54 protein-coding genes, 1 tRNA gene and 1 pseudogene (1 of these 56 running past the window's edge) are annotated in these 56,351 nt (G+C 64.1%); 25 read left to right on the forward strand and 31 right to left on the reverse strand.

Annotated features, from left to right (window positions below; translation table 11 throughout):
• Window positions 1–96: 96 nt before the first annotated feature.
• Window positions 97–237 carry a hypothetical protein gene (locus tag GXB81_RS09190; protein ID WP_205988981.1) on the reverse strand — a complete coding sequence of 47 codons (141 nt, stop codon included), beginning with the start codon at window positions 235–237 and terminating at the stop codon, window positions 97–99.
• A 211-nt stretch (window positions 238–448) separates the two neighbouring features.
• On the opposite strand from GXB81_RS09190, the gene GXB81_RS09195 reads away from it, so the two are divergent.
• Window positions 449–2,773, forward strand: a complete 2,325-nt coding sequence (locus GXB81_RS09195) for an FdhF/YdeP family oxidoreductase (protein ID WP_205988952.1) — start codon at window positions 449–451, stop codon at window positions 2,771–2,773.
• A gap of 86 nt (window positions 2,774–2,859) precedes the next feature.
• Here GXB81_RS09195 and GXB81_RS09200 read toward each other — a convergent pair whose 3' ends face one another.
• The 4 genes and pseudogenes from GXB81_RS09200 to GXB81_RS09215 form a co-directional block, all read right to left on the reverse strand.
• Entirely contained in the window at window positions 2,860–3,363 is a 504-nt protein-coding gene (locus tag GXB81_RS09200) for a M48 family metallopeptidase (RefSeq protein WP_167283216.1), read from the reverse strand.
• Between the two features lie 262 nt (window positions 3,364–3,625).
• Window positions 3,626–4,213 (reverse strand): hypothetical protein, encoded by a 588-nt coding sequence (locus tag GXB81_RS09205; RefSeq protein WP_167043328.1) that lies wholly within the window; start codon window positions 4,211–4,213, stop codon window positions 3,626–3,628.
• 2 nt (window positions 4,214–4,215) lie between these two features.
• Window positions 4,216–4,599, reverse strand: coding sequence for a DUF3592 domain-containing protein (locus GXB81_RS09210; protein WP_167043330.1), 384 nt, complete (start codon window positions 4,597–4,599; stop codon window positions 4,216–4,218).
• 1 nt (window position 4,600) lies between these two features.
• A pseudogene (locus tag GXB81_RS09215) lies at window positions 4,601–5,093 on the reverse strand (type VI secretion system tube protein Hcp).
• 395 nt (window positions 5,094–5,488) lie between these two features.
• Between GXB81_RS09215 and GXB81_RS09220 the strand changes: the two are divergent.
• The 3 genes from GXB81_RS09220 to GXB81_RS09230 all read left to right on the forward strand — a co-directional run bounded on the left by GXB81_RS09220 (window position 5,489) and on the right by GXB81_RS09230 (window position 6,577).
• Window positions 5,489–6,007: a DUF2778 domain-containing protein gene (locus GXB81_RS09220; RefSeq protein ID WP_205988953.1), complete on the forward strand. Its 519-nt coding sequence runs from the start codon at window positions 5,489–5,491 to the stop codon at window positions 6,005–6,007.
• Entirely contained in the window at window positions 5,988–6,248 is a 261-nt protein-coding gene (locus GXB81_RS09225; RefSeq protein WP_167043336.1) for a hypothetical protein, read from the forward strand. The genes GXB81_RS09220 and GXB81_RS09225 overlap by 20 nt, the downstream gene beginning before the upstream one ends.
• Window positions 6,249–6,316: 68 nt before the next feature.
• A complete protein-coding gene (locus GXB81_RS09230) occupies window positions 6,317–6,577 on the forward strand; it encodes a hypothetical protein (RefSeq protein WP_205988954.1) in 261 nt (86 codons plus the stop codon).
• Window positions 6,578–6,654: 77 nt separating this feature from the next.
• Here the strand turns inward: GXB81_RS09230 and GXB81_RS09235 are convergent, their stop codons facing one another.
• The 6 genes from GXB81_RS09235 to GXB81_RS09260 form a co-directional block, all read right to left on the reverse strand.
• On the reverse strand, window positions 6,655–7,392 hold the full coding sequence (locus GXB81_RS09235; protein ID WP_205988955.1) for an ABC transporter substrate-binding protein: 738 nt from the start codon (window positions 7,390–7,392) through the stop codon (window positions 6,655–6,657).
• A gap of 46 nt (window positions 7,393–7,438) precedes the next feature.
• Complete coding sequence (locus GXB81_RS09240) at window positions 7,439–8,470, reverse strand: porin (protein WP_240159012.1); 1,032 nt, start codon at window positions 8,468–8,470, stop codon at window positions 7,439–7,441.
• A gap of 223 nt (window positions 8,471–8,693) precedes the next feature.
• The gene (locus GXB81_RS09245; protein ID WP_241016297.1) at window positions 8,694–10,136 is read right to left on the reverse strand and encodes an MFS transporter; all 1,443 of its coding nucleotides are present in this window, start codon (window positions 10,134–10,136) and stop codon (window positions 8,694–8,696) included.
• A 108-nt stretch (window positions 10,137–10,244) separates the two neighbouring features.
• Window positions 10,245–10,886, reverse strand: coding sequence for a UbiX family flavin prenyltransferase (locus GXB81_RS09250; protein WP_167043344.1), 642 nt, complete (start codon window positions 10,884–10,886; stop codon window positions 10,245–10,247).
• A gap of 25 nt (window positions 10,887–10,911) precedes the next feature.
• On the reverse strand, window positions 10,912–11,559 hold the full coding sequence (locus GXB81_RS09255) for a carbon monoxide dehydrogenase subunit G (protein ID WP_167043346.1): 648 nt from the start codon (window positions 11,557–11,559) through the stop codon (window positions 10,912–10,914).
• Between the two features lie 129 nt (window positions 11,560–11,688).
• Window positions 11,689–13,146: a UbiD family decarboxylase gene (locus tag GXB81_RS09260; protein ID WP_167043348.1), complete on the reverse strand. Its 1,458-nt coding sequence runs from the start codon at window positions 13,144–13,146 to the stop codon at window positions 11,689–11,691.
• Window positions 13,147–13,450: 304 nt separating this feature from the next.
• Between GXB81_RS09260 and GXB81_RS09265 the strand changes: the two genes are divergently transcribed.
• Together GXB81_RS09265 and GXB81_RS09270 are read left to right on the forward strand one after the other, a co-directional pair.
• Window positions 13,451–14,386 (forward strand): LysR substrate-binding domain-containing protein, encoded by a 936-nt coding sequence (locus GXB81_RS09265; RefSeq protein ID WP_167043350.1) that lies wholly within the window; start codon window positions 13,451–13,453, stop codon window positions 14,384–14,386.
• Window positions 14,383–15,990 (forward strand): fatty acid--CoA ligase family protein, encoded by a 1,608-nt coding sequence (locus GXB81_RS09270; RefSeq protein WP_205988956.1) that lies wholly within the window; start codon window positions 14,383–14,385, stop codon window positions 15,988–15,990. Before GXB81_RS09265 ends, GXB81_RS09270 begins: the two co-directional genes overlap by 4 nt.
• 37 nt (window positions 15,991–16,027) lie before the next feature.
• Here the strand turns inward: GXB81_RS09270 and GXB81_RS09275 are convergent, their stop codons facing one another.
• The 7 genes from GXB81_RS09275 to GXB81_RS09305 all read right to left on the reverse strand — a co-directional run bounded on the left by GXB81_RS09275 (window position 16,028) and on the right by GXB81_RS09305 (window position 23,604).
• The gene (locus tag GXB81_RS09275; RefSeq protein WP_205988957.1) at window positions 16,028–17,089 is read right to left on the reverse strand and encodes an XdhC family protein; all 1,062 of its coding nucleotides are present in this window, start codon (window positions 17,087–17,089) and stop codon (window positions 16,028–16,030) included.
• 32 nt (window positions 17,090–17,121) lie between these two features.
• A complete protein-coding gene (locus tag GXB81_RS09280; RefSeq protein ID WP_167283225.1) occupies window positions 17,122–17,499 on the reverse strand; it encodes a RidA family protein in 378 nt (125 codons plus the stop codon).
• A 5-nt stretch (window positions 17,500–17,504) separates the two neighbouring features.
• Complete coding sequence (locus GXB81_RS09285; RefSeq protein WP_167043357.1) at window positions 17,505–18,890, reverse strand: MFS transporter; 1,386 nt, start codon at window positions 18,888–18,890, stop codon at window positions 17,505–17,507.
• A 100-nt stretch (window positions 18,891–18,990) separates the two neighbouring features.
• A complete protein-coding gene (locus GXB81_RS09290; protein ID WP_167043359.1) occupies window positions 18,991–19,482 on the reverse strand; it encodes a (2Fe-2S)-binding protein in 492 nt (163 codons plus the stop codon).
• 2 nt (window positions 19,483–19,484) lie between these two features.
• The gene (locus GXB81_RS09295) at window positions 19,485–21,806 is read right to left on the reverse strand and encodes a xanthine dehydrogenase family protein molybdopterin-binding subunit (protein WP_167043361.1); all 2,322 of its coding nucleotides are present in this window, start codon (window positions 21,804–21,806) and stop codon (window positions 19,485–19,487) included.
• Window positions 21,803–22,681: a xanthine dehydrogenase family protein subunit M gene (locus GXB81_RS09300; RefSeq protein WP_167043362.1), complete on the reverse strand. Its 879-nt coding sequence runs from the start codon at window positions 22,679–22,681 to the stop codon at window positions 21,803–21,805. Before GXB81_RS09300 ends, GXB81_RS09295 begins: the two co-directional genes overlap by 4 nt.
• A gap of 92 nt (window positions 22,682–22,773) precedes the next feature.
• On the reverse strand, window positions 22,774–23,604 hold the full coding sequence (locus GXB81_RS09305; RefSeq protein ID WP_167043364.1) for an alpha/beta hydrolase: 831 nt from the start codon (window positions 23,602–23,604) through the stop codon (window positions 22,774–22,776).
• A 658-nt stretch (window positions 23,605–24,262) separates the two neighbouring features.
• Between GXB81_RS09305 and GXB81_RS09310 the strand changes: the two genes are divergently transcribed.
• Window positions 24,263–25,324: a porin gene (locus GXB81_RS09310; RefSeq protein WP_205988958.1), complete on the forward strand. Its 1,062-nt coding sequence runs from the start codon at window positions 24,263–24,265 to the stop codon at window positions 25,322–25,324.
• Between the two features lie 84 nt (window positions 25,325–25,408).
• Here GXB81_RS09310 and GXB81_RS09315 read toward each other — a convergent pair whose 3' ends face one another.
• Window positions 25,409–26,371: a LysR family transcriptional regulator gene (locus GXB81_RS09315; RefSeq protein WP_167043573.1), complete on the reverse strand. Its 963-nt coding sequence runs from the start codon at window positions 26,369–26,371 to the stop codon at window positions 25,409–25,411.
• A gap of 115 nt (window positions 26,372–26,486) precedes the next feature.
• On the opposite strand from GXB81_RS09315, the gene GXB81_RS09320 reads away from it, so the two are divergent.
• From GXB81_RS09320 to GXB81_RS09345, 6 genes are read left to right on the forward strand one after another with little or no spacing between them, the layout of a single operon-like run.
• On the forward strand, window positions 26,487–27,338 hold the full coding sequence (locus tag GXB81_RS09320) for a fumarylacetoacetate hydrolase family protein (protein WP_167283228.1): 852 nt from the start codon (window positions 26,487–26,489) through the stop codon (window positions 27,336–27,338).
• Window positions 27,339–27,367: 29 nt separating this feature from the next.
• Window positions 27,368–29,470: a hydantoinase/oxoprolinase family protein gene (locus GXB81_RS09325; RefSeq protein ID WP_167283229.1), complete on the forward strand. Its 2,103-nt coding sequence runs from the start codon at window positions 27,368–27,370 to the stop codon at window positions 29,468–29,470.
• Entirely contained in the window at window positions 29,467–31,254 is a 1,788-nt protein-coding gene (locus GXB81_RS09330; protein WP_167283230.1) for a hydantoinase B/oxoprolinase family protein, read from the forward strand. Before GXB81_RS09325 ends, GXB81_RS09330 begins: the two co-directional genes overlap by 4 nt.
• Window positions 31,255–31,262: 8 nt before the next feature.
• Window positions 31,263–31,652, forward strand: a complete 390-nt coding sequence (locus tag GXB81_RS09335) for a hypothetical protein (RefSeq protein ID WP_205988959.1) — start codon at window positions 31,263–31,265, stop codon at window positions 31,650–31,652.
• 57 nt (window positions 31,653–31,709) lie between these two features.
• On the forward strand, window positions 31,710–33,128 hold the full coding sequence (locus GXB81_RS09340) for an MFS transporter (RefSeq protein WP_205988960.1): 1,419 nt from the start codon (window positions 31,710–31,712) through the stop codon (window positions 33,126–33,128).
• The gene (locus GXB81_RS09345; RefSeq protein WP_205988961.1) at window positions 33,125–34,210 is read left to right on the forward strand and encodes a GTP-binding protein; all 1,086 of its coding nucleotides are present in this window, start codon (window positions 33,125–33,127) and stop codon (window positions 34,208–34,210) included. Before GXB81_RS09340 ends, GXB81_RS09345 begins: the two co-directional genes overlap by 4 nt.
• On the opposite strand, the gene GXB81_RS09350 is transcribed toward GXB81_RS09345, so the two are convergent.
• From GXB81_RS09350 to GXB81_RS09380, 7 genes are all read right to left on the reverse strand, one after another.
• Window positions 34,207–35,556 carry a cytochrome c peroxidase gene (locus tag GXB81_RS09350; protein WP_240159016.1) on the reverse strand — a complete coding sequence of 450 codons (1,350 nt, stop codon included), beginning with the start codon at window positions 35,554–35,556 and terminating at the stop codon, window positions 34,207–34,209. The two genes, GXB81_RS09345 and GXB81_RS09350, sit on opposite strands and share 4 nt — an antisense overlap.
• A 285-nt stretch (window positions 35,557–35,841) precedes the next feature.
• On the reverse strand, window positions 35,842–37,536 hold the full coding sequence (locus GXB81_RS09355) for an alkaline phosphatase family protein (protein WP_205988979.1): 1,695 nt from the start codon (window positions 37,534–37,536) through the stop codon (window positions 35,842–35,844).
• 291 nt (window positions 37,537–37,827) lie between these two features.
• On the reverse strand, window positions 37,828–38,907 hold the full coding sequence (locus GXB81_RS09360) for a porin (RefSeq protein ID WP_205988962.1): 1,080 nt from the start codon (window positions 38,905–38,907) through the stop codon (window positions 37,828–37,830).
• A gap of 73 nt (window positions 38,908–38,980) precedes the next feature.
• Window positions 38,981–40,360, reverse strand: coding sequence for an MFS transporter (locus tag GXB81_RS09365; RefSeq protein WP_205988963.1), 1,380 nt, complete (start codon window positions 40,358–40,360; stop codon window positions 38,981–38,983).
• Between the two features lie 139 nt (window positions 40,361–40,499).
• Window positions 40,500–41,552, reverse strand: a complete 1,053-nt coding sequence (locus GXB81_RS09370; RefSeq protein WP_205988964.1) for an aldo/keto reductase — start codon at window positions 41,550–41,552, stop codon at window positions 40,500–40,502.
• A 28-nt stretch (window positions 41,553–41,580) separates the two neighbouring features.
• A complete protein-coding gene (locus GXB81_RS09375) occupies window positions 41,581–42,063 on the reverse strand; it encodes an aromatic-ring-hydroxylating dioxygenase subunit beta (RefSeq protein ID WP_240159017.1) in 483 nt (160 codons plus the stop codon).
• Window positions 42,064–42,066: 3 nt separating this feature from the next.
• Window positions 42,067–43,323, reverse strand: a complete 1,257-nt coding sequence (locus GXB81_RS09380) for an SRPBCC family protein (protein WP_167043579.1) — start codon at window positions 43,321–43,323, stop codon at window positions 42,067–42,069.
• A 118-nt stretch (window positions 43,324–43,441) separates the two neighbouring features.
• Here GXB81_RS09380 and GXB81_RS09385 point away from each other — a divergent pair, with 118 nt between their 5' ends.
• From GXB81_RS09385 to GXB81_RS09425, 9 genes are all read left to right on the forward strand, one after another.
• Window positions 43,442–44,386, forward strand: a complete 945-nt coding sequence (locus GXB81_RS09385) for a LysR family transcriptional regulator (protein ID WP_205988965.1) — start codon at window positions 43,442–43,444, stop codon at window positions 44,384–44,386.
• A gap of 127 nt (window positions 44,387–44,513) precedes the next feature.
• Window positions 44,514–45,515 carry a 2Fe-2S iron-sulfur cluster-binding protein gene (locus GXB81_RS09390; protein ID WP_205988966.1) on the forward strand — a complete coding sequence of 334 codons (1,002 nt, stop codon included), beginning with the start codon at window positions 44,514–44,516 and terminating at the stop codon, window positions 45,513–45,515.
• Between the two features lie 68 nt (window positions 45,516–45,583).
• A complete protein-coding gene (locus GXB81_RS09395; RefSeq protein ID WP_205988967.1) occupies window positions 45,584–45,898 on the forward strand; it encodes a non-heme iron oxygenase ferredoxin subunit in 315 nt (104 codons plus the stop codon).
• Window positions 45,899–45,946: 48 nt separating this feature from the next.
• On the forward strand, window positions 45,947–46,732 hold the full coding sequence (locus GXB81_RS09400; protein ID WP_167283237.1) for an SDR family oxidoreductase: 786 nt from the start codon (window positions 45,947–45,949) through the stop codon (window positions 46,730–46,732).
• A gap of 59 nt (window positions 46,733–46,791) precedes the next feature.
• A complete protein-coding gene (locus GXB81_RS09405) occupies window positions 46,792–47,037 on the forward strand; it encodes a hypothetical protein (protein ID WP_167043396.1) in 246 nt (81 codons plus the stop codon).
• Between the two features lie 54 nt (window positions 47,038–47,091).
• Window positions 47,092–47,829 (forward strand): enoyl-CoA hydratase/isomerase family protein, encoded by a 738-nt coding sequence (locus GXB81_RS09410; RefSeq protein ID WP_205988968.1) that lies wholly within the window; start codon window positions 47,092–47,094, stop codon window positions 47,827–47,829.
• A gap of 179 nt (window positions 47,830–48,008) precedes the next feature.
• Complete coding sequence (locus GXB81_RS09415; protein ID WP_205988969.1) at window positions 48,009–48,503, forward strand: molybdopterin-dependent oxidoreductase; 495 nt, start codon at window positions 48,009–48,011, stop codon at window positions 48,501–48,503.
• A 153-nt stretch (window positions 48,504–48,656) separates the two neighbouring features.
• Entirely contained in the window at window positions 48,657–50,177 is a 1,521-nt protein-coding gene (adh, locus tag GXB81_RS09420) for an aldehyde dehydrogenase (protein ID WP_167283240.1), read from the forward strand.
• 65 nt (window positions 50,178–50,242) lie between these two features.
• On the forward strand, window positions 50,243–50,632 hold the full coding sequence (locus GXB81_RS09425; RefSeq protein ID WP_167043404.1) for a DUF779 domain-containing protein: 390 nt from the start codon (window positions 50,243–50,245) through the stop codon (window positions 50,630–50,632).
• A gap of 273 nt (window positions 50,633–50,905) precedes the next feature.
• On the opposite strand, the gene GXB81_RS09430 is transcribed toward GXB81_RS09425, so the two are convergent.
• Window positions 50,906–50,990: transfer RNA gene (locus GXB81_RS09430), tRNA-Leu, on the reverse strand.
• A gap of 345 nt (window positions 50,991–51,335) precedes the next feature.
• On the opposite strand from GXB81_RS09430, the gene GXB81_RS09435 reads away from it, so the two are divergent.
• From GXB81_RS09435 to GXB81_RS09445, 3 genes are all read left to right on the forward strand, one after another.
• The gene (locus tag GXB81_RS09435) at window positions 51,336–52,145 is read left to right on the forward strand and encodes a phosphodiesterase (protein ID WP_205988970.1); all 810 of its coding nucleotides are present in this window, start codon (window positions 51,336–51,338) and stop codon (window positions 52,143–52,145) included.
• A gap of 445 nt (window positions 52,146–52,590) precedes the next feature.
• On the forward strand, window positions 52,591–53,793 hold the full coding sequence (locus GXB81_RS09440) for an MFS transporter (protein WP_205988971.1): 1,203 nt from the start codon (window positions 52,591–52,593) through the stop codon (window positions 53,791–53,793).
• 51 nt (window positions 53,794–53,844) lie between these two features.
• On the forward strand, window positions 53,845–54,216 hold the full coding sequence (locus tag GXB81_RS09445; RefSeq protein ID WP_205988972.1) for a DUF1493 family protein: 372 nt from the start codon (window positions 53,845–53,847) through the stop codon (window positions 54,214–54,216).
• Here GXB81_RS09445 and GXB81_RS09450 read toward each other — a convergent pair.
• The 4 genes in view from GXB81_RS09450 to GXB81_RS09465 are tightly spaced (at most 43 nt apart) and all read right to left on the reverse strand, a layout consistent with a single transcriptional unit that may run on beyond the window.
• Window positions 54,196–54,609: a VOC family protein gene (locus GXB81_RS09450; RefSeq protein ID WP_167043412.1), complete on the reverse strand. Its 414-nt coding sequence runs from the start codon at window positions 54,607–54,609 to the stop codon at window positions 54,196–54,198. The genes GXB81_RS09445 and GXB81_RS09450 overlap by 21 nt on opposite strands.
• A 43-nt stretch (window positions 54,610–54,652) precedes the next feature.
• The gene (locus tag GXB81_RS09455; RefSeq protein ID WP_167043414.1) at window positions 54,653–55,474 is read right to left on the reverse strand and encodes an aminoglycoside phosphotransferase family protein; all 822 of its coding nucleotides are present in this window, start codon (window positions 55,472–55,474) and stop codon (window positions 54,653–54,655) included.
• A 43-nt stretch (window positions 55,475–55,517) separates the two neighbouring features.
• Window positions 55,518–55,967, reverse strand: coding sequence for a response regulator (locus GXB81_RS09460; protein WP_205299260.1), 450 nt, complete (start codon window positions 55,965–55,967; stop codon window positions 55,518–55,520).
• Window positions 55,968–55,981: 14 nt separating this feature from the next.
• Window positions 55,982–56,351: the 3' portion of a response regulator transcription factor gene (locus GXB81_RS09465; protein ID WP_205988973.1), read on the reverse strand. It continues 263 nt past the right edge of the window; 370 of the gene's 633 nt are visible here — the last part of the coding sequence; its start codon lies off the right edge, out of view; its stop codon occupies window positions 55,982–55,984.

Consider the following 56,351-nt stretch of genomic DNA (forward strand, 5'->3'; position numbering starts at 1 on the left):
AGCGCAAAGAAGAATGTGAATTGGCGAGAATTAACGCCATCGCAAAAAAGCCCGCGCAAGGCGGGCTTCGTCGGGGCAGTGGGCGGCACGCTGAAGTCACCTGTCCCCGGTAGCTTGTGTGGGTACGCCGTGCTGCTGGCTCGCCTGGCGCACCGAGGCAATCCGCTCGCCGGCCGCGAACACGCCACGGCGCACGGCTTCGGTGATTTCGTCGGCGAGTTTTTCGTAGAGCTTCAAGGGGGTTACGGTGGAGTCGAAGGGGTCGAAGGAGTCGCGGGGCTTGCGAGGCTCACAGGGCCTGGAAAACGCCGACACGCGCGCCGCGATCAGGCTTGCGCAACTGTACTCCTATTCTTTCCGATTTTCTGTATCCGACGCCTTCAGGGGAACACAGTACGCTTGCGACTATCGGCCCGAAAAGCCCCCAAGCCTGCTCCATCGCCCCGTCATGAAGAAGAACGAAGCCAGCATCGAACCACGCATCGAGCCCTACAAGCACCCCGCCGCCGGCTGGGGCGCGCTCAAATACGTCGCGCTCAATCTGCTCAAGGAAAAAGTGGCGGGCGGCAACTACCGCACGCTGCTCAAGCAGAACCAGCCCGACGGCTTCGACTGCCCGGGCTGCGCCTGGCCCGATCGCGAGCATGCCTCGACCTTCGAGTTCTGCGAGAACGGCGTAAAGGCCGTGGCCGCCGAAGCGACCGGCAAGCGCGTGACGCCCGCGTTCTTCGCGCAGCACAGCGTCGCCGAACTGATGGCGCAATCGGACTTCGAACTCGAACAGCACGGCCGTCTGACCGATCCGCTCGTCTACGACGCGCGCTCCGATCGCTACGTGCCGATCGGCTGGGACGAAGCGTTCGAGCTGATCGCGCGGCATCTGCAGCAGCTCGGCGATCCCGATCGCGCCGCGTTCTATACCTCGGGCCGCGCGAGCAACGAAGCCGCGTTCCTCTATCAGCTGTTCGTGCGCATGTACGGCACCAACAATTTCCCCGACTGCTCGAACATGTGCCACGAAGCGACGAGCCGCGGCCTGCCGCATACGGTCGGCATCGGCAAAGGCACGGTCACGCTCGACGACTTCGAGCACGCCGATACGCTGCTGATCTTCGGCCAGAATCCGGCCACCAACCATCCGCGCATGCTCGGCGAACTGCGCGAATGCGCGAAGCGCGGCGCGACGATCGTGTCGATCAATCCGCTCAAGGAACGCGGACTCGAACGCTTCGCGAGCCCGCAGCATCCGGTCGAAATGCTCACGCTCGGCAGCACGAAGATCAGTTCGGTGTTCATCCGCCCGAAGGTCGGCGGCGACTTCGCGCTGATCAAGGGCGTCGCCAAACGCATCATCGAACTCGACGACGAAGCGCTGGCCTCGGGCCTCGAACGCGTGCTCGACGTCGGCTTTATCGCCGAACACACGGTCGGCTTCGAGGCGTTCGCCGACGATCTGCGCGCCGAGCGCTGGGACACGATCGTCGCCGAAGCGGGCGTGCCGTTCGAAGATGTATTGAAGCTCGCCGACATCTACGCGCGTGGCCGTGCGGTGATCTCGACGTGGGGCATGGGCCTCACGCAGCACAAGAACTCGGTCGCGACGGTGCAGATGCTGTCGAACCTGATGATGATGCGCGGAAATATCGGCCGGCGCGGCGCGGGGCTGTGCCCGGTGCGCGGCCACTCGAACGTGCAGGGCGACCGCACGGTCGGCATCGAGGAAAAGCCAACCGACGCGTTTCTCGACAAGCTCGGCGCGGTCTACGATTTCGAACCGCCGCGCGAGCATGGGCTCGACGTCGTCAACACGATTCAGGCGATGCTCGACGGCCGGGTGAAAGTGTTCATCGGCCTGGGCGGTAATTTCTCGATCGCGACACCCGACACACCGCGCACGTGGGAGGCGATGCGCGCCTGCGATCTGACCGTGCACGTCACGACCAAGCTGAACCGCAGCCACCTCGTGCATGGCCGCGATGCGCTGATTCTGCCGACGCTCGGGCGCACCGAGATCGATCTGCAGAACGGCGTGCCGCAGGGCGTGAGCGTCGAGGATTCGATGAGCATGGTGCACATCTCGTATGGCATGAATCAACCGGCCTCGGATAATCTGCTCTCCGAAGTGGCGATCGTCGCGCGCATGGCGCATGCGACCCTGGGCAGCGCCAAGGTGGACTGGCTCGCGCACGCGGCCGACTACGCGCTGATTCGCGACGGCATCGCGCAGGTGATCGACGGTTTCGCCGATTACAACGAGCGCCTGAAGAAGCCCGGCGGCTTCCATCTCGGCGTGGCGTCGCGCGAGCGCATCTGGAAAACACCGAGCGGCAAGGCACAATTCCTCGTTCACGCGATCGCGCTCGATACGCCGATTCATCTGGCGCGCAAGCAACATGGCGAACGGCTCATGACGCTGATGACCACACGCTCGCACGATCAGTACAACACGACGATTTACGGTCTCGACGATCGCTATCGCGGCGTGTACGGACAACGGCGCGTGCTGTTTGCCAATCCGGACGATATCGCGATGCTCGGGTTCGCGGCCGGCCAGCGCGTCGATATCACGAGCGTATGGGCCGACGGCATCGAGCGTCGCGTGGATGGCTTCCTGCTCGTCGAATACGACATTCCGCGCGGTTGCCTCGGTGCGTACTATCCGGAGACGAATCCGCTCGTGCCGCTTTCTTCCGTGGCGGATGGCGCGGGCACGCCGACTTCGAAGTCGATTCCAGTATTGCTGACGGCTTCGGTGGTTGAGGTGGCGGCTTGAGGTGTGCCGCTCGATGTTTGGGGCGTGTGGCCTGCGGGCTCGTTATGCGTGCCACGCGTGCACGACATGTGCACAAAGCGCGCGCGTCAGGCTGTCTTCTTCGTCAGATCGCGATGGGTCAGATAAAGCCGCAGGTCGAATTCGATCTGCTGGTAGCCCGGCTGCATGAACTCGCACAGACGATAAAACGCCTTGTTGTGATCGCTCTCCTTCAAATGAGCGAGTTCATGCACGACGATCATCTTCAGAAATTCCGGCGCCGTCGATTTGAATAGCGACGCGATGCGGATTTCCTTCTTCGCCTTCAGCTTGCCGCCCTGCACGCGCGAAATGCTCGTGTGCAGACCCAATGCGTGCCGTACGATGTCGAGCTTGCTGTCGTAGGTGACCTTGTCGATCTGCTCGGCGCTGCGCAGATGTTCGCGTTTCAGTTCGGCGCAATACGCGTAGAGCGCGCGATCGGTCTGCACGTCGTGCGTGTTCGGATATTTCCGCGCGAGGTAGGCGCCGAGCTGATCGGCGGCGATCAGGGTTCTGACCTTCTCCTGTAGAGGCGCGGGGTAGCCGGTCAGGTATTTGAGCGGGAGCATGAAAGAGGACGGGGTTTTGTCGGATGGATATTATGCGGGGTTCAGTTTGTTGGCGAGGTTGAGATTTGTCAGGCGCCGACTAGACTCCGCACGACGTGGTGAGCCAAGCTGTCAACGACGCACCAACCGTGTGCGCCTAGAAGGATAGCGGTATCGGTAACGCGTGATGGATAGATATTGCTATCGGCAGAATTGATCACGGGAGTAATAGCCGATCAAAATTGAAGCCGTCTATTACCGCTCCGCCCCACTTGAACAAAGGTTAGTCCGCTTCCGCGCCCTGATAGTGGATTTGCCCGAACATCAGGCCAGCGCCAATGGAATCTGTCAGCCCTTCCATACGGCCCTGTGTTTTGATAAAAACTGGGGCGGACATAATCGCTTGCCGCAGAAACGTACCGCCCGCCCACGGGACCATTGCAGCTTTCATTAGCTCCAGATTGATTCCTGCAAGTAGATATGATCCGCTCCAGCCCGCAAGATAACCAGCGGACCAATCCAGATAAATGATACCTCCCTCAAAATTTTGGGCTTCCAACTCGTCACCATGAAACGTCTCTGTCATGTACACAGTCCCATTACTATCAAAACCCTTTGCAGAACCACTTCCCCCTATACCATGTCCCCGGATTGAGATTTTCGGCAATTCGAGCTTCTGCAATTTCAGCCATTTAAGAATAGGAATCGAGAGACCTATTCCCACTCCCGAATATTCAAATTTCCGAGGTGGTCCACTCGGCGGATCGACAACAATAACGCCTCCTGATGCAAGAAGAAGATCGACATTCAAGCTGCCACCTGCCCCAGTTTTATAACGCCATTGACTCTCACGCAACGACTTGATCCACATAATTACCCATACCTCCCCCTGAATGGCTCTCCTGTCCAGCCTGCATAAAGAAATGCAATTGCAAGGACAGCCAACATAAATTCTTCAAACCAAATTCCGTAGAAGTCGTCAATTCGTGCGGTTTCTCTTGGCATAAGCGGGTCGTAGCGAACCAGAACGGAATCACCAACATCTGCAGAAATAAAGCTTGCCGGAAACGTTATCTGCTTGCCGCGTTGCGTCACAAAAGCAATCTCGGGATGACGTTCACCATGGTTTAGCCGGATAACCTTGCCCAAGGTTGTAGTAGATGTCCGAATAAAATCCAGATTCGACTTGACTTCCGATATCGCCCCAATCAATAGAGCAAGACCAATGATCAGGGCAATGTAATTGCGTTTTCGCATACTATTTCGCAATATTCTCTCGGATATCAAATTCAGCTGTAACCATCCCACCGCTCCCACCGACAACGTTTTGCACCTTGTATTCCTGCTTCACTTTCGCAAACGACAGGCGAACGCGCTCCATATAATTCGTGCCCGCGACCGACGGTTCAACCTCAATGATAACAACATCGCTCATCGTGATTTTCAGAAATTCAAACGGAATACCCCCCGCCTTACGCATCGTTAAAACTACCTGTGGAATGTGGCGGCCCGTCAGACAGTAACGCATCAGGTTAGGGCTGGCACGATCGATATGGTGTAGAAACTCAAGATCGTTAATAGTCGCCTTACCTACTCCACCTCCAGCACCGGACATCATTGCAGATTGTTGCTCCATCTTCCAATGCCAGCCGGTCACTTCTAATTCGCCTCGGTGAAATTCATCCTGCGACTCACCTGAAAATACCGTCAATCTTGACAAACATATCCGCCATAACATCCCCAGTCTGCATTGAGATCAACCGTCGTCAGTAGTTAAAATATCGTACGGACAACATCGCTTTGCACGCATCATGCATGTGCCTACATCACATGCAGATACACATCGGAAGCCATGATTCGAAAAAAATAGGCTCGTTGGAATCAGACAACTCTGAAAGCTAGGACAGTCGCCCCCTTCTGTCTTCTACCTGATCCAGGAAAACAGTGAAACAACGCTCCAGTCAATTTCAAGATACGTATTGGAAAGTTGTGATATTTGCTACGCAGTCTTTAATTATTGTTAATTCGTATCTTTCCTTGACTTGCGTCCCTTCACGACCCTGCATCACTGTGGCAGCGTAGCGAACGCTTCCTTCAGACAAGGCTCGCCTTCACTGATAGAGCGACCGTCACTTTCGAGGAATCTATGCCGTTACAGGGAAAATTCGTTGTTGATAACAAGCCGGTTTTGCATCTGGACATGAAGGGTATCGGGTCGTTTCCAGCGTTCTCGGGCGATGAAATCTATCGCAATCGAAGTGGATGCACGGCTGTAGTCGATAAAGGGCCTTTGCCCGCGGGGAAGTATTGGATCGTCGATCGGCCTGGCGGCGGTATCGGTTCGAGAGCAGAAGCCTATCTCAAAGACTCATGGAATTCTGCTATTGGCACTCCAACACATCATACCGATTGGTTCGCGCTGTACCGCAACGATGGCTTGATCGATGACTGGACGTGGGTGAATGGTATAAAGCGCGGCAATTTCCGGTTACATCCTTCCGGGGGAGGTGGACATTCGTTCGGCTGCATTACGCTACAAAGCCGCGTGGATTTTCACAATCTTCGTCAAGCGCTGCTGCGAACTGGAACTATCTGGGCTGGCAATTCTGTCATGCGTGCATATGGCTGGATCGAGGTAATTGCAAATGGCAAAACTTGTCCGTAAAACCGCTAAGGTACTGCTGTTCTGCGGCTTGTACTTTTTAGCGATCCGGTACGTTCACACCTATCCGATGCCGATGACATTGCAACAGCAACATTATTTAATCGTGATCTCGGACGCATTCAGAGTTGCCGACTATGAACTGTTCTACATCCTGGCCATGATGCTTATCGACCTGATCGTTACTATCATCGTGTACTCGATCCTGATGAGACTTTGGCGCCGCTATCGCATGAAGGAATAAAAATCTCCGTCACATAGCGCGTTGGTTCGCAGCCAGCGCGCTATGTGACTGGATCAAGGTAATTGCAAATGGCAACACTTATCTGTAAAGCCGCCAAAGTACTGCTGTTCTGCGGATTGTATTTTTTAGCAATCCGGTACGTCCACACCTATCCGATTCCAATGACGTTGCAGCAGCAACAAGAACTGATCGTGATCTCAAACGCATTTGGAGTTGGCGATACCGAACTGTTCTATATCCTGGCCATGATGCTCATCGATCTGATCGTTACCATCATCGCTTACTCGATCCTGATGAGACTTTGGCGGCACTATCGCATGAGACGATAAAAAATCCCCACCAACACACCGCAATTGATACGCCTGCTGCCACCAATCACAGCAGCAGCAACAGCAGGCGCCCCCCATCACCCCACCAACGGCGCCACCGACGCCCCACCGATCCGATGCCGCGCCAGCGCTTCAGCCACAAAACCCGACGCCTTCATCTCCTCGACGAACGCCCGCAACGCTTGGGCCGCGCCCTCGCCGCGACTCTTCGGCACACCCATCGCCTGCTGAATCACCATGAAGCGCTCGCCAAGCAAACGCAATCCGCCAACTTGCCGCGCGTCCGCTTCGAGTTGCTGCTTCACGCCCGCCGCCACTTCCGCCTGCTCTTCGAGAAACGTCTGCACCACAGTCGGCGAAGTCGGCGCGCGCACGATCCGCGCATCCTTCAACGCGCGCGTCAGAAACAGATCGTACGCACTCCCCTTGCCGACCACCACCCGGTTATGCGCACGATCGACCTCTTCGTTCGAGCGAATCGGCGAATCGTCGCGCACGAGGTAATAGCCTTCGATCAGCACATACGGCGCGGTAAACGCGATTTTCTCGCCGCGCAGGGGATCGATCGCGAAGAAACCGAAGTCGGCCTGCTCGTCGCTGACCGCCTGCACCGACTTGCCCGCCGCATCGAATACCACCAGTTCCAGTTCGACGTTCAGGCGCGTCGCAAACGCACGCGCCAGATCGACCGAGACACCCACCGGTTCGCCGGACACCGGGTCCTGGTTCGCGAGTATCGGATTGCCGAGATTGATCGACGCGCGCACCTTGCCCGTAGGCGTGAAAGATGACACGACGGTCTGATCGATTGCCATATTTGCTCCGTGAGTTCGAAGTCCCTGAATCGGCACGACGGCACGCTCAGAATGCGTGCCGCAGACCCAATGCCGTCGTCGTCGCCGAACCGTAGCCGCTCGTCTTGTCGTACATGCCCACGAGATACACGTCGGTGCGTTTCGACAGCGGGTAATCGTAGGCGATCGAGCCCGTGTTACGCATCGTGCGCACGTTGAGCGGCGCGCTGCGCGTCGTGCGCGCCCACTCGGCAAGCACCGAGCCCACGCCGATCGGCGCCGACAGACCCAGCATGTACGTGTGCGCGCTCGCCGGCTTGCCGTAGGTCTGCGCCCCCTCGGCCAGCGCATAGACTTTCGCGATGTTGAAGTTGTACGTCATGCCGCCCATCCACATGTCCTGCTCGGACACCGGCGCGGTAACCGGCGTGCGCACGCGCTGCAACGACACCGCCGCGAGGAACGGCCCGTTCACGTACTTCGCATGCAAGCCGAGATTGGCGATGCCGTTCGCGCCCGCGACGCCGCCGAACCCATAAATTGCCGAGGCGGTGAGCCCGGCCAGATTCGGCGTCTGGTATTGCGCGGCATTGTCCCAGACGGTGTCGCCGATCACCGTGTTGTTGAACGTCGCCACGAAGGTTTGCAGAACGATCGGCGAGAACACCACCGACGCGCCGAACGGGTTCAGCAACTGCATGTTGATGTAGGTCGGGTTCGTCTGGCGGCCCAGCCACAATTTGCCGTAGTGCGTCGACACGCCGACGTACGCGTTGCGGGACAGGAAAGGATCGGCCGGCGTGCGGCCCATCGCGCCCGTGTTCGGCTGGAAGAAGCTTTCGAGTGCGAACTCCACCGAGTTGCCGCCGCCGATATCCTCGGAGCCGCGCAGGCCCCAGAACGACGTCGTCAGGCCGCCGCCGCCCAGCGTGACCGCGGCCGCCGGCCCGCTGCTGTGCTTGACGCTGCCGACATACGTGCCGACGATCCCGTACAGCTGTACCGACGATTGCGCGTACGCCGCGCCCCCCGTCAATAAACCCATGCCGAGCGCCATGCGCGCGTACTTCGCCAACCGGCTGCCGTTCTTCCTTGTCATCGCGAGAGTCTCCAGATCGTTGTTGTGCATCGTCGGACGATGTCGTGGCATCGCCGCCGGGGTTGCGCGCGAGCGCGCGCTGCCGCGCCCCGTTGCGGCAACGGGGCGGGCAGATTCTTTTTTTCGGGGTAGGGGTATGGCTGGCGCCGCGCGACAGGGCGGCGCCGGTACGGCTCAGGTACAGCTCAGATACAAGCTCACTCAGTGCGGATACGCACTCGGATCAGGGCGCGATCTCTTCGAGGCTGCGCTCGCGCGTTTCGATCATGCCCGTCGCAGCCAGGGCGCCGACCGCGCTGACTGCCGCGAACATCAGGAACACCGAACCGGTGCCCTCGGTGTGCACGAGCAGACCGACGAGCGTCGGGCCCACCGCCGACGCGAGCCGCAGCCACGACGTCGCGAGGCCGGTGCCGGTCGCGCGCATCCGCGTCGGATAGACCTCGGGCGTGTACAGATAGAGCACCGCGTTGATCGAACCGATCAGCCCGTAAGTGAGCGTGCCCATCACCATCACGCCCCACACGCTGTGCGCGGCGAACAGTCCGAGCGCGACCGACAGCGCGCCGCCCGCGCAGAACGCCGCGAGCGTCCAGTTGCGGCGGCCGATGCGGTCGATCGAATAGGCGCACACGAGAAGCAGCACGACCTGGGCGATGTTGGTCATCGACGCCGCGCGCAAGGCCGATTGCAACGGCAGCTGATAGACGGTGCGATACAGCGTCGGCAGCCAGTTGTTCAGGCTGTTCGCAATGAAGAACGCCGTCGCCCACAGCACCCACACGATCAGCGTGCGGCCGCGATAGAACGGCGAAAGCAGTTCGCGCCAGCCGGCCTTCTTGCCCGTCGGCGCGAGCTTCGCTGCGCTCACCTTCGGGCCGCCCGCCGCCAGGATGCGGCGCGGCGTGCTCGCTTCCATGCTGCGCACGACCACTTCGGCTTCCGCGTAGCGTCCCTTGCCGATCAGCCAGCGCGGCGACTCCGGCAGCCGCGACACGAAGAACGCGATCATCAGGCCCGGCACCGCGCCGATCCAGAACATCACCTTCCAGCCGACCGCCGGCACGAGCCAGGCGCCGAGCTGCCCCGCCGCCATCAGGCCGACCGGGAAAAGCATTTCGTAGAGCAGAAAATATTTGCCGCGACCGTGCGCATTCGACAGTTCGCTGATGTACGTCGCCGCGACCGGCATCTGTCCGCCGACGCCGATGCCCTGGATGAAGCGGCACGCGAGCAGCATCGGAATGTTGCCGGACAGCGCGCAGCCGAGGCTCATCACCGACATGATCGCGATCGAAACCGTCGCGCTGCGAATCCGGCCCGAGCGCTCGGCGTACCAGCCGAACACGAGCGCGCCGATGAACTGGCCGATATAGCTCGCGCCGATCAGAAAGCCGATCTGCAGCGGCTTGATCTGCCACAGGCCGACCAGCACCGGCAGCACGAACGCGAGCGAGAGCGCGTCGAACGCATCGAAGAACGTCGAACTGCCGATCACGACGCGCGCCTTCGTATGCCAGCGCGAAAACGGCACGCTTTCGATGCGCGCGAGCAGTTCGGCCGCCTGCTGGCCGGAGGCGGCGGCCGCCTCCGCGCTGCCGGCCATGTTGTCGCGCAGCGTAGGCTGCGAGCCTGCCTGCGCGTTTAAGACTCTGCTGTCCCGCATCTGTGTCTCCAGTAATCGTTGTTCTGCTGTCCCGGTTGAGTGGCGGACCGAATCCGTCGCTTGTGCCGTCGCTTATGTCGTCGTTTGTGCCATCCGTGCTACCGCCGCTCAGTCGGCCTCGGCGCCACGCGCGCCCGCGAACGAATCGGCGAGACCCTGCCAGCGGCGCACCGCTTCGGTATCGATGTCGAACAGGTCGAGCACGCGGCCGAGCGTCTGATCGACCATCTGCTCGAGCGACGCCGGCTTCGCATAGAACGCGGGCACCGGCGGATAGACGATCGCACCCGCCTCGGTGACCGCGCCCATGCTGCGGATATGCCCCGCGTGCAGCGGCGTTTCGCGTACCATCAGCACGAGACGGCGGCGCTCCTTCAGCATCACGTCGGCCGAGCGCGACAGCAGCGAACTCGTGCAGCCGGTCGCGATCTCCGAGAGCGTCTTGATCGAGCACGGCGCGACGACCATCCCGTCGACGCGAAACGAACCGCTCGCGATCGCCGCGCCGATGTCGGCATTCGGGTAATGCACGTCGGCGAGCTGCTTCACGTCGGCGAGCGTCATGCCCAGCTCGTCGGCGAGCGTGATCTGGGCCGAGCGGCTCGCCACCAGGTGCGACTCGACGTTGGCCGCGCGCAGCATCTCGAGCAACCGCACACCGTAGATCGCCCCCGACGCGCCGCTGATGCCGACGACGATGCGGCGTGCCCGGTTGCCGCGCGAGTGCTCAGATGAAGTCAGATCGTGCATCGTGGACTCGCCGGTGAAAAGTGCATCAATGGAAGGCGTACACGAGGGCCACGGCCACCACCACGCCGAGCGTTGCCCACAGCCACAGCTTGCTGCTGCCGCCGCCCGCCGCGCGCGCGCTCGATGCCACCGCGGCCGTGGCGGCCGCATGCGGCGTGGTACTTTGCGCTGCCCCGGCGGCTGCAGCGTCTGCCGTGTCGGCACTGCCGTCAACCACGGCCTCGGCCGGCATCTCCGGTGCGAGCGCTTCGGTGAAGCGCCCGAAAAACTCTTCGGCCATCTTCTTCGCGACGCCGTCGATCAGCCGCGCGCCGACCTGCGCGAGCCGGCCGCCCACCTGCGCATTCGCGCGATACACGAGCTTCGTGCCGCTGCCTTCCGGCGCCAGTTCGACCTGCGCGGTGCCCTTGCCGAAGCCGGCCGCGCCGCCCGAGCCCTCGAAGCTCAGCGAATAGGCTTCCGGCGCGCGCAGATCGGTGAGCGTCAGCTTGCCGTTGAAGCGCGCCTTCACGGGCCCGACGGCAGCGGCCATCACGACCTTGTAGTGCGTGTCGTCGACGCGTTCGAGCGACTCGCAGCCGGGCACCGATACCTTCAGTATCTCGGGGTCGTTCAATGCGTCCCAGACGCGCTCGCGCGGCAGCGGCAAAATGCGTTCGCCGGTCAGTTCCATTGCAAATCTCCTTGTACTGCGGACGACAGGCTCTCTCGCCGGCCTCATGGGCGCGATATGGGAGAACCGGTATGACGGGTGGTGGCGGCGCCGGCTCCCGGCGCCGCGTTCATTGCGGCTCGCGCATGCTCAGTCGAGCACGTGCCGCCATTTTTCGCGGACCTTTTCCTGCAATTCCTTGCTCGCCTCGGCCACTTCGGGAAACTCCTTGATGAAGTCGTACGGACGGCAGGCGTCGATGATCGCCTTCGAATTGAACGGCGCCTTGTACGGATACGCGATCGACATCGGATCGTTCTTCGAGCCCATGCCGCGCTTGATGATGTCGATGTCGAGGTCCGGATCGGAGCGCGTCGCGACGGCCCACATCACTTCCTGCAGATTCGACGGATCGATGTCCTCGTCGACCACGATCGTGTAGCGCGACATATACGCGCCGACGCCGCACTGGTTCAGGATATGCCCGGCCTGGCGCGCATGGCCCGCATAGCGCTGGCGGATCGACACGACGTTGAACATGCGCGCGCCGCCGATCTCGTGCGCCCACACGCCTTCGACGTCGGGCACGCCGGCGGCCTGCAACGCGTCGACGAGCAGCGCCGAGCGCATCACCGCCTTCGAGTACGAGTAGTCGTTGGGCGGTTTGGCCGGCGGGCTGCCCATGATGATCGGCTGGTTGCGGTAGTAAATCCGCTCGATCGTGACGACCGGCGCGGTCTCCGCCTTGCCCGGGTAATAGCCGTGGAATTCGCCGAACGGCCCTTCGATACGCTCGTCGCCCGGATGCGCATAGCCTTCGATCACGATCTCCGAGGCGCTCGGGAACGGCAGGCCGGTCAACTGGCCGTTCACGACTTCGACCGGCTTGCCGAGAATCGCGCCGATGTAGTTCAGCTCGCACATGCCGAACGGCACTTCGATGCCCGACACGAGGTAGCCGAGCGGATCGCAGCCGATCACGATCGCGACCGGAAACGGCTTGCCGGCCTTCATATGTTTGTCGTATTGAATCGCGCCGTGCTTGCCCGGAATCATGTCGAGGCCGACGTGATTGCGGTCGTGAATCATCACACGATAGGTGCCGACGTTGATCCAGTCGGAGTCGAGGTCTTTCGTGACGACCATGCAGCCGGTGCCGATATAGCGGCCACCGTCCTTTTCATGCCACAGCGGCGACGGAAACGAAAACAGGTCGACGTCGTCACCGCTTTGCACGTTCTCGAACACCGCGCCGTCGTTCACGACGACCGGGTCGTACCCCTCGGCCTGGCTTTGCCATTGCTTGGGCTTGCCGCGCAGCGTCTGCACGAGCGCCTTGTGCGATTCGCCGCCGGCGAGGCGCAGGATCGACGCGAGGCGCGCCGGGCTCGCGGTCGTGCAGGTCGCTACGCGAAAACCCTTGGGATAGCCTGGGATATCGTCGAAAAGCAGCGCGCTCGGGCGCTCTTTCTTCACGTTCAGCTCGCTGATCGCGCCCAGTTCGAGGTTCCAGTCCGCGCCCGATACTTCCGTCAATTCGCCGAGCGCGCGCGCCTCGTCGAGCCATGCGCGCAGGTCCAGTGAATGGGCTTTCGCCGTTTGACTCACGGTGTTGTCTCCTTGGTCTCGCTGATACCGGTTCTGTGGGGTCGTCCGCGTGAAAGTGGCTCAAGCGCGGCATCGTAGGCGCAACATTGCAGCATCGATGCACATCGTGCAAACGATCCTCTTTCATAGAGGGGATGAGTTTCTTTCATGCTCTGCCGTGCGCGATTATCCCCCCTCGCGAGGCAGCCTCGCCGCGGCGCGCGCGCTTCGTCTTCGCGCTCCGTCTTGTGTGCGCACCGCTACGTACGTTAATCTCAAACCGACTATAATCCGACCTTCCGAATGTGATCCGGCCTGACATCGCATGAGACCGTACATCCCATCCCTGCAGAGCCTACTCGCGTTCGAAGCGGCATCGCGGCACCTCAGTTTCACGCGCGCGGCGCAGGAACTCGAACTCACGCAAACCGCGATCAGCCATCAGATCAAGACGCTCGAAGAGCGGCTCGACATCAAACTGTTCGTACGCCGTCGCAACGTGCTCTCGCTAACACCAGCGGCGCGCGAATACCTGCAGTCGGTACACGAGGCGATCAATCTGCTGTCGATGGCGACCGACCGCGCACGCAAGAAAAAACCGAGCGCAGTGCTAACGGTCGCGAGCCTGCCGACCTACGCGATCAAGTGCCTGATTCCGAAGCTGCCCGACTTCCAGCGCCGGCATCCGGACATCACGGTACACCTCGCGACCAGCTCGAACTTCGACGAATTCAAACGCAACAGCTACGACGTCGCGATCCGCTACGGCTCGGGACGCTGGGCCTCGGTGCGCGCCGACCGCCTGCACGGCGAGACGTTTTTCCCCGTGTGCGCGCCGGGCGCGCTCGCGGAAGCCGGAGCGTTCGATTCGATTGCCGAAGGGCTGGCGCGCTTCCGGCAGATCCGCACCTACTTCTATTCGATGTACCAGGACGACTGGCCCAGCTGGCTCGAAGCGGCCGTGCGCGAGCCCGTCGAATTCGCGGGCGAAGCGGTATTTCATCTGCAACTGACGTCGCTCGCGGCGGCGGTCAATGGCGTCGGACTCGCGATCGGCCGCTCGCCGCTCGTCGATGCCGATCTCGCGAGCGGCGCGCTGGTCGCGCCGTTCGACGTGCGCGTGCAATCGAATTCCGCCTATTTCATCGCCTCGCCAATCGACAAGGCCAAGCTCAAGAAAGTCGAGCTATTCCGCGAATGGGCGCTCGAGACGCTCGCCGAACCGGTGGCGGCCCGCCCCGCGCGCACCGAGACCGCATGACCGTCGCGTTGCCGTTCGCGCGCGTCGGCGCGCTGCTCGACGCGCACCGGCAACGCACGCCGCACAAGACGGCGCTCGTCGACGTCGAGCGCAATCTGTCGATCGACTTCACGGAACTCGCGCAGTACGTCGATGCGCTCGCGCGCCAGTTGCAACGCGCAAACGTCACACGCGGCGCGCACGTGGTGCTGGCCGGCAGCGAGGGCATCGAGAAGCTGCTGCTGTGGCTCGCGCTGTGGCGGCTGCGCGCGATCGTCTGTCCGCTCGATGTCGCGTTCCTCGGCGCGCACGGCGCACAGCGCGTGTTCGATCGCATCGATCCCGCGTTCGTGCTGATCGCTGAGCACGCGGACGAAACCGTCCTGCCCACGAGCGGCGCGCGCATCGTGCGCTTTGGCGCGTGGCCCGCGAATGCGGATGCAGATGTGGACACGAATGTGGACGACCCGCAAGCGCAACTGCGCTTCGTGACCACGCCCCTCGCCACGGCATCGAACCATGACGACGATACGCCGCTACCCGACACCGACGAACCCGGCGGCATCGACGAAATCGCCGCGATGTGCTGCACGTCCGGCACCACCGGCGTGCCGAAGGTCGTCGTCTACGATCATGCGAGCTACTGGTACAACGGCCTCGATACCATCGACCTGCTTGCGCTCACGGCCGACGACCGCACGCTCGAATACCGCTCGTTCGACTGGTATTCCGCGCAGATCCTGAGCCTGATTCCGTTCCTGCAACTCGGCTCGACGCTGTGCGTCGCGCGCAGCTTCTCGCGCAGCCGCTTCGCACAGTGGATCGCCACGCATCGCGTGAGCGTCAGCGCCGGCGTGCCGACCGTGCTGAACCTGCTGCTCGAAGCGCCGGTCGACATCGAGGGCGGCAAGCTCGCGTCGCTGCGCGCGATCACCTGCAGCACCGCGCCGCTGTCGACCGTGCAATGGGCGCGCTTCGAGGCGCACTACGGGATTCGCGTGCTGAACCTGTACGGGTCGTCGGAAGCGGGATGGATGTGCGGCAACCGCTATACGCGCCGCAAGTTCGGCACGGTCGGCTATCCGGTCGGGCATATCGGCTTCTCGGTCGTCGACCCGAACGGTGCGCCGTGCGCGCCCGGCACGCCGGGCCAGGTGGTCGTCGCGGGCGAGAAACTCGCACTCGGCCTGTTGAACGACGCGCACCGGATCGAGCCGATCCGCGGCGCGCCGCTCGCCACGCGCGACGTCGCGAGCATCGACACGCAAGGCTTCGTGGTCGTCTCGGGCCGCATGGACGATCTGATCATTCGCGGCGGCGTGAAGGTGCTGCCGCAGGAAATCGAGGACCTGCTGCTCGAACATCCCGCCGTGCAGGACGCGGTGGCGGTCGGCGTGCCCGATCCGATCTACGGACAGGAGCCCGTGTGCTTCGTGGTGCCGCATCCGGGCATGAAGATCGAGATCGCGGAACTGGTCACGCTGTGCCGCGCCAAACTGCCGCGCGAAAAACAGCCGCGCCAGATTTATCTGGTGAACGAATTGCCGCGCAACGCACGCGGCAAGATTCTGCGCGACGCGCTGCGCCGCGAGTGGTGGACATTCACGCACTCGGGCAAACCCTGAAGTACGGCGACCTGAAGCACGACGAACGGCGCGTGAGTCAACCGGCCGCTTCGAGTTCGAGCAGCGCCGGACACACGGCTTCGTCCGGCTCGTACGCCCGCGTTTCCCTTTCGCGCTCGACAGGCGGCCGCGCGGCGACACCATTCCTCGCCGCGGTCAACTCGGCCGCGATCGACACCGCGATCTCCGGCGGCGTGCGGCTGCCGATCGACAGTCCCGCGGGACCGCGCAAGCGCGCGAGCTGCGCCTCGCTGACGTCGAACAGCTTGAGACGCTCGCGCCGCTTCGCGCTATTCGAACGCGAACCGATCGCGCCGACGTAGAACGCCTCGGTCTGCAACGCATCGATCAGCGCGAGATCGTCGAGCTTCGGATCGTGCGTCAGCGCGACCACCGCGCTGTGGCCGTCGAGTTTCATCGCGAGCACCGTATCGTCGGGCATCGTGCGCACGAGACACACGTTCGGCACGTCCCAGTCGTCCGCATACTCTTCACGCGGATCGCAGACCGTCACCTGATAGCCGAGGCCCACCGCGATCGTCGCGAGAAAACGCGCGAGATCGCCCGCGCCGATCAGCAGCAGCCGATAGCGCGGCCCATGCACGGTCGTCAGCGTATGCGCGTCGCAACGCAACTGCTCGTCGGCACGCGCGGGCCGCAGCCGCGCGCGGCCGCTCGCCAGATCGAGTTCGCGCGCCACCCGTTCGCCGCCGCCGATGCGCGCGGCCAGCGTGCCGATGCCGCCCGGCGCCTGCGCGTCGGCCTGCGCGTCGGCATCAAGCGGCTCCAGCACCAGTTCCATCGTGCCGCCGCACGGCAGGCCGAAGCGCCGCGCTTCGTCGGCGGATACGCCATAGGTCACGCGCTCCGGCAAATGCGTGACGAGCGGCGCGCGGCGCATGCGGTCGATCAGGTCGTCCTCGATGCAGCCGCCCGACACCGAACCGCATACGACGCCGTCGTCGCGCAGCGCGAGCATCGCGCCGACCGGCCGCGGGCTCGAACCCCACGTGCGCGTGACCGTCGCGAGCACCACGCGGTGGCCGCGCCCGAGCCAGTCGACGCAATGCCGCAGCACCTCGACGTCGATACTCTCCATCGCCTCTCTCCTCGCTCCTCGCGTACGCGCCGTCAGTTCCGCGCCACGGCCACCATCTGCACCTCGACGAGAAAGCCGTGATGCAGTTCCGGCACCGGCACGACCGCGCGCGCCGGCTTGTGATCGCCGAACACGTCGGCGTAGATCCGGTTGAACTCGGGCCAATAGTCGATGCCGACGATATAGGCGATGCACTGCACGACGTCGCGCATGTCGCTGCCGGCCGCCTTCAGCACGTTCTCGCAATGCGCGAGCACCGCGCGCACCTGGCGCTCGAAGTTGTCGGGTCCGTCGGTAGCGACGCCGGGGCCGGGCAGCATCCCCGAGACGAACGTGAAACCGTTGGCGGTGACGGCCTGCGAGTAGTGGCCGCCGGGCGGCGGCACGTCTTTCGACTGGATGAATTGCATGATAGTCACACCTGTTCAGGAAGAGGTTGGCCGCGCGTCTCGGGCAGAAACGGCGCGAGTACGATGCCGATCACGTAAATGAAGCCGACCGTCACCGCCGCGTGGCCGTAGCCGCCGAAGCGCGAGATCAGCGTGCCGGCGACGAGCGGCCCGGTCCACGCGAGAAAACGCGGTACGTTGAAGCAGAACGCGATCGCGGTACCGCGTACGCGCGTCGGGTACAGCTCGGGCAACCACGTCGGCTGCCACGTATATTGCCCGAGACTGAAGAAGCCCGTGACGCACGCGACCGCGAGCAGCACGGCGATCTCGTGCGTCCACAGGAACAGCACCGGCGTCAGCACGAACGCCATCACGAAGAACAGGAACGTGATGCGGCGGCGGCCGAAAGCGTCGGCGAGAAAGCCGAGGCCGATATAACCGGCGATCGCGCCGACGTTGTACGCCATGCCCGCATAGCTCGCCCACGTCGGCGCGGAAAGGCCCGCATGCGCGGCGACCGAGCCGATATACGGCGGCACCCACGTCGAGATGCCCCACCAGCCGAGCGTCGTCGACAGCGACATCAGCACCGCGATCACGGTGCGGCGGCGCAGCTCCTTCGAGGCGAACAGGTCGAGCAGCGTGAAGCGCGCGAGCGCCTGCTGGTCTTCGCCGAGCCGCTCGCCGGCGCGCTTGCGCCTGAGCGACTCGCGGCGTTCGCGATCGACGCGTTCCCATTGTTCGGATTCCGGAATGCCCGAGCGCATCCACAGCGTCGCGAGTCCCGGCAACACGCCGATCAGGTACATATAGCGCCACGCGTGTTCGCCGCTGTGGCTCATGAAGAGCCACACGAACGAGGCGACGAAGAAGCCCGTGCCGAGCCCGCATTGCATGAGACCTGCGCCCTTGCCGCGATGCTGGTCGGGCCAGATTTCGGCGGTCATCGCGGTGCCGGTCGCCCACTCGGAGCCCATCGCGAGCCCGACGACGAAGCGCAGCATCGCGAACGAGAGCCAGTCCCACGCGAACGCCGAGAGGCCGGTGGTCAGCGAATACGCGAGGATCGCGAACATCATCATGCGCTTGCGGCCGATGTAGTCCGCGAGCACGCCGCCGATCAGCCCGCCGAGCCCCCAGCCGAGCAGCGTCAGCGCGATCACGAGGCCGGCGTAGAACGGAATCTGCGGATGCAGCGACGGCGCGAGCAGTTGCGCGAGCGCGCCGCCGACCGTGAGGATCAGCGCATAGGTTTCGTAGCCGTCGAAAAACCAGCCGAGATTGGACGCGATCAGCGCGCTCCACTGCTGGCGGTTGATCGAGCGATACCAGACGGGCGCGGGTGCGCTGCCCGCGGATGGCGGAGTCGCGCGGGCGCGCTCGCCGCGTCCGTTGGCGGAAGAAGGCATGGGTGGTTGTCTCCGGGAACGGCGGGAAGCGGCGCGCCGGCGCCGGCTCCCGCCCGATGCAGCACGTGCGGATTTTTTTGTTGTCGCGCGTGCGGGCGGTTTACGCGGACGCCGTCTCCTTGCGGCGCTGCGCGGCGAGCTTCACCGCCTCGATGATTTCCGGGTAGGCGCCGCACCGGCACAGATTGCCCGACAGGTAGTGGCGAATCTCCGCCTCGGTCGGATCGGGATTCTCGGCGAGCAGTTGCCGGCTCATCATCAGGAAGCCCGAGGTGCAGAAGCCGCACTGGAACGCGCCGCAGTCGATGAACGCCTGCTGGATCGGATCGAGCGCGCCGTTCGCGTCGAGATGCTCGACGGTCGTGACTTCGGCGCCGTTCGCCATCGCCGCGAGGTACAGGCAGCCCGACACGCTCTCGCCGTTCACGAGCACCGTGCAGCAGCCGCACAGCCCCTGGCCGCAGCTTTCGCGCGCACCGTACAGGCCGAACTCGTTGCGCAGCACTTCGAGAATCGTCAGATGGGGCGCGACGTTGGCGCGCACGCGCTCGCCGTTCAGCGTGAATTCGAGGTTAATCAGGGTCTCGCTCATGGTCATTCCTCAGGCAGCGGTTCGTTGCGTGCCGCGCAGATGGCGCGGTACACGGCTTCGGGCGTGATCGGCAGCGTCTTGATGCGCACGCCGACGGCGTCTTCGATCGCCTCGGCAATCGCCGAGGCGACGCCGAACGTCGAGCTCTCGCCGACGCCCTTCGCGCCGAACGGCCCGTTCGACTGATACGCGTCGACGGTCTCGCGGCCGATCCGGTGCGGGATGTCGTGGATGCCCGGAATCTTGTACTCGGCAAACGACGCGTTGCGCAGCTGCCCGACTTCATCGAACTCCATGCGCTCGAACATCGTGATGCCGAGCTGCATGATCGCCGCGCCCGAAATCTGCGTATCGACGACCTTCGGATTGATCGGCGTGCCGCAATCGACCACGTTCTCGAAACGCACGATCTTGAAGTGGCCGGTCTCGACGTCGACTTCGACTTCGACGCCGGTGCCGCCCACCATCCAGTTCGGCGTGATGTTGTCGGACTGGCCGGTCTCGTGATCGGGCTTCGTGTACGGCGGAATGAAGCTGCCGATGCCGACGATGTTGCCCGCCTGCATGCCGTACTTGCGCTTGAGCAGATCGCCCGCGCGCGCCGGTTCGTCGGCCGGCACGCCCAGTTCGTCGGCGAGCTGGCGCAGCTTCGCGCGCGCGTCCTCGGCCGCGAGGCGCACCGCGTGGCCCATGTGGAACGTCGAGCGCGAGCCGAGCGTCGCCATGTCGTACGGCGTCGAATCGGTGTCGGGACGGATCACCTTGATCTTTTCCGCGTCGATGCCGAGCACGTCGCCGGCCATCAGCGCGATCGCGGTGTCCGAGGCCTGGCCCATGTCGACGGTGCTCGAATAGACCGTGCAGCTGCCGTCGGCCGACAGGCTCACCATCGCGACCGAGGTGGTCGGCGCAACCAGCGCCTTGAAGCCGATGCCGACGCCGCGGCCACGGCGCACCACGCCGCTGCCGCGTTCGAACGGCGCGCTCCAGTTCATGCGCGTAGCGACGCGGTCGAGCACCAGTTCGAGCGCGGCGTCGCGCATCACGGTGCCGGTCGCGTGCGGCTGGCCGTCGCGCAGCAGATTGCGGCGGCGGAACTCGACCGGATCGAGCTTGAGCTTGCGCGCAATCATGTCCGCGTGGCTCTCGTACGCCCACACCATCTGCGGAATGCCGAAGCCGCGGAACGCACCGGCCGGCGGCAGGTTCGTGTACACCTGATACGAGTCGATCGACACGTTGTCGATGTCGTACGGGCCGCTCGCGGTGAAGCCGGACTTCTGCGTGACGCGCGGGCCGATGTCGGCATACGCGCCGCCGTTCCACCACACTTCGCAGCGCCGGCCCGTGATGCGGCCGTCCGCCGAGACGGCGGTCTGCATGCGGAAGGTGGTGGCGTGTTTCGTGATCGTGAAGAACTGCTCTTCCATCGTCAGCGCGACGCGCACGGGACGGCGCGTCAGCAGCGCGAGCGCCGCCGCGAGCGCTTCGACCTTGATGTAGAGCTTCGCGCCGAAGCCGCCGCCGAGCAGGCCGACGCGCACGCGCACGCGGTTTTCCGCCCAGCCGAGCAGCCGCGCGATCTCGATGCGCACGAACGACGGGCTCTGCGACGCGGTATGCAGCGTCAGCGTGCCGGCGTTCTCGCCCGGTTCCGCGACCGTCACGATCGGCTCGAGCGGCACGTGCATGACCTGCTGCGTCGTGAAGGTATCGTCGAATACGTGGGCGGCCTGCGCGAACGCGGCATCGACGTCGCCGCGACGCACGCGGAAGTCGAGCGCGACGTTGGTCGCCTGGCGGCCCGCCAGATGCTTCAGGTCCGGAAACGTGCCGGCCGGCTTCAGCTCTTCATGCACGTGAATGTCGGAAGCCGCCGCCTCGACTTCGTTGAACACCGCCGGCAGTTCTTCGTATTCGGCGTAGATCAGGTGCGTCGCTTCCTCGGCCGCATGCGGATCGCTCGCGAGCACCACCGCGACCGGCTCGCCGATATAGCGCACCTTGTCGACCGCGAGGATCGGCTGGTCGTGAAACGCCGGGCCGAAGAACGGCTCCGGAATCACGCGGCGAATGTCGTCGGCGGTATAGACCGCGAATACGCCCGGCGCCTCGCGCGCGGCGCTCGTGTCGATCGACACGATGCGGCCGTGCGCGACCGTGCTGCGGAAAATCTTCGCGTGCAGCATGCGCGGCAGCGAGACGTTATGGATATAGCCGGCGCGCCCGGTCACTTTGGCGTTCGCTTCCAGCCGGTTGATGCCGCGTCCGACCTGACGCGGCGCGGCGCCGGTTTCGAGCGGCGCGGTTTCGATGATGGTCATGCCTGCTCCTTGTTGCGAGCCGCCTCCAGCGCGATGCGCACCGCGCGTCCGAGGTAGACAGTCAGCAGATGTTTCTTGTAGCTCGCCGAGCCGTGCGGATCACCGACAATGTCGAGCGACGCCGCCCCCGCCTCGCCGGCGCGCGCGAGCGTCGCCGCATCCGGCAGCGCGCCGCGCAGGATCGCTTCGGCGTCGACGAGACGCGTCGGCCGGTCGGTCGCCGCGCCGACGATCACGCTCGCGTTGCCGATCCGCTCGCCCTGCATGTCGAGCACGACCGCGACGCCGAGCGCCGGCCAGTCGTGCGAGGCACGCGTGGTCACTTTCATGTAGGCAGCGGGACGGCCGGCCTGCGCGGGCACCGTCACCTTCGAGATCAGTTCGTTGCGCGCGAGCACGGTCTCGTAGTAGCCGGTCGCGAGTTCCTCGACCGGCAGCGTGCGCTCGCCGGCGGGGCCCGTCACGGTGACGCTCGCGCCGAGCGCGCTCAGCACCGGCGGCATGTCCATGTGCGGATCGGCATGCGCGAGATTGCCGCCGAGCGTCGCGACGTTGCGCACCCGCACGTTCGACAGCGTGCGCAGCGTGCGCGCGAGCAGCGGCCAGCCTTCGCGGACTTCCTGCGAATGTTCGAGCGCGGCGAGCCGCGTCAGGCCGCCGATCTGCAGTTCGCCGTTGCCGCCGATCGAAATCCGCGAATGCTCGGGCTCCACGTCCTGCAGGCTGACGAGCCGCGTCGGGCGCAGCACGCCGGCCTTCATCATCAGCATGATCGCCGTGCCGCCGCCGACCGGGCGGATGTCCGGGTCCTCGGGATCCAGAAGCGCGATCGCCTGCTGCAGCGAGCGCGGTGTAGCGAATTCGAATGGCGCCATTCGGCCCCCCTTCCTTAATGCAAATCCGGTTGTGATGCGTTTATGTGAGGCTCTGATGCGACGCGCTTATTTGACACACTTATTTGACGCACCTACGCGATGCGCTTGATCAGCGCGAGCAGTTCGTTCGCGACGAGTTCGGGCACTTCGAGCGGCGTCAGGTGGCGCGCCTTCGGCACCTCGGTCAGCGTCGAGCCGGCGATGCCTTCGTGCAGCGCGCGCGCCATCGCGGGCGGCGCCGCATAGTCTTCCTCGCCGACGATCACGCAGGTCGGCACGCGCAGCTTCGCCATTTGCGCGCGGCCGTCGTAGGCGCCCAGCATCCGGCCGGTCGCGGCGAACGCGGCGACCTCGTTGCGCAGGAACGTATCGACGCAGCGCTGCACGACGTCCTTGTGGGTCGCGCGGAACTCGTCACCGAACCAACGGGTGGTCTGGAACTCGACCAGCCCGGCGAGCCCTTCCTTTTCGGCCTTCGAGGCGCGCACGTCCCAATCCTTCGGCGCGGTTTCGCCATACCAGGCCGTCGTGTCGATCAGGCCGGCCGCACGCGTGAGCTCCGGGTACGTGCCCGCGAATTCGAGCGACACGCAGCCGCCCATCGACGCGCCGGCGATCAGCACGCCGCCGAAGTCGAGCGCGGTCACGACGTCGCGCACGTCGGCGGCGAACTGTGCGACCGTGTACGGGCCGGCCGGCTTGTCCGACGCGCCGTGCCCGCGGCAGTCGAGCGCGAGCACCGCCGCATGCGGCACGAGGCGTTCGACCACCGGCTGCCAGAACGCGCGATCCATGGCGAGCGAATGAAGCAGCACGACGCGCGGCACGCCGTCGCGTTGTCCGTAGAGGCTATAGCCGATGCGCGTACCGTCGCGCACGCTCACGTGCGACGACACGGCATCGCGTTCGATTGAGGCAGTCATCGTGAGGGAATCCGTTCGGTGAGAGAGGGGAAGGTCTTCGTGGGCCTGATATTGCGGGCGCGAACCGCGCGCCGCAAACGACGATCTTTCATGGGGGGCATGAAAAAGTTTCATCGGGGGAGCCGGTGTGCCGGCGGCATCCGGCAGTTTGCTGCCCGCAACTTTCGTGGCGGGCGGCCGGTACACGAACCGTAAGCTTTGCGACGCAGGGTGAACGTCGGTCGCCAGCACGGGCCTGGCCGACGCAGCCGCCGGCAAGATGCCAGCAAGATTAAGGACGCCCGCAGCGCCCTCTCCGCCATCGAGCGCCGCCGCGCAAGCAGAACAGCCGGCTGATGCCAGCCATCTCCCCTCAGGCATATCTGACATCACCGACCTGCACCTACCCGCACGGCACGGTGATTCATAAACTGCTTTCGCTCGCCCATCGAGACGCGCATCCGGGACTCGCATGAGCGCCTGCATCAGCGCATGACCACTGCCATGCGCCGACCGGCCGTCCATCGCGAACCAGAAGACCGAACCGAAACAGACAGAGGACGCCGATGACCTAGTCGGCACCCCATCCCATCTGACGATGGCTGCCATTGCGCGAACGCTGATCCCCTTCGCGACGATGTCTTGCGTTCAAAAAATAATTAATCAGGAGACTGAATCGATGTACAGACTCGAACGAACCACGGCGCGCGGATTCAAGCGCGCAAGCTGCTTCATGGCCGCATCACTGGCCTTGCTCAGTCATACCGCGCACGCCCAATCCTTCTCGGGTGGATCGTCGTCAGTCGATCTGTATGGCCTGATCGGCATGTACATCGACCAGTCGAAAGTCAGCACGACACCGCATGGAACGGTTCAGGCCGGCGGCGGCGGACTGACCACGTCGTATTGGGGATTGCGCGGCCGCGAGGACCTGGGCGGCGGCAATGCCGCGATCTTCGTGCTGGAAAGCTTCTTCCGTCCCAACACCGGGCAAATGGGACGCAACGCCACCGATGGCCTGTTTTCGCGCAACGCCTACGTCGGGTTCTCGACCCCATACGGCACGCTCAAGCTCGGCGAACAGACCACCCAGACCTACACCAATCAGATTCTCCTCAATCCGTTCGGCGCGTCGGTCGTCTTTTCTCCGCTGGTGGTTCAGTCGTACACCGCCGCGTACAACAATACGGTGATCGGCGATACGGTCTGGGACAATGTGGTCGGCTATTACAGCCCCTCGTTCCATGGGCTGACCGGCGCCGTGCAATACGGAGTGAGCAGCGTCACCGGCTCGCAGGGGCGCGACAATCTCGGCCTGCATCTGAACTACGAGAACGGCCCCGTGCAAGTCGCGCTCTCCGCGCAGCGTGTGCGCGCTGCGATAACCGCACCGGGCGCCGAGCAGTATCTGTATCTCGCCGGCGCGACCTACAACGCCAACTTCGCAAAGTTCTACGGCGCACTACAAACGACCAATACCACCACCGCGCAGGTCGGGTCGCATACCTATCAGGCGGGCCTGTCGATTCCCGTGACCGCCGTGTCGGTGATTCTTGCCGAATGGGCGCTCACCAGACAGCGTGCGCCACACGACAACGACACGGTCCACAACACGGGATCGGTCGCCTACGATTACAACCTGTCGAAGCGCACGGACGTCTACGCGGCCTACTCGTACGACAAAATTTCGTCAAAGCCGTCCGGCAGCACATACGGCGTTGGCATGAGACACACGTTCTGATCTCTGCGGGCCGGCGCCTCGGCCCCCACTACGCCGGAATCCTGAACAGTGCCGCCTGCGCCATTGCCGGCGGCCATCAACCCTTCACGAACGAACCTTTTTGCCTTTACCGCGCTCGACGGATTGGTGCTTGACCGGCTCGGTTAGCTGGTGCTCCCAACTGGCAATGATCGATTGCACCGCGTCGGCCACCACACGGCAGGCCGCGGAAAATTTGCCATGGCGCGGCAGCGCCAGCACGACATGGCGGCAAAGGTCCGGCTTGACGACCTGGCAGACCTGCAACTGCCCGCGCTGCACTTCCGCGGCAAAAGCATAAGGGCCGAGTACCGCATACAAACCCGGCGTATTGGCCACCAGTTCCTTCTGCGCGGTAAGCGAGTCGGCCTCGACCACGGCTTCCAGCCGGAAGCCGAGGCCGCGCGCGGTTTCGTCCAGCGCCTGGCGCCACTGGCCGGGCCGTCTCGGCAAGACCAGCCGCAAGTCGCGCAGGCGGATGAAATCGAGTGTGGCTTCGCGCGTCAGCGGATCGCCCGGCGCGGACACGAGGTAAGTGTGGGCCTCGCACAGCAGTTTCTCTTCGCGGCCACTCGGGCGCCGGAAACGGAACAGGATCGCCAGATCGACCGTGCCGCCGTCCAGCATGCTATCGAGCTCCGCCCCCTGGGCTTCCGCGATGCTCAGGCGAATCCCGGGATGCTGGGCCTGCAGCCGCGCAAAAAGACGTGTCATGAGCGGATGCGCGGCCGAAGGCAGGATACCGAGCCGCACCTCGCCCATCACGTGACCGGCATCGGCCCGCATCTCTTCGGTCAACTGTTCCGTCTCGTGCAGCCAGATGCGCAGCCGGGCAGCCGCGCGCTCGCCGAGTTCGGTCAGCACGACGCCGCGGCCGGTGCGGTGGAACAGCCGCCCCCCGCAATTCGCCTCGAAGTCGGCAACCTGCCGGCTGATGTGCGACTGCACGGTCTGCCGGCGCGCCGCCACCTTGCTCAGGCTGCCGGCATCGGCCACTTCGAGAAACAGGCGAACGCTGTCGAGGTTCATCGGGCCCACCTTCATCGGATATCACTCTCCAAGCATATCTGTCATCTCCGATCTCTGTCTAGGCGGAAGACGGGCGGATTTTTATAGTGCTTCCAACACTACGAAGGAGACAACCTTGAAACTCGCCAGCTTCCTGCTCGACGGCCGTGCCACCTATGGATGCGTAGAGGGCAGCGACTACCTCGTCCCGCCCCAATCCTTCCTCGACCAGCACCCCGACCTGCGCGCCGTGCTTCACAACGATGCACTGCAAGCACTCCAGCAATGCGCCACCGGCCAGGGCCGCCGCGTGGCCGCCAGCGCCACGCAGCCGCTGCCGGTGATCCCCAACCCCGGCAAGGTGATCTGCGTGGGCCTGAACTACAAGTCCCACGTGGCCGAGACCAAACGCGCCGACAGCGAGCACCCCTCGCTGTTCCTGCGCTTCACGGACACGCTGGTCGCCCACGACGACGCCGTGCTCCGCCCGTCGTTCTCGGAGCGCTTCGACTGGGAAGGCGAACTGGCCTTCGTGATCGGCAAGGGCGGCCGCTACATTCCGAAGGCGCAAGCGTTCGACCATATCGCCGGCTATGCGTGCTTCAACGACGTGTCGGTGCGCGACTGGCAGCGCCACACGCATCAGTTCACGCCCGGCAAGAACTTCCCCGGCACCGGCGCATTCGGCCCTCACCTCGTGACGGCCGACGAAGTGCCCGACGTCGCCGCGCTGACGCTCGAAACCCGCGTCAACGGCAACGTGATGCAGCACGCCAGCGTCGGCGACCTGATCTTCGACATCCCCGTTCTCGTCGAATACATCTCGACCTTCACGCCGCTTTCGCCCGGCGACGTGATCGCGACCGGCACGCCCGGCGGCGTGGGCGATCGCCGCGAGCCCCCTGCGTACATGAAGGACGGCGACACCGTCGAAGTCGAGATCACCGGCCTCGGCATCCTGCGTAACCGCGTCGCCGTTGCGAACTGACGCGCCTCATCTCCAACCTGGTCAACATCATGGCAAAGACATCCGATGCGGCAAGCGCCGCAGGCGGCAAGCTGCGTATCGCCGTCGACATCGGCGGCACCTTCACCGACATGGCCGCCTTCGACGAAACCACCGGCAAGCTGCTGTTCGGCAAGGCGCTCTCGACTCATGGCGAACTCGTCAAGGGCATTCAGGCCACCATCGACAGCGCGAATATCGACTGGCGCGACGGCCACCTGTTTCTGCACGGCTCCACGATCGCAATCAACACGCTGCTGGAGCGCAACGGCGCCAACACGGCGCTGCTGATTACGGAAGGCTTCCGCGACATCTACGAAATCGGCCGTGTCAACCGGCCCGACGCCTATAACCTGTTCTTCAACAAGCACCAGCCGCTCGTGCGCCGCTCGCTGCGCTACGAGGTGGCCGAGCGCCTGCGCGCGGACGGCAGCCTGCACAAGCCGCTCGACGAAGCCGCCGTGCGCGAACTCGCGCGCGAATTGCGCGGACAGCACGTGGAAGCCGTCGCGGTGCTGCTTCTGCACTCGTATCGCAACCCGGCGCACGAACAGCGGGTCAAGCAGATCCTGCAGGAAGAAATGCCGGGAGCGTTCGTCTGCGCCTCGCATGAGCTGAGTCAGGAATACCGCGAGTTCGAGCGCGTGTCGACCGCGGTGGCCAATGCCTATGTCGGTCCGCGCGTCTCGGCCTACCTCGGAGAACTGGAGAATCATCTGTCCGGCAAGGGCTTCGACGGCGACTTCTATATCGTGCAGTCCACCGGCGGCCTGTTCCCGGTCGAGCATGCCAAGGTCGGCTGCGTACGCATGCTCGAATCCGGGCCGGCCGCGGGCGTGATCGGCGCTCAGGCGCTGTGCGCGCAACTCGGCATGGGCGACGCGATCGCCTTCGACATGGGCGGCACCACGGCCAAGGCCGGCGTCATCAGCGAGGGGCGGCCGCTGACGACCGGCTCGGCGCTGATCGGCGGCTACGAGCGCGCCCTGCCGATCCAGATTCCGATGATGGATATCCACGAAGTCGGCACCGGCGGCGGTTCCATCGCCCGTGTGGAAACCGGCCATGCGCTGCGCGTGGGCCCGCAAAGCGCGGGCTCCATGCCTGGACCGGTGGCCTATGGCCGGGGCGGCGAGGAACCGACCGTGACCGATGCCAACCTGCTGCTGGGCCGGCTCGATGCCGAGCACTTTCTCGGCGGCGAACTCAAGCTGGACCTCGCAGCCTGCACGCGCCAGATGGCCGGGCGCGTCGCCGGCCCGCTGGGGCTCGAACCGACCGAGGCGGCCGACGGCATTCTGCGCATCGCGGTGACGCAGATGTCGCATGCGGTGAAGGCCGTGACCACCGAGCGCGGCCTCGACGCCGGCAGCTTCACGATGGTGGTGTACGGCGGCGCGGGTCCGCTGCATGCCTCGGCCATCGCACGCGAGATCGGGATTCGCCGCGTGCTGATTCCATACGCGCCCGGTTACTTCTCCGCCTACGGCATGCTGTTCTCCGATCTTCGCTACGACTACGTCCGCTCGGTGTTCCGCAAGCTCAACGACGTCTCGTTCGATGAAATCGAAGCGGCCTACCGGAGCATGGAAGACGAAGGCCGCGCCGCGCTGGCGCAGTCCGGCGTGCAGGCCGACGGCATCGTCATCGAGCGCGCGGCCGACATGCGTTACGTGGGCCAGGAGCATGCGGTGACGGTGGATCTGCCGATGGCCTTCTTCGAATCCAGAGACCGCGCGGCAATCAAGCGGCAGTTCGACGAACTGCACAAGGTGCGCTACGGCACCTCGGCACCGAAGGAGCCCGCCGACCTCGTGAGCCTGCGCGTGACGGTGCTCGGCACCATGAAAAAACCGCCGAAGCACAGCGTCGAACAAGGCACGGCAACGCCGGACGCGCTCGCGGTGCGCGCGGTCAAGCCGGTGTATTTCCGCTCCACGGGCTGGGCCAGCACGCCGGTCTATATCCGCGACCGCCTGCTGTCGGGCAACGAGATCGCGGGCCCGGCATTGATCGAGGAGCACGCCTCCACCACCGTCGTACAGCCCGGCGACTCGCTGCGCGTGGACGAACTCGGCAACCTGCAAATCGCCATCGGGAGCGACAGAACATGAGTACCCCCAACGAATCGAAAACCGTCGATCCGGTCACCGTCGAGATTATCCGCAACGGCCTTTATGCGGTCACCGAGGAGATGAAGACCAACCTGACCCGCACCGCCTACAACCTGATCATTTACGAAGCGCTCGATTTCACGGTGGGGCTGTTCACGAAGGAAGGCGACACGGTCTCGATCGGTCTCGGGCTGCCGATGTTCATTCGCGGCATGTCCGAGACCGTGAAAGCCAAGATCCGGCACTTCGGCTACGAGAACATCAAGCCGGGCGACATCCTCGTCACCAACGACGCCTATACGACGGGCAGCCATCTGAACCACTTCACGTTCACGATGCCGGTGTTCCACGAGGGCCAGCTCGAAGGCTTCACCTGCTGCATGGCGCACTGGCTCGACGTGGGTGGCACGCTCGGCAACGTCACCACCGACATCTTCAGCGAGGGGATCCAGATCCCCATCATGAAGTATCAGCGCGACGGCGTGGTCAACCAGGACCTCGTGGACATCATCGCGATGAACGTGCGTCTCGCCGAGCGCGCGCTCGGCGACCTGCGCGCGCAGATCACCGCGATCACCACGGGCGAGCGCCGCTACGTGGAACTGCTGCAACGCTACGGCGCCGACGCGGTGAACAGCTCGATCCGGCAGATCATGGATTCGAGCGAGGCCGTCGCGCGCAAGAACACGCTGTCGATTCCCGATGGCGTGTACGAGGCCGAATCGTTCATGGACGACGACGGGCTCGAAATCGGCAAGCGCATCCCGATCCGCGTAAAGGTCGTGGTCAGCGGCGACGAGATGACGGTGGACCTGTCGGACGTCTCCAAACAGGTGCGCGGCTTCTACAACTCGGGCTTTACCACCGGCATCGCCTGCGCCCAGGTGGCCTACAAGTGCCTGACCACGCCGACCGATTACCCGGTCAACGACGGCAGCTTCCGGCCGCTCAAGGTCATCATGCCGATGGGCACGGTCATCAGCGCCGAGCGGCCCTACCCGATGCGCGTATGGATGACGTTCCCGATGACGGTGATCGACACCATCTTCAAGGCGCTGGCGCCCGCGATTCCGGACCGCTCGATTGCCGGCCACCACGCGGACCTGGTGTTCCCGAACATCCACGGCATTTCGCCGGAAGACGGGCGGCTCTTCATCGTCGGCATCGGTCCGCTCGGCGGCGGCTGGGGCGCCAAGAGCAAAGAGGACGGCGTCTCGGTGACGGTCTGCATCAACGACGGCGATACCCACAACAGCCCCACCGAGCAGCTCGAAGCCAAGTACCCGGTGCTGGTCGAAAAGTACGAGATCCGCCAGGACTCGGCGGGCGCCGGCAAGCATCGCGGCGGACTGGGCGCGGAGATGGTCGTGCAGGCGCTCTCGCCGTTCACCGTCACGACGCGGATCGATCGCGTGCACTGCAAGCCATGGGGGCTCGAAGGCGGCGGCGACGCGATGGGTAACGGCCTCGCGGTGCGCCACAAAGGCGAGTGGAAGACCGACCACGCGAACGCCAAGATCTTCAACGTGCGGCTGGAACGCGGCGACGCGTACAAGATGCTGTCGGGCGGCGGCGGCGGCTTCGGCGACCCGCTGGAACGCGAGGTGGACAAGGTGGCCGAGGACGTGCGCGAAGGCTACGTCAGCGCGCGGGTGGCACGCGAAGTCTACAAGGTCGCGCTGGACTCCAACGGCGGCGTCGATCACGAGGCCACGAGCGCGCTGCGCAGCGGCACCGGCCACGGCGTCAACGGCTCGACCGACCTTCCGTGGGCCGGACAGTGAGTGCCGCCGTGACCGATGACCTGTCCGCGCGCGCCGGCCGTCTGCTCGACCTGTGGAGCGCCCTGGCCTTGCGCCATGTCGCTCTCGGCGCGGCCTGCGCGTGCGGCGCCGGCGGCGTGAGCCTGCGGCTGGAAGACTTCGAACTCGACATCGTGGACTACCTGCAGGACGGCGGCGAGCGCTGCGCCGAGGCCGAAGTCGCGGCCTGGTTCCGCGCTCGCCAGAGCAGCGCGCATGCCACGGGTGCCACGGATGTCGGTACGCAACCGTTACGTCAGTTGCTCGAAGACGTACAGGAAGCACGCGTTCCGCCCCCCGTCGCCGACTGGCTGATCCCGCGGCTCGAACGCACCCTGCACTCTTTCGCCGAGCTGCACGGATCGGGCACGGCCGGCTGACCTCGCCGAAGCACACAAAAAAGCGCGGGGCACGCGCCTCGCCAAGGAGACAACTTCATGAAAGCGGACGCGATCGCCGCGGTGTCGGGCCTGACCGACGCGCAGCGAACAGCCCGGTTGCTGTTTCGCATCGAGAATGTGCCGTTCTGCCGCTGGCACACGAGGGCGCGCATTGTCATGGGCAGCGCCACCTTCTTCGACGCCTTCGACGCGCTCTCACTGGCCTTCGTGCTGCCGGTGCTGGTGAGCTTATGGCATCTGAACCATGCGCAGGTGGGCTTCCTGATCGCGGCGGGCTATGCGGGCCAGGTGATCGGCGCGCTGTTCTTCGGCTGGCTCGCCGAGCGGGCCGGACGCGTGCCCGGCATTTCCATCGCCGTGGCGCTGATGTCGGCGATGAGCATCGCCTGCGCCTTCGCCGGCAACTTCCCGATGCTGTTCGCGCTGCGCTTCCTGCAGGGCATCGGCGTGGGCGGCGAGGTGCCGATCGCCGCGGCCTATATCAACGAGCTGTCGCAGGCCAAGGGGCGCGGGCGCTTCTTTATCCTGTATGAACTGATCTTCCCGCTGGGCCTGCTCGCGGCGGCCCAGGTCGGTTCATTCGTGGTGCCGACCTTCGGCTGGCGCTATATGTTCCTCGTGGGCGGCATTCCCGGGCTGCTGATCCTGCTGTTCATGGTCCGGTTGCCGGAATCGCCGCGCTGGCTGGCGGCGCGAGGCCGCTTCGAGCAAGCCGACGCCGTGATCGCGGGGCTGGAATCCAGCACGCCGCGCCGCAGCCTCGACCCGCAGCGCGATCACGCCGAGATCGAGGCGCGCCTGCAAGCGCTGATCGACGTGCAACAGTCGAGCACGCCGCAAAAGGGATCGTGGAAAGAAATGTTCTCGCCGGTGTACTTACCTCGCACGCTGGTGGTGTGGGTACTGTGGGCCTCGTCGTACTTCGTCGCCAACGGCATCAACAACTGGCTCCCGACGCTGTACCGGACCGTGTATCACCTGCCGCTGCAGCAGTCGCTGCGCATGGCCTCCATCACCAACGTGCTGAGCACCTGCGCGGTGCTGGTCTGCGCACTGCTGGTGGACCGCGTGGGCCGCCGCCACTGGACCGGCGCGTGCTTCCTCGTCAGCGGCGCGCTGCTCGCCCTGCTGGCGGCGCTCGGCGCGAGAAGCCCGTGGTCGGTGGCGATCCTGGCCTCGTCGGCCTATGCGGTGATGGGCACCACGACCGTGCTGCTCTACCTCTACACGCCCGAGATCTATCCAACCCGGATGCGCGCCATCGGAACCGGCCTGGCCACCTCCTGGCTGCGCGTGGCTTCGGCGGTGGCGCCGGTCGTGGTGGGCGTGGTGCTATCGGCGCAAGGCATCGGCGTGGTGTTCCTGATGTTCGCGGCGGCGACCGTGGTGGGACTGCTGACCTCCAAATACATGATCGAAACCAGCAACCGTGCGCTAGAGGAGATTTCGCCATGAGCCTGCCGGGCGGACACTTTTCGGCTTTGCTGGCCACCTCGCCGGCCGCGGGCGAACGGATTCCGGTGACGGTCCTCACCGGCTTTCTCGGCAGCGGCAAAACCACCCTGCTCAACCGCCTGCTGGCCCTGCCGGACCTGCACGGCACGGCCGTCATCGTCAACGAGTTCGGCGAGGTCGGCATCGACCACGACCTGATCGCCAGTACGACCGAAGATACCGTGCTGCTGGCGAACGGCTGCCTGTGCTGCGCGGTGCGCGGCGATCTGGTCGACGCACTCGTGCGCCTCAGCACGCGCAACGAGCCGGCGCTGCGCCAGGTGCTGATCGAAACGAGCGGCCTGGCCGACCCCGGCCCCATCCTGCGCACGCTCATGGGCGACGCGGCGGTGCGCGAGCGTTTTGCGCTGGCCGGCGTGGCCTGCACGGTCGACGCGATACTGGGCTCGGGGACGCTCGAACGCGAGCCCGAGGCCGCGCGGCAAGTGGCGGTGGCCGATGCGCTGTTTCTCACCAAGCTCGACCTGCTGAATGGCGCACCGCCCGCCGCCCTGCTGGAACGCCTCGCGGCGCTGAACCCGCAGGCTGCGTGCCACGCCGATCCGGTCACGCAGCCGCACGCGCTGCGCGGGCTGATGCGCGCCGCTTCTTGTTCCGATTCTTGTTCCGATTCCAGGGCCGTCCCCGCGGAACAGGCACCGCTTTACCGGTTGGCCGCCCGCCCGGCGCATACGGCATCCGACGCGCCACCCACGCACCGCGACGACATTCGCTCGTTCGTCATCGTGCGCGACGAGCCACTGTCACGCGAGGGCTTCGCCCACTGGCTCGATACCGTGATTGCCCTACGCGGCACGGACCTGCTGCGCGTCAAAGGCATCGTGCATCTTGCCGAACACCCCGAACAACCGATGGTGATCCACGGTGTGCAGCACCTGTTCCAGCCGCCGCAACTGCTGCCGGCATGGCCGGGAGCGGACCGGCGCACGCGCATCGTCTTCATCACACGCGGCATCGACGCGCAGGCCCTGGACGAATCGCTGAGTGTGCTGGCGCGGCGTCGCACACGCACCTCGCGCTAGTTGCCCGACGGCTTATACCCGTCGGTCAGCGTCTTCATGAAAGCGATGATGTCGCGGATATCCTGGTCCGTCATCGCCGGTTTGTCGCCCATCTTGCGGTCGAACGGCGCGTCCGTCACGTCGACGTTGGCCTGGTACTTCAGCGGAATGTCGTCGTATTTTTCGACCTTGCCTGCGGCATTCTTCGGGTAAATTCTGGCCGGATTCGTATTGCGCAGGTTATAGAAATCCATCACCTGTCTGAGGTCGTGATAGACGCCGTTATGGAAGAACACATGGCGCGTCGCGACGTTGCGCAGCGTCGGCGTGAGGAACATCGCGCAATACTGCGTCTGCTGCGCGATATCGGTACGAAACGGGCCGCAGACCCCGAGGTCGTAAAACTTCGGATTCCTGTTGGCGGGCAGTGCCCGGTTGCGCGGCACGCCGAGCGCTTCGTATTGCGTGTCGGTAAAGAGCGGCGGCAATCCGTCCTTGGTCGGCTGGCTCAGATGGCAGCCCGCGCAGTTCGCCTTGTCGGGATCGTTGAAAAGCTTCAGCCCGCGCAACTCGGCCTGACTGAGGCGAGCCTTGCCTTCGAGCCAGTAATCGTACTTGCTCGTGAATTCATGAAAGGACGCGTCCTCGAACTCGTAACGGGCGATGGCGAACATCGCTTCGGAAAGCGCGAGTTCGTGGTTGCTGAAGAGGTTGGCGCCAAATAGCTGCCTGAGCGTGCTCGCGTATTTCGAATGTTCCAGCTTGGCCACGATCTGGTCAGTACTGCTGTTAGCCATTTCAACGGGATTCAGCATCGGCCCGTCTGCCTGCTGCTGCAGCGAGTCCGCGCGGCCGTCCCAGAACAGGCCCCCTTGCGGCACTATCGCCGGCGCGGCGGGCGCGACGCCCGCCGTTTTCGTGGCGCGCTGCACGCCCTGTGCGGCGCTGGCCGCATCGTTCAAGTTGACCGCCGTATCCACGTCCGCCTGATCGGGCCCGATGCTGAACGGCGCCTGCCGGTAGAGATAGGCCAACGAGGGCGGTGGACGGTAGCCGGCCAGATTCATATGCGGGCCGCCGATCTGCGCCGACAGGCCGTTCGGCGGCCCATACGCATGCTGCGCGCTATGACACGAGGCACACGACTGTTTCCCCGATGCAGAAAGCGATGGGTCGTTAAAGAGTTGCCTGCCGAGCATCGCGACCGCGCTCAGCGGCGCCTCGGCCGGACGCACCAGATGCACGGGGTGAGGATTGTCCCCCGTGAAATTGGCCACGGCTTCGCCGGCGCTTGCAGGCATCGGCCCGGGATTCGAGACCGCATGGGCGGCTGCCGCGAACACACCCGGCACGACAAGGACGGCCATTGATAGTAGAAAGCGACGTACGGTCCGCGGCACATCCGCCGGGCCCGGTTGTTGGTTTGCCTGCAGATTGGACACCGATACGGAGTTCGAACGAAGACTCATGGTGAGGATTCTGGCGTCGACAAATAGAAAATCGAGCCAGCGAACAGACTGGCTCGAAGTGGGGAACGGCAAGCGCTCGTCATGCCGGTCGCGGACCTGCGTCGAGCGCGACCGGCCGAAGTCCGATCGTCCTGCACGGCTGCCCGATACCGTCATATCGGTATCAGGGCAGCCTGCACAGCGTCAGATTTTGGGTGCCTTGTCGACGACGAGGCCCGTCTGCGGATCGAGGAAGAGCGGGTGCTTGTAGCGGCCCTCGCCACGGCGATCGAAGTCGAACATGCCCATGATGCTGCCCGCGCTCGCATCGAACGAGCCGCCGCCGAGACGTTGACCGTCAAGCCAGTTGTCTTCGATGAAGCGGACCACCGACGTCTGGTCGATCTGCGTATGGTCGACGAAGTTCTGCTTCGCCCACGGCGAGATCACGACGAACGGAATGCGCGTGCCCGGACCACAGCGGCCGTTCACGGGCTTGTTGTTCACACCGTTGCGCGCCGAACCCGTGCCGCAGATTCCCGAGCCATTCAGCTGATCGGCGACCGAATCGAACGACGCGCTCGTCGGCAACGTATAGGCATGGTCGTACCAGCCGTCCGAGTCGTCCCACGCCACGATCACGGCCGTATCGTCCCAGTCCTTCTGCTGCTGCAGGAAGTTGACGACCTTCGTGACGAAAGCCTGCTCGTCGAGCGGGTCCGAATAGCCGGCGTGAGCGTCCTGGTAGGCCGGGGCCTTGAGGAAGCTGACCGCCGGGAAATTACCCGCGCTCACCGAGTTGAAGAAGTCGTCGGTATCGTACTGGTGATTGGCGGGGTCCGGCGTGCGACCGTCCTTCTCCGTGCTGTGACCGATCGCCGCCATCGAACTCGGGCGCAGGTGCTGCGGATTCGACGTCGACGCGAAGTACTGGAACCAGTTGTGGTGCGGAATATAGTCGGCCGTCGCCGCGCCGACGACCGGCGACATCGTGCTGCGCAGGCACCCGGTCGTGCCGTTGCTGTTCACCGTGGAAAGGTTGAAGCCGCCCATGAAGCCGCCCCAGGTGATGTTGCGCGTGTTCAGCAGGTCGCCGATATTCTTGCCGGTCATCATGGCGGAATCGGTCTTGCTCGAACAGGTGTCGTAGCCCGGGTCGACGTCGTTGATCATCGTGAAGCCGTTCTGGCCGTCATTGACGTAGTACGAGCCCGCGACCGAGGGCTGCTTCGTCGTCGCCACGATCTTCATGCCATTGGTCTGCCCCGCGACCACTTCGAGCGCACCCGGTGTCGAAGGGCCGTAGGTCGACGTGTAGGCGTTGTCGCTCATCGCGAAGCGTTGCGCGTAATTCCACAACGCGGTCACCGTGTTGCCGTCGAAGTAGCCCATCACCTGGCCCTTCGTGCCGAATGCGCCGATCCCGCCGGTCGTGCCATTGCCCGTGTATTCCGGGAAGAGATCGGCCGCGCCGTTGTCGTAGGCCTGCTGCTCGGCCGTATAGGCGTGGTTCTGGTCGGCCGTGGCCGCCTGCGTGCGGTCGAGACGGAACGGATTGAATGCCGCCGTGCCGTTACCCGGATTCGTGGCGTTCGGGTTGTTGGTCAGCAAGGCGCCGGACAGACCGTTCACCTGCGGCGTGCCGGCCTGCGCGTGAAATGCCGGCTCGCCCGGCAGGTTGGCCGCCTGCGGGTAAGTCGCGAAGTAATGGTCGAACGATACGTTCTCGCCGTAGATCACGACCAGATGCTTGATCGGGGTAGCCGTGCGAATCTCGTCATGCCGGTCGTTCCGGTCGTTCCGGTCGTTCCGGCCATGATCGTCGTTATCGCCCCATGCAACGGTCGATGCGAATGCCGAGACGGAGAGTAAACCAAGTGCTAGATGGCGCCATTGCATGTCGTGCTCCTCGCTGAATTCGTATTGATTGGGGATGACCACGAAGCCTGCGCGGGCAACGATCAGATTCGCACCGGCGTACACCGGTGTGCGCATGTCATCGGGATGCGGGGACTACGCGGCGAATAGATTAGAGCATCGGGATATGAAGGCTCGGCGTCCGATCCCTTGCAAAAAGATTTCGTTGAAATAATCGGACAAAATCGATCAGGTATCCGATGCGTCGCATCGGCGGCTTCCACCGCCGTCCCGGCCTGGGGAAATCCCTTGTATTCGCCCGATGCATACCCGTTAAAAGAAGTGATGCACGCCGATACGAAACGCGGTCTGATTCGGGCTATCCGACGGCGCAAGCAATGGCATCGCCGCATTGCCGACGCCATCGGCATGCTGATAGGTCACCTGTGCATACACGACGGTCCTTTTGGAAAGGGCGTAGACGTTGCCGATACCCAGTTCGGCATAGCGCGTGCCCGAAAGCCACGAAAGGTAACCGCCAACCGTCACGGTATTGGCCGCCGTCGCGTGATAGTCCGCACCGAGTTCCGCGGTTCTCATACGAGCCGATTGGGTGTCCGTCGAAAGATTCACCTGTGTCAACACGCCGTGCAGGTCGAATCTGGGTGTGGCCTTGTAGAACGCCGACAAGCCGAAGATATCCTGCTTTCGCGCGACGAAGGTCTGCCCCCCCGCCAGCGGCTGCCCAAGAAACGACGTCAGGCCGAGCCCCGATACCAGCGCAATCGCGTGATTGCGCCAGCTGCTGTAGACGGCCGACGCACGCAACGGCCCCTGGGCATAGACGATATCCGCGCTTACCACCCGGCCCGGTTGCGTGGTGGAATCGGCGAAACCGTACAGCGTGCTCGCGCTGAATCCATCGAACGACGGCGTCGTGTACTTCACGGAGTTGTTGATCGAATCGCCGACGATTCCCAGATTGTCGAGATTAGCCGGATGAAACAGATAAAACGTGTATTGCAGGCTGCCATTCGAGTTGACGCGCAACGCGTCCGCGGCGAGATCCAGTTGACGGCCCAGCGTCAGCGTACCGAAACGGGAACTGGATAGTCCGACCCAGGCAAAATGGCTGAACGCCTGACCCGCAATCGTCCCTTGGCCCGTATTCGACTTGAAGCCGTTTTGCAAGGCGAATAGCGCCTTCAGGTCGCCGCCCAGATCTTCCACGCCACGCAGTCCGAAGAAATCGGGCACGGCAACCGGGCCGAGCGTCGCAGTGCCATGTCCCATGTTGTTGGTGTTGTAGGTGATGCCTTCATCGATGCTGCCGTAAAGCGTAACACTGCTTTGCGCATAGGCGCCGGTTGCCAGCATGCTCGACGCAAGGAGCGCCAGAGTTCGTTTTCTCATTGTCCAAGGTCTCCTCTTCTATTGTCTGAAGCACCGGCTTGCATCCCTGTGACCGGTGCGGAGCGACGGCGCGTTACACGTCCTCGGGCAGCGGTTTGCCGACGGTTTCCGGCAAGAACGGCGTGAGCGACAACCCCACGAGATAGATGAAGCCCACCGTCACGGCGGCGTGGCCGTAGCCGCCGAAGCGCGCGATCAGCGTGCCCGCGACGAGCGGGCCCGACCACGCGAGCAAACGCGGCACGTTGAAGCAGAACGCGATCGCCGTGCCGCGGATGCGTGTCGGATAGAGCTCCGGCAGCCAGGTCGGCATCCACGTGTACTGACCGAGGCTGAAGAAGCCCGTCACGGCCGAGACCAGCAGCAGCATCCCGATGTCGTGCGTCCACATGAACAGCACGGGCGTCATGACGAGCGCCATGCCGAAGAACAGGAACGTCACGCGCTTGCGGCCATAGGCATCGGCGAGAAAACCGAGCCCGATATAGCCGGCAATCGCGCCGACGTTGTACGCCATGCCCGCGAAACTCGCCCAGCGCGCCGCGGACAATCCCGCGTGCGCAGCCACCGAACCGATATAAGGCGGCACCCAGGTGGAAATGCCCCACCAGCCGAGCGTCGTCGTCAGCGACATGAATACCGCGATCAAAGTACGGCGCCGCAAGGTCGGTTCGGAGAACAGATCGACGAGCGTAAAGCGGCTCAGCGCCTGTTCGTGGCTCGATACCGCGCCGCCTTGACGCTTGAGTCCACGGATTCTCTTGCGATCGTCGTTGACGCGCTCCCACTGCTCGGACTCCGGAATATTCGAGCGCATCCACAAGGTGACAAGGCCGGGCAGCACGCCGAGCAGGTACATATAGCGCCACGCAAGCTCGCCCGCCTGACTCATGAAGAGCCACACCAGCGACGCGACGAAAAAGCCCATGCCGAGCCCGCATTGCATGAGCCCCGCTCCCTTGCCGCGATGGCGGTCCGGCCAGAGTTCGGCCGTCATCGCCGTGCCCGTGGCCCACTCCGAACCCATCGCAAGACCGACGATCAGGCGCAGCACCACGAACGACTCCCAGTTCCACGCGAATGCGCTCAGGCCCGTGGTCAGCGAATAGGCGAGAATCGCCAGCATCATCATCCGCTTGCGGCCGATGTAATCGGTCAGCACGCCGCCGACCAGACCGCCCACGCCCCAGCCCAGCAGCGTCAGCGCGATCACGAGGCCCGCATAGAAGGGAATCTGCGCCTGCATCGCCGGCTCGAGCAACTGGCGCAGCGCGATGCCGACCGTCAGGATCAGTGTGTAGGTTTCGTAGCCATCGAACAGCCAGCCGAGGTTCGACGCGCATAGCGCATTCCACTGCTGACGATTGAGCGAGCGATACCAGGCTTGCGGCGCCGCGCCGCCCGGCGTGACACCGGACGGGCGTTGCCCGGGTGACCCTGCGGGGTGTTGCATCGATTGTCTCCTTGATTCTTTTTATGTCGCCCACGTAGGCGGGCTACGGCGCAAGCGGCCCCACGCGAAGCATCGACGGGATCGTTTCTTTTCCCGCGGTGCGTGGTACGTGGTGTGCGGTGCCGTTGCGGTCAAGCCGTCAGCTATGACCGATCACAGGATGCGGCTCATAAGGCGCTTCGAGTTCCGCGATCTCGTCGGCGGACAGATTCACGTCGATTGCCGCGACGGCGTCCTCCACATGAGCTTGCTGCGTTGCGCCGATCACGGGTGCCGTCACGTTCTTGTGCAAAAGCCAGGTGTACGCGAGCGTCGCGTGACTGAGGTTTCGGCGCGCGGCAAGCTCGCCCAGTCGGGTCAGCACACGCGCATCGCTGTCCCGGCAGTAGTACTTCTGCGCGACGTCGTCGGTTCTTGCCCGCAGGGTCGCCGCGTCTTGCGTCGAGTCTTGCGTCGAATCCTGTACCGCCGCGTCCGTCTTGCGGCGGCCGGAAAGAAATCCGCGCGCGAGCGGACTCCACGGAATCACCGCGACACCCTGATCGCGGCACAGCGGAATCATTTCGCGCTCTTCCTCGCGATACGCGAGGTTGTAGTGGTTCTGCATGCTGACGAACGGCGTCCAGCCGTTCTCGCGTGCGATCTGCTGAGCCTTGGCGAACTGCCATGCCGCCATGCTGCTTGCGCCCAGGTAGCGCACCTTGCCGGCCTTCACGATGTCGTGAAGCGCTTCCATGGTCTCCTCGAGCGGCGTCTCGTAGTCGAAGCGATGGATCTGGTACAGGTCGATATAGTCGGTCCCGAGCCGGGCGAGGCTCTGGTCGACAGCATGCAGAATGCGCTTGCGCGACAGGCCGTCCGAGTTGGGTTGCTTCGGCGGTTTCGTCCCGCCCGCGGCACCGCCCTTGAACGCCATCTCGACGGGATAGAACACCTTCGTCGCGATCACCGCTTCGTCGCGGCGGCAGAATTCGCGCACGAATTGGCCCGTCAGTACTTCGGACTGTCCCGCCGAATACATGTCGGCGGTATCGAAGTAGTTGATCCCGAGTTCGACCGCGCGTTGCACGATCGGACGCGATGCGGCTTCGTCGAGTATCCACGGCCGCCATTGCGGCGTTCCATAAGACATCATGCCCAGCGCGATGCGGGAAACGGCGAGGCCGCTGTTGCCCAGCTTGACGTATTTCATCGTGACGTTTCCTTCGGAGCCTGCCGGCTCAGATCGGGTAGATGATCGAGTTGCGAATCCACTCGCTGTCGAATACGCAGGCGCGCGTCCTGAACTTCAGGCCGTCCGGCGTGCGCGCGAGCGTGTCGATGTAGCGGCCCACGTTGAAGAGTTCGGAAAACGTGTCGCGCTTCGTACGTAGCACGAGATAGTTCGCCTCGGCGTGAATCTCGTTGGCGTCGGCGGAGAGAATGCGCGGCGCCGAGACGATGTGCCGCTGATAGTAGGGATCGTGATAAAGCGTTTCACGCACCCCGTAGACGCGATCGCGCAGCATGCCCTTGCCTTCGAGCCACATGATGCAAAGCGGCAGCTTCGCGTCGAAGTTCTCGCGCGCCTGAATGCGATAGTCGCAGTCGTCGACGAAGAAATCAGGCCAACGATCGAACTCGCCCGCATCGACGCACGCGCTGTATTCGCTGTGCAACGCCATCACGTCGAGCAGGTCCATTTGCGGATTGGTGTGCTGCATGGGTCAGATCTCCATCAACTTGCGCCAGTACGCGTACATGCCACGCAGCACGTTCTCGGTAATCGTGTGGGTCGATTCGCTCCAGTCGCGTCCGCCCTGCTCCGCAATCGTCACGCGCCCGCTATCGCCGCTGTCGTACGATTCCTGGCAGAACTCGAGCACTTCGCCGTCGTCCGCGGAGACGTAGCCCGCCGGGCCGAACATGTTGGCCTGGCGCATCCGGCGCGTCTCCATCTCGGCGTCGTCGTCTTCGAAGCCGAAGTGCGTCCAGACGAAATCGAACGCCCCCGTGCCGCGCGGAATGATCTGCCGCATCGACATGCTGTTCGACTGCTGCTGCACGATCAGATTGGGAAAGAGCGTCAGCATCACGACCGTGGGGCCGTTCCACCAGTCTTCCTGCGCGATGTCGATAATGCGTTCGTCGTTCAGGTGCATGTCGTCCTTGAAGCTGTGCAGGCCTTCGCTGACATCGCCCTTGCCCGTCGCCTCGCGGGTCGACTCCATCGCGCCGTGCCGGCCATGTGCATCCGTCACGATGCGCGACTTCTGATCGCCGCGAATCAGGCCGAACATCAGAAACCAGGTATGCAGGAGACCGACGTGATACGGGTCCTTGATGTTCTCCTGCATCAGCTTCCAGTTGCCGGGAATGCGCTGGCGCGCGTGACCGTGAATCTTCAGCTTGCGGCCGTCGAACGTGCGGTCGAAGTAAGGCAGGATCTGCGGACCGAGATAGTCTTCGAGCGGCTCCACGTCGTGATCGAACGACGCGAATATCACGCCGTGACGTACCGCGACCTTGAGCTTGTTCAATCCGTGATTGGCCGGTTTGAAATCGGCCGGCATGCCGCCGCGTATTTCGCCGTCCTTCTTGAGTCCGCGTCGGAACGGCACGCCCGTCAGATTGCCTTTGAGGTCGTACGTCCACTGGTGATACGGGCACAGGAACTCTTTGCGGTTGCCGGTGCGTTCACGGCAGAATGCCGCGCCGCGATGCGCGCAGATGTTCTCCACCGCGCTGACGGAACCGTCTTCGTTGCGCGCCAGAATGACGGAGCGCTCGCCGACCCAGGTGCGCTTGAAATCACCGTGGTTCGGCAATTCGGCTTCGAGGCCGACGTAGTTCCAGTGCTTGCCGTAGAAGATTCGCTCGAGTTCGCGGCGATAAACCGACTCATCGGTATAGACCCAGAACGGGATGCGGCTCGATCCTTCGTCCTTCCATTTATGAACGAACGAAATCGGAACGGATTCCATGCTCATGCGTTGTCTCCTGTCGTTGTTGCTGGAAACATGATCGGCGAGAGCTCGCCGCCGACCAATAAAGGCCCGCGAATGCACGATATAATCGCCAGCAATATCGGGGGCGAGACTGATGGAATTACGCAATCTGGATCTGAACCTGCTGCTGGTACTTGCCGAACTCGTGCGGGAAAAGAGCGTCTCGAAGGCAGCGGAGAATCTCGGCATGTCGCAGCCCGGCATGAGCAATGCGCTGAACCGGCTGCGCGCGCTGCTCGGCGACGATCTGCTGCTGCGCACGGGCCGCGGCATGCAGCCCACGCCCTACGCCGAGCGGCTGGCCGGCCCGCTCAACGAAGCGTTGCGGCTGATTCAGGGCGTCGTCAACCTGGAGATGGATTTCGATCCGGCGACGAGCGATCGCAGCTTTACCATTGCGATGACGGATATCGGCGAAATCGACTTCCTCGCGAACCTGATGCGCGCGCTCGAACGCTTCGCGCCGAACGTATCCATCAGCACGGTCCGCAAGGACGAGCCCAATCTGAAGGACGAGCTCGAAACGGGCGCCGTCGATCTCGCCATCGGCTGGCTGCCCCACCTCAACACCGGCATGTTTCAGCGCCGCCTCACGTCGAGCCAGTACGTTTGCGCGTTCCGCAAGGGCCATCCGCTCGACAAGGGCGGCGTGACGCTCGAAGAGTTCGGGCAGGCCGATCACCTCGTGGTGCTGGCCGCGCATACGGGGCACATGATGATCGAACACGATCTGGAGCGCCTCGGCGTGCGCCGCAACGTGAAGCTGCGGATTCCGCACTTCGCGGCAGTGGGCCATATTCTCAGCGAGACGGATCTGATCGCGACGCTGCCGGGGCGGCTCGTGAACCGCAGCATCGTGCCGTTCGATCTCGCGTGGGCGCCGATGCCCATCAAGCTCGAAGCGATCCCGCTCAACGTATTCTGGTCCGCCAAATATCATCGCGATCCCGCCAATCAGTGGCTGCGCTCGATGATGTTCGACACGTTCAGCGAAGGCGCGCCGCACGTGCCGACCGAGCAGACCGTGCCGCTGCCGTGAGACGGACCGGTGCACCGGGTCACGCACATATTCAGCGTGCGAATATCGTCCATTCCGGGCACGTAGTTCCTGCCTGACAGTCTCCCGCTTAAGATCGCCAAAAACAGATCTAGAGGCGGAGACATTCATGCAGTTGCACGTGCAACCCACCGGACAGTCGATCGGCTTCGCATCCGGCGACAATCTGCTCGACACCTTGCGGCAGGCGAGCGTACCGATTTCCTATAGCTGCTCCGCGGGCCGCTGCGGCACCTGCCGGTGCACGCTGATCGACGGGTCGCTGCAAGTCGGAAGCGAGCACATCGACTCGCCCTCGCAAACCGTGCTCGCGTGCCAGGCCTCGCTGACGGGCGATTGCACCATCGCCATCCCCGAGCCCGACGAGATCGTCGTGCATCCCGCGCGCATTCTGAAGGGCACGGTCGAGTCCATCGATGCCCCCGTGCATGACGTGCGCATCGTGCGTTTTCGCACGAACCGCCCGCTATCGTTTTCGCCGGGTCAATTCGCGACGCTGCAGTTCGGGCCCGGACTCGAACGGCCCTATTCGATGGCTTCCGTCGAAGGCGACAATCTGCTCGAATTCCACATTCGCATCGTCCCGGGCGGCACTGTCAGCCGGCATGTCGCTAACGTGCTGCGGCCCGGCGATACCGCGCGGATCGGCGGCCCGCTCGGCACCTCCTATCTGCGCCGCACTCACGACGGCCCGATCATCTGCGTCGGCGGCGGCACGGGGCTCGCGCCCGTGCTGTCGATCACGCGTGCTTCGCTCGAAGCCGGCAATCGCCGGCCGGTCCATCTGTACTTCGGCGTGCGTTCCGAAGAAGACCTGTATGGCGCACAAACGCTTGCCGATCTGCAACGACGCTATCCGAATCTGCTCGTGCAAATCGTCGTCGCGAGCGGTCCCGCGCAGGAAGGGCATCGCGCGGGACTCGTTCCCGACGCGATCGCCGCCGACTGGCCAGGCGCTGATGATCTGCTCGATTTTCGCGGCTATGTGTGCGGTTCGCCGCCGATGGTCGACGCCGTGACGGCGGCGCTCGTCGCGAGAGGGCTCGATCCTTCGCGCATCTACGCCGACGCTTTCTTCACGCAACCCCCAATCGCCACGCAACCGGCGTGACATCACCCATCCCAACACACAGGTTCAACACACAGGTTCAACACAGGTTCAATCAGGAGAACATTTCCATGACAGAAGGCTGGATCGACGTAGCGGCGCAAGCCGATCTGCGCGCCGACGACGTCGTCGCCGTCAAGGCGGGCGGGCACGAAATCGCACTGTATTCGATCGACGGTGAGGTGTACGCGACCGACAACATCTGCACACACGGACATGCCCGGCTGTGCGACGGTTTTCTCGAAGACGGCGAAATCGAGTGCCCCTTGCATCAGGGACGCTTCGACGTGCGCACGGGCAAGGCGATGTGCGCGCCGTTGACCGAAGATCTGCGGGCGTTTCCGGTCAAGATCGTCGACGCGCGCGTGATGGTGCAGATCGAATGAATCGCGGTCGCGGTTGAAAAAAACAAAGCACGTCCCCCAGGAGACAGCATGGAATTGAATCTGAAGGACAAGGTCGCGATCGTCACCGGTGCGAACCGCGGCATCGGTGCCGGCGTCGCGCGCCAGCTCGCACAGGAAGGCATGCAGCTCGCGCTGGTCGCACGCGATGCCGCGAAGCTCGACGCGACCGCCGCCGCCTTGCGCGAACACAGCGGCGTCGACGTGCTGACCGTCGCTTGCGACCTGCGCGAGCGCACGGCCGCGTCCGCCGTGGTCGAGCAAACGCTCGCCCGGTTCGGGCGTCTCGATCTGCTCGTGAACAACGCGGGCGCGACCCAGCGCGGCGACTTCTTCGAATTGACCGACGACGACTGGCAGGACGGTCTCGCGCTCAAGCTGCACGGCTACGTGCGCATGACGCGCGCGGCATGGCCGCATCTCGCGCAGACGCAGGGCACGGTCGTCAACATCGTCGGCGTCGGCGCATGGACCGGAATCGGCGAGTTCACGATTGGCGGCGTCGTCAATGCCGGGCTGATCAACTTCACGAAAGCGATGGCCGATATCGGCAAACGCGATGGCGTCCGCGTGTGCGCAGTCAATCCCGGGCGTATCAGAACCGACCGCCTTGAACGCAACATCCAGCGCATTGCCCAGAACGCCGGCGTGACACCCGATGTCGCCACGGACCGGTTGCTCAAGGAATGCGGCATCAACCGCTTCGGCTCTCCGGACGAAATAGGCCAGGCGGTGGCATTCATGGCATCGGCGGCGGCATCGTTCGCGCAGGGCTCCATTCTCGATATCGACGGCGGCGAAACGCGCGCCATCTGACAAACAGAGGCCGGCGGCGCTCGCGCACCGCCCTTCTCCCTTCTCCACCAGGAAGAACGATGGATTGGCACCTTGAAACGGGAAGCGGTATCGGGCAGCAACGCAAAACGCGGCCTGCGCAGAATGACGGGCTAGCAGGCTTTCACGATGACGGCACGTTCCCGGCAGACGACGATGACGTGCACGACACGCATAACATCGCCGGCTTTATCGAACTGTTCTATCTCTGGCGCTGCATGAACGGAACGCACGAAGCGTCGATGTCGCGGTTCGAATTATCCGCAACGCGTCTCGTCGCGCTGTAACGGCCTACCTTGCAAGCACGGCTTGCCGTGCACGAACCTCTCGAGCGTGAGCAGATGAATCTCATCACCGAATTCAGCGTCTCCAGAATCGGCAGCGAATGCCGTATTGCGTTTGCGCAGCCCGACAGCGGCAATACGCTGAGCCTGAACGGATTGGGTGCGCTAGCGGATTCGATTCGCGCCGCGGGTCGCGACCCCGCCGTGAAACTCATCCGGATCAGCGCGACAGGTGCCAGTTTTTGCGGCGGTCGAGCAGCGAATCCGCCCTCGCAACCGGTCGCGAGTCCGGAGCAGTTTCGCCGCGCGATTGCCGATCCGATCCTCGGCGTCTACCGCGCATTGCATGAAAGCGAGATTCCGGTGCTGGCCGAGGTGCAGGGAGACGCTCAGGGTTTCGGTTGCGCGCTCGTTGCGGCCTGCGATCTCGCCATCGCATCGGCAGAGGCTCGCTTCAGTCTGCCCGAACTGCAGAAGAACCTGCCGCCCACTTTGGTGTGGTCGGTGCTGCGACATCGCGTGCCCCCCAAAGCGGCGGCGCATATGATCTATCTGACCGACACCATCGATGCAAAGACCGCTCGCGAATGGGGCCTCGTCGCGGAAGTCGTGCCGGCCGGCACGCTTGCCTCGCGCGGCGATGCCATCAGCGCGTCCATCTGCTCGCGTGACCGGATTGCCCTGAGCGCGCTCAAGGCCTACTTCCGCGAAATCGTGATGCCCGATTTTTCCCTGGCAAGCGAAACGGCGGGGCTGATGCTCTCTTGCGCAATGACTTCGATACGCCGCGACTGATCTCCCCTTGATCTTCCCCTACATGCGCGGCGCCCCTGTTCGGCACACGGCGCAATGCATAAACGGCACGGCATAACCACCATACTCCCGCGAAAATGACGAGGATGCGCAGCCCAGCGTAATATACGGTCAGTTATAGCGGGCAGTTCGCTCGCCTGGTCTGCCTCGGAGAGTTCCAGATGAATGCTGCGCAAACCGACCACGCCTCTGCCGATGTCGCCTCTTCCACGGGCACGCTCTTCCTCACCGGCAATGTGGTTCGCCCCCTGACGCTCTCGCTCGATGATCTCCGGCAATATCCGGACGTGACCTGTGCTCCATTCGATCTGCGCTGCTACACCACGAACCGCTTTATCCGCACCGTTGCGCCGTATCGCGGGGTCCTGCTGACCGATCTGCTCAGGCAGGCCGAACTGCGCTGCGACGCGGATGGCGACTTCAAGCGCATGATCTTCATCGCTGTCGGCCACGATGGCTACGCGGTCACCTTCTCGTGGCACGAACTGTTCAACACGCTGGTGGGGCGGCAAGTCGTGGTTGCGTACGAGTGCGACGGCGTGCCGCTCGATCCCGATGACGGCGCCCCCATCCTGTTCTCGGGCGCGGATCTTCTGCCCGCGCCACGTCACGTCAAACGCCTTCTCCGGATCGAAACCCACGTATTGAAGCCCTGACACCGCTGACGGCAAGCCTTGCCACCGTCCGGCGACGCTTCCGTTGTGCGTCGCAAAATCGAAACTTCGAATCCTTACGGTGGAGAGGCGTAATATTTCTCAGGATATAACGGAGCGGTACACCTGTCCCGTCGACATGCGAGGAATACACCCATGAACCACGCAGAACTGCAGTACCTCACCACCGAATATCCCTTCCGCAAGCAGTACGAGAACTTCATCGGCGGGCAGTGGCTCAAGCCCGTCGGCAACGAGTACTTCGACAATATTTCCCCGATCACGGGCGAGCCCTTCACGTCCATCCCCCGTTCGCGCGAAGCCGACGTCGAACTCGCGCTCGACGCCGCGCACAAGGCCAAGGACGCCTGGGGCCGCACCTCGGCGGCAGACCGCGCGAATCTGCTGAACCGGATCGCCGAGCGCATCGAGGCCAATCTCACGCGGCTCGCCGTGGCGGAGACCATCGACAACGGCAAGCCATTGCGCGAAAGCATGGCGGCCGACATTCCGCTCGCGATCGATCATTTCCGCTATTTCGCCAGCGCGGTCCGTGCCCAGGAAGGCGCCATTTCACAGATCGACGACGACACGGTTGCCTATCACTTCCACGAGCCGCTCGGTGTGGTGGGCCAGATCATTCCGTGGAATTTCCCGATCCTGATGGCGACGTGGAAGCTCGCCCCCGCGCTCGCGGCCGGCAACTGCGTCGTGCTCAAGCCCGCCGAGCAGACTCCGGCCTCGATCCTCGTGCTGATCGAATTGATTCAGGATCTGCTGCCGCCCGGCGTCGTGAATGTGGTGAACGGCTTTGGTCTCGAAGCCGGCAAGCCGCTTGCTTCGAACAAGCGCATCTCGAAGGTGGCCTTCACGGGTGAAACCACCACGGGCCGGCTCATCATGCAGTATGCGAGCCAGAACCTGATTCCCGTGACGCTGGAGCTCGGCGGCAAGAGCCCGAACATCTTCTTCGCCGACGTGATGGAGCACGACGACAGCTTCCTCGACAAGGCGCTGGAAGGGTTCACGATGTTCGCGCTCAATCAGGGAGAAGTGTGTACGTGTCCGTCGCGCGTGCTGATCGACGAGAAAATCTACGACCGCTTCATGGAACGCGCGCTCAAGCGTGTTGGCGCGATCGCGCAGGGACATCCGCTCGATCCGAAGACCATGATCGGCGCACAGGCGTCGCGGGAACAACTGGAGAAAATTCTCTCGTATCTCGATCTCGGCAAGCAGGAAGGCGCGCAATGCCTGACGGGCGGCGAGCGCAACGCGTTCGAAGGCGAATTGAAGAACGGCTACTACGTGAAGCCCACAGTGTTCCGCGGCCACAACAAGATGCGGATCTTCCAGGAAGAGATCTTCGGGCCGGTCGTGTCAGTCACGACGTTCAAGACCGAGGAAGAAGCGCTGCACATCGCCAACGACACGCTGTACGGCCTCGGCGCCGGCATCTGGACACGCGACGGCACGCGTGCCTATCGCTTCGGCCGCGCAATCCAGGCCGGCCGGGTGTGGACCAACTGCTATCACGTCTATCCCGCGCATGCTGCGTTCGGTGGCTACAAGCAGTCGGGCATCGGACGTGAAAACCATAAGATGATGCTCGACCATTATCAGCAGACGAAAAATCTGCTGGTGAGCTATAGCGACAAGCCGCTCGGATTCTTCTGAGTGACGGTCCCGGCCTCGCCGCCGCGTGATGCACGGCGAGGCGCCATCGCCAGGGAGTACTCGCCATGGCCGACGAAGTGCCGCGTGTCGTCGCAACGCCCGCCGCGATCGCGCTGATCGAACAACTCGTCGCCGAGCACGGGCCCGTGCTGTTTCATCAATCGGGCGGCTGCTGCGACGGCAGTGCGCCCATGTGCTTTCCAGCCAATGAGTTCATGGTGGGCGGCTCGGACGTGAAACTCGGCACCCTTGCGGGCGTGCCCTTCTACATGAGCGAATCGCAATTCGAGTACTGGCAGCACACACAGCTCATCATCGATTGCGTGTCCGGCAACGGCGGCATGTTTTCGCTGGAACGCCCTACGGGTCTGCGCTTTCTCACGCGATCGAGACTCTTTGACGACGCCGAATCGGCATGGCTCGCTGCGCATCCGGCCGAACGGGCGGAGAGCTAGCGTGTCTGGGGCGCGTCAAGCGGAAACATGGCGGTAGAAACTAGCGACTGGCGGATCGACACAATCGTCCATAGGCTGCACTGCTTCGTCGCCGAACGCGGTGACGTCCGTCGATATCACGCGAGCAGAAACTCGCACAGAAAAATCGGCAGCGGCGACTGAAAAGATCGGGCAAGAGAGGACGGGACCGGAAAATCCGGTTCAGGGCAAAAAACCCATACCAATGAGACAGGGCTTGCGCGGGTCGAATCGGCGAAACCCTTGCTGGCATTGTGGTGCCGGGGACGGGACTTGAACCCGTAAGCCGTTAAGCGGCGGATTTTAAGTCCGCTATGTTTACCAATTTCATCACCCCGGCAGGGGTCGCGACCACGCGCGGTCGCGAATTCTACCATTGCGTGACGGGCGCACCAAAAAGCGCAGCGGACGAACCCTATCCGCTCGCCAATCCGCCGGCAATCCAGCCGTATTCTCACGACAAACCCGCCGCCCCATCCGGCTTTCCGGCTTCATCCGCCGGTCACAAACGCTCCCGATAGTGCGAAGTCGATTTCAACGCGGCAGCAGCACTCGCGCCGGCGCGGTCCGCACATCGGCCGCAACGACGACACCTGCCGCAAGTCTCGATCGAACCGCACGCGCCGATTGCATTATCGTAATGGAAGCGGCGCCGGCTTCCGGCGCGCCACACCGAGGATTCCCCATGCTACTGGCTCAAATCAGCGACCTGCACATCAAGCGGCCCGGCGAGCTCGCCTACCGCCGCATCGATACCGCGCCGTATCTCGCGCGCTGCGTCGCCGCGCTCAATGCGCTCGTGCCGCGTCCCGACGCGGTCATCATGACCGGCGATCTCGTCGATCAGGGCGACCCGCAACAGTACGAACACCTGAAGACGCTGCTCGCGCCGCTCGACATCCCCTACTTCCTGCTGGTCGGCAATCACGACGAACGCAGCGCGTTGCGCGCGGCGTTTCCCGAGCGCGCGGAACTGCACGGCGGCGGAGAGTTCGTGCAGTACGCGCTCGACGTCGGCCCGCTGCGCGTGATCGCGCTCGATTCGCTGGTGCCGGGCGCAAGCGGCGGCATGCTGTGCGATACGCGGCTCGCGTGGCTCGCGCAGCAGCTCGACGCGGCAAGCGGCAAACCGGTCGTGGTCGCGCTGCATCATCCGCCGTTCGCCTGCGGTATCGAGCACATGGACGAGATGCGGCTCGATCCGGCGGCATCGGACAAGCTCGCCGCGTTGATCGCGCGTCATCCGAACGTCGAGCGCGTGATCTGCGGACACGTGCATCGGCCGATGTACGTGCGCTTCGGCGGCACGATCGCGTGTGCGATTCCGGCGCCCGCGCACCAGGTCGCGCTCGATCTGCGCGAGGATGCACCGTCGATGTTCGTGATGGAGCCGCCCGCCTATGCGCTGCATCGCTACGATCCGGCGACCGGCATCGTGACGCATCATGCGTATGTCGAGGCCGCCGACGGGCCTTATCCGTTTGATGACGTTTGATGACGTTTGATGATGTTCGACGACGACGGCGGCGAGTCGAGCGACCGAGGTCGGCGCTCTGATGCACCGGGATTCGATGCGTCGCTTCGATGCGTCCTTTCGATGCCGGGTCCCGATGCTTCAAATCGACGCTTCAAATCGATACGTCATCCCGATGCGCCGACGCGAGCGCACGACAATCGAGCCCTTCCTTGCCGCGCGTCATGGAGGCGTCATCGGAGCGACCTCCGAAACAGTCCGCAACGACCCGCAGCGGGATCGCACGCCAGCCTCGCGCCCCGGCTTTAGCGCCCCCGGCTCCGGCGCGCCGTGGCCCGCTCGTGTCCGCGCGGCCCGTGTCTCGCCCAGGACCGTGGGCCGCCCGTCAGCACGATCCGCCTCGCTCCGGTATGATCGGCACGCTCGAGGACCGCGCATGGGCCGGTCCGTTGCTCCTGCCTGAGTCATGTCCACTCCCGACGCCTCCACCTCCGCTCCCGCCTCCGCCCGCTCGCTGCGCGGCCTGTTGCTGCTGCTCGCGACGATCGCCGGCATTTCGGTCGCCAACATCTATTACAACCAGCCGCTGCTCGACAACCTGCGCCAGTCGTTTCCGGGCGGCGCCTCGTGGGTCGGCGCGGTGCCGGCCGTCACGCAGCTCGGCTACGCGGCCGGCATGCTGCTGCTCGCGCCGCTCGGCGACCGCTTCGACCGGCGTCTGCTGATCCTGCTGCAGATCGCCGCGATGTGCATCGCGCTCGTCGTCGCGGCAACCGCGCAGACGCTCTCCGTGCTGATCGTCGCGAGTCTCGCGATCGGCGTGCTCGCGACGATCGCACAGCAGGCCGTGCCGTTCGCGGCCGAACTCGCGCCGCCGGCCGAGCGCGGCCAGGCGGTCGGCACGGTGATGAGCGGCCTGCTGCTCGGCATTCTGCTCGCGCGGACCGCGGCGGGCATCGTCGGCGAATACTTCGGCTGGCGCGCGGTGTTCGGCATGTCGGTCGTCGCGCTGCTGGTGCTCGCGGTCGTGATCGTCATGCGTTTGCCGAAGAGCCAGCCGACCTCGACGCTGCCGTACGGCAAGCTGCTCGTGTCGATGTGGCATCTCGTGACCGGGCATCGCGCGCTGCGCGAAGCCTCGCTGACCGGCGCGGCGATGTTCGGCGCGTTCAGCATCTTCTGGTCGGTGCTCGCCTTGCTGCTCGCGGGCGCGCCGTTTCATCTCGGACCGCAGGCGGCGGGACTGTTCGGCATCGTCGGCGCGGCCGGCGCGATGGCCGCGCCGCTCGCCGGCAAGTTCTCCGACCGGCGCGGACCGCGCGCGGTCGTCACGCTGTCGATCGTGCTCGTCGCGATCGCGTTCGTCGTGTTCGGCGCATCGGCGAAGAGCCTCGTCGGGCTCGTGATCGGCGTGATCATTCTCGACGTCGGCGTGCAGGCCGCGCAGATTTCGAACCAGTCGCGCATCTACGCGCTGAAGCCCGAAGCGCGCAGCCGCGTGAATACCGTGTACATGGTCGCGTATTTCATCGGCGGCACGCTCGGCTCGGGCGTCAGCGCGATCGTCTGGCCCATGTTCGGCTGGATCGGCGTGAGTATCGCGGGCCTCGTGTTCGCGGCGCTGGCCGCGTGGAATCATTTGAGTTTGCCGGCGCGGGCCGGGCATTGATTGCGGGCTGCGCGCAAGGCTGATGAGCCATTGGCAGGAAGACCGCCTGTAATGAGCGATGCGTGGCTCGATTTCGAGCAATTCATACGGGAAATGCGAACACCCGCTGCGTTGCCTCTCGACGAAAAGCTGACCCGAGACATGGACCTCTATCACGATCTCGATTGGGAACCCGCGAAGATCGTAGAGACGATGCGCGTATGGTCCGAACGGTTCCGTGTCGATCTGCGGGATTTCAACGTGGCCTGCTACGTTCCATCGGCAGCCATGCGCAAACGCGACGTCGCGGCAACGGCATTGAAATCCCTGTTTAGCGCGAGGGCACGCGCATCACTCGGCGGCCGCGCGCTCACGCTTGGGATGCTCGATGAAGCGGGGATGATGACAACAGGACTCGGCCTGTCACGGGACTCGACTCGCTGACGGAGCCGCATGACACACGGCCTCGACGCGGTTGCCAGCGGGGTCGACGAGAAACGCCGCGTAGTAATCCCGATGGTAGTGAGGCCTTAGTCCCGGCTCTCCGTCAGACCGTCCGCCCGCCGACAGTCCGGCCTGGTAAAACGCGTCCACATGCTCGCGGGACGGCGCCTTGAAACACCAATGGCGTTTGTTCGGCGTTATTTCGCCGGGGTCCAGATATATCGCCAGACAGGTTGATACCGTGTCGTCCCCGCTGCAGCGCTCGCCGTAACCGAGCGCAGTGGGCTCGTCATAAACCTTGCGCGCCCCCAGAGCGGCCATGACGGCATCGTAAAAGGGTCGCGCCGTCTGAAGATCCGGCACGCCAATCGACACGTGATCCAGCAGTTGCATGGCATTGGCTCCGTGAAATGCACACTCGTTTATATCTGAAGATTCACTCGACGATGCCGAGCGCGGCTGCCGCGAGCTTGCCTATTTCGAGTCTGCTGCCTGCATCGTCGCCATCTTCGCCGTCTTCGAGCATCCAGACCGTCGATAAACCCGTCCACGCAAGCACCCACTGCAGAAGTCGCCGCGGCTCGATACCGGCGACATCGGCAACCAACTCGATACGGCGCCGGAAGATGCCCGGTGCCAATGCGCTCTCGCCGTCGGGGTTGCAGAAGAGGTTGGCATAGTCGAACGCGCGCTCGCCGTACAAACCTTTGGGATCGATCGCGAGCCAGCCGGACGGTCCGAAGTCGAGCACATTGCCGTGGTGAATATCGCCGTGCAGAACCGTGACGTCGCGCGGTGCCGCCAGCAGTTCGCGCGCGGTCTGGGCGCAGAGCCCGACAATCCCACCATGCGCGGGGCCCGCGCACAACAGCGCATCGAACCATTGCGTCAACGGAACCAGCGCGGGAAGCGGCGTGTGAAGCGGCGCGGCGCGCGGCCGATGCAACTGCGAGACCGTTGCGCATAAGATGCGCGTGGCGTCGTCATCGCGGCCCTGTTCGACCATTTGCACGAGCGAAGCGGAACCTTGCGCACGCGCCATCAGCAAGGCTTCACCGTCGTGAGCCAGCACCGGCGCCGCGCCCTCGCCGCCCCACCACACCATCAGGCGGCTGCCCGCCCGTTCCTCGGCCTCGGACGACAGCTTGAGGATGGCGGCCACCCCGTATTGACGGACCGGGAGCAGGTTGCCGCTGCGCGAGGTAAACGGATCGCCATCGATCGTCAGATTCCAGCGCTTCAGGTATTGCTCGAACATGGAGGCCCATTCGGTTCGTCAGGTTTTGCCGGGGTTCCATCGCTCATCGCCCGGCCGTGCGCGGATCGCCGCGCCCCAACGCATACTCCTGCAACGCATCGAGCACGCGGTCGAACTCGAACGATTTGTCGTAAAAGTGGCGCACGCCGTACTGCTCGCAGCGCGCGCGATACGCAGGCAGCGCGTGATTGGTCAGCACCGCGGCGAACATCGCATCGATCAGCCCCTCGCGCTGCAGGTATGCGAGCACCGGCACGCCCGAGCCCTGCTTCAGTTGCAGATCGATAATCACCGCGTCGAAGGTTTCGTCGCCGAGCAGCGCGATCGCCTGATCGGCGGCATCGGCGTAAGCGGCCACCCGCAGCAGACCGGACGAATCGATCGCCTCCACGAGGCTGCGGCGGATCAGCGGCGAATCCTCGATCAGCAGCACGCGCAGCGGCGCGCGGCGGGCGGGCTCGGCAACGGACTTCGGTTCGCGGTTCATCGGCATGTCTCGATCGTCCCTCATTCGATCAAACCGTTCTTGATCGCGTAATACGTGAGGTCCGCGTTGTTCGCGAGCCGCATCTTCTCCAGCACGCGCGCGCGATACGTGCTCACGGTTTTCACGGACAGATGCAATTCCTCGGCGATCTCGGTCGGCAAGCGTCCGGCCGCGAGCTTGCAGAAGATCTGGAATTCGCGCTCCGACAGCGCTTCGTGCGGCCGCCCCGCGGCGGGCTTGTCGAGATTGTCGGCGAGCGTATCGGCAACCGCTTCGGACAGGTAACGATGTCCGCGCGCGACCGAGCGGATCGCCCGCACGATCTCCTCGGGCTCGCAGTCCTTGTTCAGATAACCGTTCGCGCCGGCGCGCAGCAGATTGATCGCATAC

This window comes from Paraburkholderia sp. Ac-20336, assembly GCF_017105025.1.
In the GTDB taxonomy this organism is placed as follows: Bacteria; Pseudomonadota; Gammaproteobacteria; order Burkholderiales; family Burkholderiaceae; genus Paraburkholderia.

Excerpts from the sequence above, each read along its gene's own strand:
- GXB81_RS09235 (WP_205988955.1), bottom strand. The coding sequence starts at position 7,392 with ATGGCAATCGATCAGACCGTCGTGTCATCTTTCACGCCTACGGGCAAG.
- GXB81_RS09455 (WP_167043414.1), bottom strand. The coding sequence starts at position 55,474 with ATGTTCGAGCAATACCTGAAGCGCTGGAATCTGACGATCGATGGCGAT.
- GXB81_RS09340 (WP_205988960.1), top strand. The coding sequence starts at position 31,710 with ATGAAAGCGGACGCGATCGCCGCGGTGTCGGGCCTGACCGACGCGCAG.
- GXB81_RS09255 (WP_167043346.1), bottom strand. The coding sequence starts at position 11,559 with ATGGAACTGACCGGCGAACGCATTTTGCCGCTGCCGCGCGAGCGCGTC.
- GXB81_RS09450 (WP_167043412.1), bottom strand. The coding sequence starts at position 54,609 with ATGCAACTGCTGGATCACGTGTCGATTGGCGTGCCGGATCTTCAGACG.
- GXB81_RS09290 (WP_167043359.1), bottom strand. The coding sequence starts at position 19,482 with ATGAGCGAGACCCTGATTAACCTCGAATTCACGCTGAACGGCGAGCGC.
- GXB81_RS09240 (WP_240159012.1), bottom strand. The coding sequence starts at position 8,470 with ATGACAAGGAAGAACGGCAGCCGGTTGGCGAAGTACGCGCGCATGGCG.
- GXB81_RS09195 (WP_205988952.1), top strand. The coding sequence starts at position 449 with ATGAAGAAGAACGAAGCCAGCATCGAACCACGCATCGAGCCCTACAAG.
- GXB81_RS09210 (WP_167043330.1), bottom strand. The coding sequence starts at position 4,599 with ATGCGAAAACGCAATTACATTGCCCTGATCATTGGTCTTGCTCTATTG.
- GXB81_RS09375 (WP_240159017.1), bottom strand. The coding sequence starts at position 42,063 with ATGCAGCACACCAATCCGCAAATGGACCTGCTCGACGTGATGGCGTTG.
- GXB81_RS09315 (WP_167043573.1), bottom strand. The coding sequence starts at position 26,371 with ATGAACCTCGACAGCGTTCGCCTGTTTCTCGAAGTGGCCGATGCCGGC.
- GXB81_RS09345 (WP_205988961.1), top strand. The coding sequence starts at position 33,125 with ATGAGCCTGCCGGGCGGACACTTTTCGGCTTTGCTGGCCACCTCGCCG.
- GXB81_RS09360 (WP_205988962.1), bottom strand. The coding sequence starts at position 38,907 with ATGAGAAAACGAACTCTGGCGCTCCTTGCGTCGAGCATGCTGGCAACC.
- GXB81_RS09405 (WP_167043396.1), top strand. The coding sequence starts at position 46,792 with ATGGATTGGCACCTTGAAACGGGAAGCGGTATCGGGCAGCAACGCAAA.
- GXB81_RS09280 (WP_167283225.1), bottom strand. The coding sequence starts at position 17,499 with ATGCAATTCATCCAGTCGAAAGACGTGCCGCCGCCCGGCGGCCACTAC.
- GXB81_RS09285 (WP_167043357.1), bottom strand. The coding sequence starts at position 18,890 with ATGCCTTCTTCCGCCAACGGACGCGGCGAGCGCGCCCGCGCGACTCCG.
- GXB81_RS09390 (WP_205988966.1), top strand. The coding sequence starts at position 44,514 with ATGCAGTTGCACGTGCAACCCACCGGACAGTCGATCGGCTTCGCATCC.
- GXB81_RS09355 (WP_205988979.1), bottom strand. The coding sequence starts at position 37,536 with ATGCAATGGCGCCATCTAGCACTTGGTTTACTCTCCGTCTCGGCATTC.
- GXB81_RS09425 (WP_167043404.1), top strand. The coding sequence starts at position 50,243 with ATGGCCGACGAAGTGCCGCGTGTCGTCGCAACGCCCGCCGCGATCGCG.
- GXB81_RS09200 (WP_167283216.1), bottom strand. The coding sequence starts at position 3,363 with ATGCTCCCGCTCAAATACCTGACCGGCTACCCCGCGCCTCTACAGGAG.
- GXB81_RS09300 (WP_167043362.1), bottom strand. The coding sequence starts at position 22,681 with ATGGCGCCATTCGAATTCGCTACACCGCGCTCGCTGCAGCAGGCGATC.
- GXB81_RS09265 (WP_167043350.1), top strand. The coding sequence starts at position 13,451 with ATGAGACCGTACATCCCATCCCTGCAGAGCCTACTCGCGTTCGAAGCG.
- GXB81_RS09275 (WP_205988957.1), bottom strand. The coding sequence starts at position 17,089 with ATGGAGAGTATCGACGTCGAGGTGCTGCGGCATTGCGTCGACTGGCTC.
- GXB81_RS09435 (WP_205988970.1), top strand. The coding sequence starts at position 51,336 with ATGCTACTGGCTCAAATCAGCGACCTGCACATCAAGCGGCCCGGCGAG.
- GXB81_RS09370 (WP_205988964.1), bottom strand. The coding sequence starts at position 41,552 with ATGAAATACGTCAAGCTGGGCAACAGCGGCCTCGCCGTTTCCCGCATC.
- GXB81_RS09250 (WP_167043344.1), bottom strand. The coding sequence starts at position 10,886 with ATGCACGATCTGACTTCATCTGAGCACTCGCGCGGCAACCGGGCACGC.
- GXB81_RS09385 (WP_205988965.1), top strand. The coding sequence starts at position 43,442 with ATGGAATTACGCAATCTGGATCTGAACCTGCTGCTGGTACTTGCCGAA.
- GXB81_RS09310 (WP_205988958.1), top strand. The coding sequence starts at position 24,263 with ATGTACAGACTCGAACGAACCACGGCGCGCGGATTCAAGCGCGCAAGC.
- GXB81_RS09410 (WP_205988968.1), top strand. The coding sequence starts at position 47,092 with ATGAATCTCATCACCGAATTCAGCGTCTCCAGAATCGGCAGCGAATGC.
- GXB81_RS09245 (WP_241016297.1), bottom strand. The coding sequence starts at position 10,136 with ATGCGGGACAGCAGAGTCTTAAACGCGCAGGCAGGCTCGCAGCCTACG.
- GXB81_RS09395 (WP_205988967.1), top strand. The coding sequence starts at position 45,584 with ATGACAGAAGGCTGGATCGACGTAGCGGCGCAAGCCGATCTGCGCGCC.
- GXB81_RS09305 (WP_167043364.1), bottom strand. The coding sequence starts at position 23,604 with ATGACTGCCTCAATCGAACGCGATGCCGTGTCGTCGCACGTGAGCGTG.
- GXB81_RS09440 (WP_205988971.1), top strand. The coding sequence starts at position 52,591 with ATGTCCACTCCCGACGCCTCCACCTCCGCTCCCGCCTCCGCCCGCTCG.
- GXB81_RS09445 (WP_205988972.1), top strand. The coding sequence starts at position 53,845 with ATGAGCGATGCGTGGCTCGATTTCGAGCAATTCATACGGGAAATGCGA.
- GXB81_RS09380 (WP_167043579.1), bottom strand. The coding sequence starts at position 43,323 with ATGGAATCCGTTCCGATTTCGTTCGTTCATAAATGGAAGGACGAAGGA.
- GXB81_RS09330 (WP_167283230.1), top strand. The coding sequence starts at position 29,467 with ATGAGTACCCCCAACGAATCGAAAACCGTCGATCCGGTCACCGTCGAG.
- GXB81_RS09225 (WP_167043336.1), top strand. The coding sequence starts at position 5,988 with ATGGCAAAACTTGTCCGTAAAACCGCTAAGGTACTGCTGTTCTGCGGC.
- GXB81_RS09400 (WP_167283237.1), top strand. The coding sequence starts at position 45,947 with ATGGAATTGAATCTGAAGGACAAGGTCGCGATCGTCACCGGTGCGAAC.
- GXB81_RS09350 (WP_240159016.1), bottom strand. The coding sequence starts at position 35,556 with ATGGCCGTCCTTGTCGTGCCGGGTGTGTTCGCGGCAGCCGCCCATGCG.
- adh (WP_167283240.1), top strand. The coding sequence starts at position 48,657 with ATGAACCACGCAGAACTGCAGTACCTCACCACCGAATATCCCTTCCGC.
- GXB81_RS09220 (WP_205988953.1), top strand. The coding sequence starts at position 5,489 with ATGCCGTTACAGGGAAAATTCGTTGTTGATAACAAGCCGGTTTTGCAT.
- GXB81_RS09295 (WP_167043361.1), bottom strand. The coding sequence starts at position 21,806 with ATGACCATCATCGAAACCGCGCCGCTCGAAACCGGCGCCGCGCCGCGT.
- GXB81_RS09415 (WP_205988969.1), top strand. The coding sequence starts at position 48,009 with ATGAATGCTGCGCAAACCGACCACGCCTCTGCCGATGTCGCCTCTTCC.
- GXB81_RS09270 (WP_205988956.1), top strand. The coding sequence starts at position 14,383 with ATGACCGTCGCGTTGCCGTTCGCGCGCGTCGGCGCGCTGCTCGACGCG.
- GXB81_RS09365 (WP_205988963.1), bottom strand. The coding sequence starts at position 40,360 with ATGCAACACCCCGCAGGGTCACCCGGGCAACGCCCGTCCGGTGTCACG.
- GXB81_RS09230 (WP_205988954.1), top strand. The coding sequence starts at position 6,317 with ATGGCAACACTTATCTGTAAAGCCGCCAAAGTACTGCTGTTCTGCGGA.
- GXB81_RS09325 (WP_167283229.1), top strand. The coding sequence starts at position 27,368 with ATGGCAAAGACATCCGATGCGGCAAGCGCCGCAGGCGGCAAGCTGCGT.
- GXB81_RS09460 (WP_205299260.1), bottom strand. The coding sequence starts at position 55,967 with ATGCCGATGAACCGCGAACCGAAGTCCGTTGCCGAGCCCGCCCGCCGC.
- GXB81_RS09205 (WP_167043328.1), bottom strand. The coding sequence starts at position 4,213 with ATGTGGATCAAGTCGTTGCGTGAGAGTCAATGGCGTTATAAAACTGGG.